Annotated in this window: 54 protein-coding genes, 1 other RNA gene and 2 pseudogenes (2 of these 57 cut by a window edge); 27 read left to right on the top strand and 30 right to left on the bottom strand. The window is 72.5% G+C overall.

Features of this window, described 5'->3' with window-relative positions; genetic code table 11:
* From JL106_RS06890 to JL106_RS06870, 5 genes are all read left to right on the top strand, one after another.
* Positions 1–20: the 3' portion of an MFS transporter gene (locus JL106_RS06890; RefSeq protein WP_407940115.1), read on the top strand. It extends 1,303 nt beyond the left edge of the window; the window shows 20 of its 1,323 coding nt (coding positions 1,304–1,323); its start codon lies beyond the left edge, outside the window; its stop codon occupies positions 18–20.
* A 99-nt stretch (positions 21–119) separates the two neighbouring features.
* Positions 120–1,034, top strand: coding sequence for a 3-hydroxyisobutyrate dehydrogenase (gene mmsB / locus JL106_RS06885; RefSeq protein ID WP_205259938.1), 915 nt, complete (start codon positions 120–122; stop codon positions 1,032–1,034).
* Between the two features lie 229 nt (positions 1,035–1,263).
* Positions 1,264–2,712 (top strand): aldehyde dehydrogenase family protein, encoded by a 1,449-nt coding sequence (locus JL106_RS06880; protein WP_407940114.1) that lies wholly within the window; start codon positions 1,264–1,266, stop codon positions 2,710–2,712.
* Between the two features lie 128 nt (positions 2,713–2,840).
* Positions 2,841–3,215, top strand: a complete 375-nt coding sequence (locus JL106_RS06875) for a hypothetical protein (protein ID WP_205259936.1) — start codon at positions 2,841–2,843, stop codon at positions 3,213–3,215.
* Between the two features lie 76 nt (positions 3,216–3,291).
* The gene (locus JL106_RS06870; RefSeq protein WP_205259935.1) at positions 3,292–3,480 is read left to right on the top strand and encodes a hypothetical protein; all 189 of its coding nucleotides are present in this window, start codon (positions 3,292–3,294) and stop codon (positions 3,478–3,480) included.
* A gap of 33 nt (positions 3,481–3,513) precedes the next feature.
* Here the strand turns inward: JL106_RS06870 and JL106_RS06865 are convergent, their stop codons facing one another.
* Genes JL106_RS06865 through JL106_RS06850 form a run of 4 tightly spaced genes read right to left on the bottom strand, consistent with a single transcriptional unit; the run spans position 3,514 to position 7,599 of the window.
* Positions 3,514–4,131 carry a UbiX family flavin prenyltransferase gene (locus JL106_RS06865; RefSeq protein ID WP_205259934.1) on the bottom strand — a complete coding sequence of 206 codons (618 nt, stop codon included), beginning with the start codon at positions 4,129–4,131 and terminating at the stop codon, positions 3,514–3,516.
* The gene (locus JL106_RS06860; RefSeq protein ID WP_205259933.1) at positions 4,128–5,420 is read right to left on the bottom strand and encodes a M20 family metallo-hydrolase; all 1,293 of its coding nucleotides are present in this window, start codon (positions 5,418–5,420) and stop codon (positions 4,128–4,130) included. The genes JL106_RS06865 and JL106_RS06860 overlap by 4 nt, the downstream gene beginning before the upstream one ends.
* A complete protein-coding gene (locus JL106_RS06855) occupies positions 5,417–6,220 on the bottom strand; it encodes an IclR family transcriptional regulator (RefSeq protein WP_205259932.1) in 804 nt (267 codons plus the stop codon). Before JL106_RS06855 ends, JL106_RS06860 begins: the two co-directional genes overlap by 4 nt.
* Positions 6,217–7,599, bottom strand: coding sequence for a UbiD family decarboxylase (locus tag JL106_RS06850; RefSeq protein WP_205259931.1), 1,383 nt, complete (start codon positions 7,597–7,599; stop codon positions 6,217–6,219). Before JL106_RS06850 ends, JL106_RS06855 begins: the two co-directional genes overlap by 4 nt.
* A gap of 511 nt (positions 7,600–8,110) precedes the next feature.
* On the opposite strand from JL106_RS06850, the gene JL106_RS06845 reads away from it, so the two are divergent.
* The 4 genes from JL106_RS06845 to JL106_RS06830 all read left to right on the top strand — a co-directional run bounded on the left by JL106_RS06845 (position 8,111) and on the right by JL106_RS06830 (position 14,066).
* A complete protein-coding gene (locus JL106_RS06845; protein WP_205259930.1) occupies positions 8,111–9,418 on the top strand; it encodes an NtaA/DmoA family FMN-dependent monooxygenase in 1,308 nt (435 codons plus the stop codon).
* Between the two features lie 341 nt (positions 9,419–9,759).
* Positions 9,760–11,589, top strand: a complete 1,830-nt coding sequence (locus JL106_RS06840; RefSeq protein ID WP_205259929.1) for an ABC transporter permease — start codon at positions 9,760–9,762, stop codon at positions 11,587–11,589.
* Between the two features lie 66 nt (positions 11,590–11,655).
* The gene (locus tag JL106_RS06835; protein WP_205259928.1) at positions 11,656–12,771 is read left to right on the top strand and encodes an ABC transporter ATP-binding protein; all 1,116 of its coding nucleotides are present in this window, start codon (positions 11,656–11,658) and stop codon (positions 12,769–12,771) included.
* Between the two features lie 179 nt (positions 12,772–12,950).
* A complete protein-coding gene (locus JL106_RS06830; protein ID WP_205259927.1) occupies positions 12,951–14,066 on the top strand; it encodes an ABC transporter substrate-binding protein in 1,116 nt (371 codons plus the stop codon).
* Between the two features lie 887 nt (positions 14,067–14,953).
* Here the strand turns inward: JL106_RS06830 and JL106_RS06825 are convergent.
* Both JL106_RS06825 and JL106_RS06820 read right to left on the bottom strand, forming a co-directional pair.
* On the bottom strand, positions 14,954–15,349 hold the full coding sequence (locus JL106_RS06825) for a periplasmic substrate-binding domain-containing protein (RefSeq protein ID WP_205259926.1): 396 nt from the start codon (positions 15,347–15,349) through the stop codon (positions 14,954–14,956).
* Positions 15,350–15,565: 216 nt separating this feature from the next.
* Positions 15,566–16,969, bottom strand: coding sequence for an MFS transporter (locus JL106_RS06820; protein WP_205259925.1), 1,404 nt, complete (start codon positions 16,967–16,969; stop codon positions 15,566–15,568).
* Positions 16,970–17,360: 391 nt separating this feature from the next.
* Between JL106_RS06820 and JL106_RS06815 the strand changes: the two genes are divergently transcribed.
* The 8 genes from JL106_RS06815 (at position 17,361) to JL106_RS06780 (ending at position 27,352) form a co-directional block, all read left to right on the top strand.
* Positions 17,361–18,800: a dihydroorotase gene (locus JL106_RS06815; RefSeq protein ID WP_205259924.1), complete on the top strand. Its 1,440-nt coding sequence runs from the start codon at positions 17,361–17,363 to the stop codon at positions 18,798–18,800.
* A gap of 192 nt (positions 18,801–18,992) precedes the next feature.
* A complete protein-coding gene (locus tag JL106_RS06810) occupies positions 18,993–20,324 on the top strand; it encodes a replication-associated recombination protein A (protein ID WP_205260076.1) in 1,332 nt (443 codons plus the stop codon).
* Between the two features lie 250 nt (positions 20,325–20,574).
* Positions 20,575–20,949, top strand: a complete 375-nt coding sequence (locus JL106_RS06805; RefSeq protein WP_205259923.1) for a hypothetical protein — start codon at positions 20,575–20,577, stop codon at positions 20,947–20,949.
* A 69-nt stretch (positions 20,950–21,018) separates the two neighbouring features.
* Complete coding sequence (alaS, locus tag JL106_RS06800; RefSeq protein WP_205259922.1) at positions 21,019–23,694, top strand: alanine--tRNA ligase; 2,676 nt, start codon at positions 21,019–21,021, stop codon at positions 23,692–23,694.
* Between the two features lie 8 nt (positions 23,695–23,702).
* A complete protein-coding gene (gene ruvX, locus JL106_RS06795) occupies positions 23,703–24,299 on the top strand; it encodes a Holliday junction resolvase RuvX (RefSeq protein WP_205260075.1) in 597 nt (198 codons plus the stop codon).
* Positions 24,296–25,711 carry an endolytic transglycosylase MltG gene (gene mltG / locus JL106_RS06790; RefSeq protein ID WP_205259921.1) on the top strand — a complete coding sequence of 472 codons (1,416 nt, stop codon included), beginning with the start codon at positions 24,296–24,298 and terminating at the stop codon, positions 25,709–25,711. The genes ruvX and mltG overlap by 4 nt, the downstream gene beginning before the upstream one ends.
* A gap of 7 nt (positions 25,712–25,718) precedes the next feature.
* Positions 25,719–26,582 (top strand): shikimate dehydrogenase, encoded by an 864-nt coding sequence (locus JL106_RS06785; RefSeq protein WP_205259920.1) that lies wholly within the window; start codon positions 25,719–25,721, stop codon positions 26,580–26,582.
* Between the two features lie 116 nt (positions 26,583–26,698).
* Positions 26,699–27,352, top strand: coding sequence for a prepilin peptidase (locus JL106_RS06780; protein ID WP_205259919.1), 654 nt, complete (start codon positions 26,699–26,701; stop codon positions 27,350–27,352).
* 340 nt (positions 27,353–27,692) lie between these two features.
* Here JL106_RS06780 and JL106_RS06775 read toward each other — a convergent pair whose 3' ends face one another.
* The 7 genes and pseudogenes from JL106_RS06775 to JL106_RS06750 all read right to left on the bottom strand — a co-directional run bounded on the left by JL106_RS06775 (position 27,693) and on the right by JL106_RS06750 (position 33,547).
* A complete protein-coding gene (locus JL106_RS06775) occupies positions 27,693–28,832 on the bottom strand; it encodes an RNA polymerase sigma factor (RefSeq protein WP_328841602.1) in 1,140 nt (379 codons plus the stop codon).
* Between the two features lie 21 nt (positions 28,833–28,853).
* Complete coding sequence (locus JL106_RS06770) at positions 28,854–29,261, bottom strand: YciI family protein (protein WP_205259917.1); 408 nt, start codon at positions 29,259–29,261, stop codon at positions 28,854–28,856.
* Between the two features lie 125 nt (positions 29,262–29,386).
* Positions 29,387–29,711 (bottom strand): annotated as a pseudogene (locus JL106_RS22445) (DUF5701 family protein); the annotation flags it as partial.
* A 25-nt stretch (positions 29,712–29,736) separates the two neighbouring features.
* Entirely contained in the window at positions 29,737–30,636 is a 900-nt protein-coding gene (locus JL106_RS06765; protein ID WP_205259916.1) for a metallophosphoesterase family protein, read from the bottom strand.
* A 308-nt stretch (positions 30,637–30,944) separates the two neighbouring features.
* Positions 30,945–31,572, bottom strand: a pseudogene (locus JL106_RS20790) (NAD(P)/FAD-dependent oxidoreductase); the annotation flags it as partial.
* A gap of 69 nt (positions 31,573–31,641) precedes the next feature.
* The gene (locus JL106_RS06755) at positions 31,642–32,679 is read right to left on the bottom strand and encodes a hypothetical protein (protein WP_205259914.1); all 1,038 of its coding nucleotides are present in this window, start codon (positions 32,677–32,679) and stop codon (positions 31,642–31,644) included.
* A gap of 142 nt (positions 32,680–32,821) precedes the next feature.
* Complete coding sequence (locus JL106_RS06750) at positions 32,822–33,547, bottom strand: hypothetical protein (protein ID WP_205259913.1); 726 nt, start codon at positions 33,545–33,547, stop codon at positions 32,822–32,824.
* A gap of 151 nt (positions 33,548–33,698) precedes the next feature.
* Here JL106_RS06750 and JL106_RS06745 point away from each other — a divergent pair, with 151 nt between their 5' ends.
* Positions 33,699–34,316 carry a hypothetical protein gene (locus tag JL106_RS06745; RefSeq protein WP_205259912.1) on the top strand — a complete coding sequence of 206 codons (618 nt, stop codon included), beginning with the start codon at positions 33,699–33,701 and terminating at the stop codon, positions 34,314–34,316.
* A gap of 24 nt (positions 34,317–34,340) precedes the next feature.
* Here the strand turns inward: JL106_RS06745 and JL106_RS06740 are convergent, their stop codons facing one another.
* The 6 genes from JL106_RS06740 to JL106_RS06715 form a co-directional block, all read right to left on the bottom strand.
* Positions 34,341–34,547: a hypothetical protein gene (locus tag JL106_RS06740; RefSeq protein ID WP_205259911.1), complete on the bottom strand. Its 207-nt coding sequence runs from the start codon at positions 34,545–34,547 to the stop codon at positions 34,341–34,343.
* Positions 34,548–34,552: 5 nt separating this feature from the next.
* On the bottom strand, positions 34,553–36,748 hold the full coding sequence (locus tag JL106_RS06735; protein ID WP_205259910.1) for a hypothetical protein: 2,196 nt from the start codon (positions 36,746–36,748) through the stop codon (positions 34,553–34,555).
* 58 nt (positions 36,749–36,806) lie between these two features.
* On the bottom strand, positions 36,807–37,868 hold the full coding sequence (locus JL106_RS06730; RefSeq protein ID WP_205259909.1) for a lipoate--protein ligase family protein: 1,062 nt from the start codon (positions 37,866–37,868) through the stop codon (positions 36,807–36,809).
* Between the two features lie 32 nt (positions 37,869–37,900).
* Positions 37,901–38,203 (bottom strand): hypothetical protein, encoded by a 303-nt coding sequence (locus tag JL106_RS06725; RefSeq protein ID WP_205259908.1) that lies wholly within the window; start codon positions 38,201–38,203, stop codon positions 37,901–37,903.
* A 72-nt stretch (positions 38,204–38,275) separates the two neighbouring features.
* Positions 38,276–38,896 carry a recombinase family protein gene (locus tag JL106_RS06720; protein WP_205259907.1) on the bottom strand — a complete coding sequence of 207 codons (621 nt, stop codon included), beginning with the start codon at positions 38,894–38,896 and terminating at the stop codon, positions 38,276–38,278.
* Positions 38,897–39,663: 767 nt separating this feature from the next.
* The gene (locus JL106_RS06715; protein ID WP_205259906.1) at positions 39,664–40,350 is read right to left on the bottom strand and encodes a hypothetical protein; all 687 of its coding nucleotides are present in this window, start codon (positions 40,348–40,350) and stop codon (positions 39,664–39,666) included.
* Between the two features lie 653 nt (positions 40,351–41,003).
* Between JL106_RS06715 and JL106_RS06710 the strand changes: the two genes are divergently transcribed.
* Positions 41,004–41,150, top strand: coding sequence for a hypothetical protein (locus JL106_RS06710; protein ID WP_205259905.1), 147 nt, complete (start codon positions 41,004–41,006; stop codon positions 41,148–41,150).
* Positions 41,151–41,184: 34 nt separating this feature from the next.
* On the opposite strand, the gene JL106_RS06705 is transcribed toward JL106_RS06710, so the two are convergent.
* The 3 genes from JL106_RS06705 to JL106_RS06695 form a co-directional block, all read right to left on the bottom strand.
* Entirely contained in the window at positions 41,185–42,495 is a 1,311-nt protein-coding gene (locus tag JL106_RS06705) for an ISL3 family transposase (RefSeq protein WP_205259904.1), read from the bottom strand.
* Between the two features lie 156 nt (positions 42,496–42,651).
* Positions 42,652–44,424 carry an HNH endonuclease signature motif containing protein gene (locus tag JL106_RS06700; RefSeq protein WP_205259903.1) on the bottom strand — a complete coding sequence of 591 codons (1,773 nt, stop codon included), beginning with the start codon at positions 44,422–44,424 and terminating at the stop codon, positions 42,652–42,654.
* Between the two features lie 225 nt (positions 44,425–44,649).
* The gene (locus JL106_RS06695; RefSeq protein ID WP_236006914.1) at positions 44,650–45,012 is read right to left on the bottom strand and encodes a nuclear transport factor 2 family protein; all 363 of its coding nucleotides are present in this window, start codon (positions 45,010–45,012) and stop codon (positions 44,650–44,652) included.
* A gap of 115 nt (positions 45,013–45,127) precedes the next feature.
* On the opposite strand from JL106_RS06695, the gene JL106_RS06690 reads away from it, so the two are divergent.
* Positions 45,128–45,916, top strand: coding sequence for a helix-turn-helix domain-containing protein (locus JL106_RS06690; protein ID WP_205259902.1), 789 nt, complete (start codon positions 45,128–45,130; stop codon positions 45,914–45,916).
* 56 nt (positions 45,917–45,972) lie between these two features.
* Here the strand turns inward: JL106_RS06690 and JL106_RS06685 are convergent, their stop codons facing one another.
* From JL106_RS06685 to JL106_RS06665, 5 genes are all read right to left on the bottom strand, one after another.
* Positions 45,973–46,350 carry a hypothetical protein gene (locus tag JL106_RS06685; protein ID WP_205259901.1) on the bottom strand — a complete coding sequence of 126 codons (378 nt, stop codon included), beginning with the start codon at positions 46,348–46,350 and terminating at the stop codon, positions 45,973–45,975.
* Between the two features lie 141 nt (positions 46,351–46,491).
* Complete coding sequence (locus JL106_RS06680; RefSeq protein WP_407940113.1) at positions 46,492–47,124, bottom strand: peptide deformylase; 633 nt, start codon at positions 47,122–47,124, stop codon at positions 46,492–46,494.
* A 105-nt stretch (positions 47,125–47,229) separates the two neighbouring features.
* Positions 47,230–48,303, bottom strand: coding sequence for a glycoside hydrolase family 76 protein (locus JL106_RS06675; RefSeq protein ID WP_205259899.1), 1,074 nt, complete (start codon positions 48,301–48,303; stop codon positions 47,230–47,232).
* Positions 48,304–48,318: 15 nt separating this feature from the next.
* A complete protein-coding gene (locus JL106_RS06670; RefSeq protein ID WP_205259898.1) occupies positions 48,319–49,272 on the bottom strand; it encodes an SURF1 family cytochrome oxidase biogenesis protein in 954 nt (317 codons plus the stop codon).
* The gene (locus JL106_RS06665; RefSeq protein WP_205259897.1) at positions 49,269–49,832 is read right to left on the bottom strand and encodes a low molecular weight protein-tyrosine-phosphatase; all 564 of its coding nucleotides are present in this window, start codon (positions 49,830–49,832) and stop codon (positions 49,269–49,271) included. Before JL106_RS06665 ends, JL106_RS06670 begins: the two co-directional genes overlap by 4 nt.
* 41 nt (positions 49,833–49,873) lie before the next feature.
* Between JL106_RS06665 and JL106_RS06660 the strand changes: the two genes are divergently transcribed.
* From JL106_RS06660 to JL106_RS06650, 3 genes are read left to right on the top strand one after another with little or no spacing between them, the layout of a single operon-like run.
* Complete coding sequence (locus JL106_RS06660; RefSeq protein ID WP_205259896.1) at positions 49,874–51,088, top strand: Nif3-like dinuclear metal center hexameric protein; 1,215 nt, start codon at positions 49,874–49,876, stop codon at positions 51,086–51,088.
* 3 nt (positions 51,089–51,091) lie between these two features.
* Complete coding sequence (locus JL106_RS06655) at positions 51,092–51,820, top strand: zinc ribbon domain-containing protein (RefSeq protein ID WP_205259895.1); 729 nt, start codon at positions 51,092–51,094, stop codon at positions 51,818–51,820.
* Positions 51,817–53,040 carry a bifunctional RNase H/acid phosphatase gene (locus JL106_RS06650; RefSeq protein ID WP_205259894.1) on the top strand — a complete coding sequence of 408 codons (1,224 nt, stop codon included), beginning with the start codon at positions 51,817–51,819 and terminating at the stop codon, positions 53,038–53,040. Before JL106_RS06655 ends, JL106_RS06650 begins: the two co-directional genes overlap by 4 nt.
* 37 nt (positions 53,041–53,077) lie before the next feature.
* Here the strand turns inward: JL106_RS06650 and JL106_RS21965 are convergent, their stop codons facing one another.
* Positions 53,078–53,428, bottom strand: coding sequence for a hypothetical protein (locus tag JL106_RS21965; protein ID WP_328841591.1), 351 nt, complete (start codon positions 53,426–53,428; stop codon positions 53,078–53,080).
* A gap of 4 nt (positions 53,429–53,432) precedes the next feature.
* Here JL106_RS21965 and JL106_RS06645 point away from each other — a divergent pair, with 4 nt between their 5' ends.
* Positions 53,433–53,735, top strand: coding sequence for an excalibur calcium-binding domain-containing protein (locus tag JL106_RS06645; protein ID WP_328841589.1), 303 nt, complete (start codon positions 53,433–53,435; stop codon positions 53,733–53,735).
* 50 nt (positions 53,736–53,785) lie between these two features.
* Here the strand turns inward: JL106_RS06645 and JL106_RS06640 are convergent, their stop codons facing one another.
* Together JL106_RS06640 and rnpB are read right to left on the bottom strand one after the other, a co-directional pair.
* Positions 53,786–54,619, bottom strand: a complete 834-nt coding sequence (locus JL106_RS06640) for an enoyl-CoA hydratase/isomerase family protein (protein WP_205259893.1) — start codon at positions 54,617–54,619, stop codon at positions 53,786–53,788.
* Positions 54,620–54,753: 134 nt separating this feature from the next.
* Positions 54,754–55,166, bottom strand: an RNA gene (rnpB, locus tag JL106_RS06635) — RNase P RNA component class A.
* Between the two features lie 125 nt (positions 55,167–55,291).
* On the opposite strand from rnpB, the gene JL106_RS06630 reads away from it, so the two are divergent.
* From JL106_RS06630 to JL106_RS06620, 3 genes are all read left to right on the top strand, one after another.
* A complete protein-coding gene (locus JL106_RS06630) occupies positions 55,292–55,615 on the top strand; it encodes a hypothetical protein (RefSeq protein ID WP_205259892.1) in 324 nt (107 codons plus the stop codon).
* Positions 55,616–56,034: 419 nt separating this feature from the next.
* Complete coding sequence (locus JL106_RS06625) at positions 56,035–56,403, top strand: YbjQ family protein (RefSeq protein WP_205259891.1); 369 nt, start codon at positions 56,035–56,037, stop codon at positions 56,401–56,403.
* 501 nt (positions 56,404–56,904) lie between these two features.
* Positions 56,905–57,671 carry the 5' portion of an RNB domain-containing ribonuclease gene (locus tag JL106_RS06620; RefSeq protein WP_205259890.1) on the top strand. Its footprint extends 703 nt past the window's final position, so 767 of the gene's 1,470 nt are visible here — the first part of the coding sequence; the start codon lies at positions 56,905–56,907; its stop codon lies beyond the right edge, outside the window.

Raw genomic sequence — 57,671 nt, 5'->3', positions numbered from 1 at the left:
AACGCGCGGCCCGCGTCTGACGCTCCGGTTCCGCAGCACCACACGGCCGGCCGGGACGACACCATCCGTCCCGGCCGGCCGTTGCTCACTGGTTCCACCTCACGAGGAGTCTTCAGTTCATGGCAGTGATCGGCTGGATCGGGCTCGGCAACATGGGTCGCCCGATGACCACGCACCTGCTCGCGGCCGGGCACCGGGTGCAGGGCTTCGACGTCTCCCCGGACGCGGTCGCCGCGGCGGCCCGGCACGGTGTCGAGCCGGCCGGGTCGGTGGCCGAGGCCGTGGCCGGGGCCGACCTGGTCGTCACCATGCTGCCCAAGGGTGAGCACGTGCTCTCGGTGTTCACCGGGCCGGACGGGGTGCTGGCCAACGCGCCGGCCGGCGCGGTGCTGGTCGATTCCTCGACCATCGACGTGGCCACCGCGGGGCAGCTGCACCAGCTGGCCGCCGAGGCCGGGTTCGGGTTCGTGGACGCGCCGGTCTCCGGCGGCATCAGCGGCGCGGCCGCCGGCACGCTGTCGTTCATGGTCGGCGGCGACGCCGACGTGGTGGCCGGGGTGGTGCCGCTGCTCGAGCCGATGGCCGGGGCCGTGGTGCCCACCGGCGGCCCGACCACCGGGCAGGCGGCCAAGATCGTCAACAACATGATGTGCCTGGTGAACCTGGTCGGCCTGGCCGAGGGCTCCCAGCTGGCCGACCGGCTCGGCCTCGACCACCAGGTGTTCCAGCGCATCGTCACCGCGTCCAGCGGCGACTCGTGGGCGGCCCGGACCTGGTACCCGGTGCCGGGCGTGGTGCCGACGGCCGCGGCCAACAACGGTTTCGCCGCCGGGTTCTCGGCCGCGCTGGCGAACAAGGACATCAACCTGGCGCTGGCCGCCGGCGAGACCACCGGGGTGCCGCTGCGCGGGGCCGGGGTCGCCGCCGAGCTGCTCGGCCGGGCGGTCGCCGACGGGCTCGGCGACCTGGACTGCACCATCGTGACCAGGTACGCGAACCCGGACGGCGAGCTGGCCGGCTGGAAGACTGCCTGAGCAGCGCGAGATCATTTCCTGACGCGAACGATCTGATCGGACCGGCCGCACGCCGATGTGCGGACCGGAACCACGGGCCGGGGACGGGAATCCCACGGAACGGTGTGCCACCGGCCCCCAGCACGAGGAGACGAGCATGACCAGCACCCCGACCGCGACCTCCGGCTCCACAGCCAGCAGTCCGGCCGCCATCGACCCGACCGGGGCCGCGCCCGTGCCCGACCGCCCGATGCTGATCGGCGGCGAGTGGGTCCCCTCGCTGAGCGGCGAGTGGGCCGACGTGGTCTCGCCCGGTCGGCGCGGCGTCGTCCTGGCCCGGGTGCCCGAGGGCACCGAGGCCGACGCCGACCGGGCGGTGCAGGCCGCGCAGGCCGCGTTCCCGGCCTGGGCCAAGCTGCACTTCTCGCAGCGGCAGAAGGCGCTGCTGAAGATCGCCGACGCGCTCGAGGCGCGGGTCGAGGACCTGGCCGTGCTCACCGCCGCCGACACCGGCAACGCGCTGCGCACCCAGGCCCGGCCGGAGGCGAACACCCTGGTCAACCTGTTCCGCTACTTCGGTGGCGTGGCCGGCGAGTTCAAGGGCACCGTGCTGCCGGCCGGCGACGACCAGCTGCAGTACACCCGGCGCGAGCCGCTGGGCGTGGTGGCCGGCATCCTGCCGTGGAACTCGCCGCTGATGATCGCGGGCATGAAGACCCCGGCCGCGCTGGCCGCGGGCAACACCCTGGTACTCAAGACGGCCGAGGACGCGCCGCTGACCATCCTGCTGCTGGCCGAGATCTGCAACGAGTTCCTGCCGCCGGGCGTGCTGAACGTGGTCACCGGCCGCGGTCACGTCATCGGCGAGGCGCTGGTGACGCACCCGGGCGTGCACAAGGTGTCGTTCACCGGGTCGACCCGCGTCGGCATCGGCGTGGGGGAGAAGGCGGCCAAGCGGCTGGCCCACGTGTCGCTGGAGCTGGGCGGCAAGAGCCCGAACATCGTCTTCCCGGACGCCTGCACGTCCGAGCTGATCGACGAGACCGCCACCGGTGTGCTCACCGCGATGCGGTTCACCCGGCAGGGGCAGTCCTGCACGGCCGGTTCGCGGCTGTTCGTGCACGCGGACGTCTACGACGCGTTCCTGGAGAAGCTGACCGAGAAGGTGCGCGCGCTCAAGGTCGGTGACCCGCTGGACGAGGCCACCGACATGGGCTCGATCATCAACCAGAAGCAGTACGACCAGGTCGTCAACTACATCAAGGACGGCAAGTCGCAGCCGAACGTGCGGGTGCTGCTGGACGGCGAGGACTTCACCGCCGACGACCTGGACGGCTTCTACCAGGGGCCGACCATCCTGGCCGGGGTGGGCAACGACTGGCGGGTGGCCCAGGAGGAGATCTTCGGGCCGGTGCTGGTGGCCATCCCGTGGACCGATCGCGACGACGTGATCGCCATGGCCAACGACTCCACCTACGGCCTGGCCGCCTACGTCTGGTCGCAGGACCTGACCGCGGCGCTGGACACCGCGAACCGGATCGAGTCCGGCTGGGTCCAGGTCAACCAGGGCGGCGGCCAGGTCATCGGCCAGGCCTACGGCGGCTACAAGATGTCCGGCATCGGCCGCGAGTTCTCCATCGAGGGCGCCATCGAGGCGTTCACCCAGACCAAGCAGATCAACGTCAAGCTCAACGTCTGATCCTGCGTCCAGCTCGAACGGGCCGGTCCCTCACGAGGGGACCGGCCCGTTCGGCATTGCCGGGCCGGCGTCGACCGGTGCTGCGTGTGTTCCGGTTGGCGGCCGGTCCGTGCGGGCACAGATCCGGCATGAGCCAGCCGCCGGATCCGACCCCCTTCACCGACCTCGAGCCGATCGAGATCGAGCCCGTGGACATCGCCGGGCATCCCGCCTGGTTGCACCGTCTGCCGGATGGTCGGACGATCATCTCGTTCGGCGAGATGTTCGCCGAAGAGCATCGATCACCGATCCGCGAAGCGGTCCTCGTGCCGGACCGCATCGACGACCGAGCCACTCGACAGCGCTACGGCGAGCTTCGCGAACGCATCGTGAGCGGGCTGGATCCTGACGAGGCCTGGTGGATGCTGGGCGATGACCTCAACGTCCGCGACGGTGACGTCGAGCTGCTGCTGAGCCGGCTGGCCGAGGTGCTCACCGAACTGGGCCGACCCGCCGTTCCATGATCAACATGCGGGCTCCGCGGTGTCGGGTGACCATGTGGCCGAACGGGCTGCCGGTACCCCAGCGCAAGGAGGCGCAGTGACCAACAAGATCTTCAAAGGTGACAACCCGTCCAACGACACCAGCCACGAGTACTCGGCCCAGATGAAGCAGGACGCAGGTCAGTTCTGGGGCGAGTGCTCGTGTGGCGCCTCGAGCCGCAGGAGCGACGAGGACCACGCGAACACCTGGGTGACGAACCACGGCAAACGGCACGTCGCCGTCTGATCACCCTGCGCGCAGTGGAGCAGCCCGGTCCGGTCAGGACCGGGCTGCTCCGTTCTGTGCGGCATCAGGGGCCGGCTCACCCCAGCGGGGGATGCCCGGCAGATCAAGTCCGAAGTGGTCCAGCGTCCGCGCGACGGTGTGGTCGATGATGTCGTCCAGCGTCTGCGGACGGGTGTAGAACGCCGGCACCGGCGGCATGATGATCACTCCCGCCTCGGCCGCCTCGCTCATGATGCGCAGATGCCCGCGGTGCAGCGGGGTCTCCCGCAGCAGCGCGACGACCGGACGCCGCTCCTTGAGACAGACGTCCGCGGCGCGGACCATCAGCGTGTCGTCGTAGCTGTTGGCGATCCCGGACAGCGTCTTGATGCTGCACGGCGCGAGCACCATGCCCGCCACCCGGAACGAGCCGCTGGCGATGGCCGCCGTCATGTCGGCGTTGTCGTATCGGACGTCGGCCAGCGCGGCGACCTCCGTCACCGTCCGGTCCGTCTCCATGGTGATCGTGGCGCGGCCGGACCGGCTGACCAGCAGGTGACTCTCGGCCAGCCCGTACCGGCGCAGCACCTCCAGCAGGCGGATCCCGTACACGGCACCAGAGGCTCCCGAGATGCCCACGATCAGGCGGGGGAGCGCGGGCGTGCCGGTCATGCCGAGCCCCGCCGGTCGAGCCGGACCAGGGTCGCGGCCAGGGCGTGCACACCGCGGCCGAGGTCGGCCAGGTCCGTCCACTCCTCGGGGCAGTGGCTGCGCCCGTCGCGCGACGGCACGAAGATCATCCCGGTCGGCGCCATCGCGGCGATGTGGGCGCTGTCGTGACCGGCGCCGCTGGGCATGGCCCGCCAGCTGTACCCGAGGTGGTCGGCGGTGACGGCGATGACGTCCTGCATCGACGGGGCGGTGGGCACCGGATCCTGGTCGTTGAGCCAGTCCAGGTCCAGCTCGAGCCGACGGTGCTCGGCGATCAGCTTGAACTGTTCCACGACGTCGCGCCGCGCGGTTCCCAGCCAGCCGGGGTCCGGACTGCGCAGCTCGGTCCACAACCGGGCCAGGGACGGCACCACGTTGAGCGCACCGGGCTCCACCTCGAGCCGGCCGACGGTGCTCACTGCCGCTCCGGTGGCCTGCTCGCCCGCGCAGCCGATCTGTTCGACGGCCAGGACCGCCTCGGCCGCCGCCACCAGGGCGTCCTTGCGATCGGCCATGGCCGCCGTGCCGGCGTGGTCGGCCCGCCCCAGGAAGGTGGCGATGACCCGCTCGATGCCGGCGATCGCCGTGACCACCCCGATCTGGGTACCGACCCGTTCCAGCACCGGGCCCTGCTCGATGTGCAGCTCGACGAAGGCGCTGATCCGGCCGGGCGCCCAGGCCATGTCCATCACCGTGCTCGGGTCCATGCCCCGCTGCTGCAGCGCCGAGCCGAGGCTCAGCCCATCGTCGCGCTCGTGGTCCAGGTAGTCCCGGGAGACGGTGCCGGCGATGGCTCGGCTCCCGATGCAGCTCACGCCGAACTCGTTGGGTTCCTCCCCGAGGAAGTCGATGACCATCAGGTCGGAGTCCAGGCGGGTGTCGGTCTCCCGCAGCCGGTGCACCACCTCGAGTGCCCCGACCACCCCGGCCACCCCGTCGAAGCGCCCGCCGTTGGCCACCGTGTCGGTGTGCGACCCGGTGGCCAGGGCCGGCCCGGACCCGCGCCGGCCCGGCAGCACACCGATGGTGTTGCCGGCCTCGTCGACGTGGACGGTCAGGCCCGCGTCCCGCATGGCGTCCCGCACCCAGGACCGGGAGGCGGTGTAGGGCTCGCTCAGGACGCGACGAGTCCACCCGCCGTGGTCCGGGTCGACGTAGCCGGCCAGCTCCTCGAGCGCACCGCCGAGCCGGTCGAGCACCGGACGGAACTGGTCGAGATCGGTTCCGGACTGCTCGGACATGGTGCTCATCCCACTTCCTGCGAGAGCAGAGACGGACCGACGCGGCGAGCTGCCGCGTCGGGGGTGCCGTTCGGGCCGGAACCCGCCGGTTCGGCGGACAGCAAGGTGCCCAGCTCGACCGCGGCGTCGCGCACCCGGCCGACGATCTCCCGGATGCGTCGTTCTCCCATCCGGACCGCCGGCCCGGCGACGCTGACGCACGCGCCGACCTCGCCGTCCCAGAACACCGGGACGCCGACCCCGACGCTGCCGGAGTCGAGTTCGGACACGGTGACCGCGAATCCGCGGGACCGGACCTCGGTGAGGTCGTTCCACACCGCCTCCGGGTCCTGGTCCTCGATCCAGCTCACCCGGGCGTCCAGGTACCGGCGGATGAACACCGGGTCCTGGAACGCGAGCAGCGGTTTGGCCGACGCGCCCTTGTGCAGCGACAGCGACACCCCGCGCCGGAACGAGAACCTCACGGCGCGGCGCGGTTCCACCAGCTCGATGCAGGTGGCGCTCCACCCGTCCCGGACGGTGAGCAGTGCGGTCTCCTGGGTCGCCGCGACCAGGTCGAACATGACCGGCCCGCAGATCGACGCCAGGCAGCGGTGCAGCGCCTCGGGCCGCAGCATCCGCAGCGCCTGCACCCCGAGGTCGAAGTGGCCCTCGTAGTCGGCCACGTACCCGCCGGTCCGCAGCGCCGTGATGTAGCGGTAGGTGGTGCTGAGCGGCAGCCCGACGGCGGCGGCGATGTCGTCGGCGGTGGTCGGACCGTTGGTGGCGATGTGCGAGAGCACGTCCAGGCCCCGGCCGAGGGTGGTCATCGTCGGTCTCCGTTCCGGTCGGCGGTCGTGCGGGCCAGCCGCCGCCCGACCTCGGCCACCACGTGGGCCGGCGGCCGGGCCCGCTCCCAGCCCTCCACCCGGTCCCCGGGGCGGGCCAGCGCGTCGTAGCCGACCTTGGTGACCGTGCCGCCGGACTCCAGCGGCTCGGACCGGTCGGTACGGGCGTCGGGCAGCAGCACCAGGTCGCGGTCGATCCGGCACCGCGAGATCCGGGCCCACTCCACGGCGATCGGGTCCCACACGTCGATGTCGGTGTCCACCACGGTCACCTGCTTCAGCATGCTCAGAGTGCCCCAGCAGGCGGCCATGACCTGCTTGGCCTGCCCGGGCCGCGGGTCCGCCACCTGCACCGCGGCGGCGAGCCGACCCGAACCGGCCTCGGTGACGGCGATCTCGCCCACGGTGGGGACCGTCCGGGCCACGGCGGCGCGCAGCCCGGCGGCGATCGGCACCGCGCCCAGGTAGGCGTGCTCCCGGTGCCAGCCCGGCAGGATCACCTGCAGCAGTGGGTCGGCGCGGGAGGTCCAGGTGGACAGCTCCGCGGTGGCCGCCGGGCCGTAGTCCTCGTACATGCCGTGGTACTCCGAGACCTCGCCCTCCACGACCGTCGCGGTCACGTCCAGGACGCCCTCCAGCACGATCTCGGCGTCCGCGGGGACCAGCAGATCGACCGTGCTGCACCGGGTCACGCGCAGCGGCTGACCCAGCAACGGCGATGCGTAGGTCAGTTCGTCCTGGCCCAGCCCGAGGTAGAGGCAGGCGGCGAGCTGGACGGCGGGGTGCGCGCCCAGCACCACCGCGATCGGCAGGCGGCCGTCCGGGGCGCGCCGGGCCATCTGGTTGAGGTGGTGGTTCGGTGCGATCCCCACCAGGGCCCGGCCGTCCGGGAGTGGCCGCACGCGGGCGAAGGAGGCGTTGCCGCGTCCGGTGATCGGGTCGCGGGCGATGATGACCCCGGCGGTCAGGTAAGGCCCCTGCTCGCGCTCGAAGAAGGTGGGAACCGGCAGGTCCGCCCAGTCCAGCGGGCCGGAGCGCTCCTGCACGGGCGCGTCGGTGACCTCGTGCAGTGCGCCGGGTGCGGCGATGGCCTCCAACAGCGCCGTCTGGATCCGGTCCCTGGGAACGCCCATCGCCGCGGCGACCCGGTCCAGGCTGCCCAGCACGTTGCCCACCACGGCCTGCACGACGGCGCCCGGATGCTCGACGTGGTCGAACCGCACCACCGGACCGGGATCCAGATGGACCAGGTACGAGGCGATCTCGAATTCCGGCGTCACCGGGTCGGTGATGGTGACGACCTGGTCGCACGCGGCCATCTCCGCCAGGAAGGTCCGCAACGAGGGCGGCTCACTGGACAACGGGCACCTCCGGGCGAGGACATGGTCCCGGCAGCGGGCCAGGACGGTGGTTCCGGCGGCGACGGTGACGACCGGACGAACGAGGGGATCCGAGCCGGCGCGAGGGGTGACGCATTCTCGATCCGCGGCCGGAACGCCGTCATTGTGCGGTGCTGATCGACGTCGCACCAGGTCCGCGGGGTCGAGCGGACCCGGTGCAGCCGCCCCGCGGGCCTGTTCAGGTCCCCCGGTCGACGTGCGGACGCACAGCGGCGGCAGTGTTTGCCCTGTTCGCAGTGCACCCACTCCCGTCGATCGAGAATGCTGTTAACGCTGTGGAACAGTTCCGGCCCGACCGGTGTCCGGCGTGCCGCGTGGGTGTTTGCATGAACCGGGACATCAGGTGCGCGTTCAGCAGCGCACCGCTCGCGATCCGTGCGAGAGCCGGATCGTGCCGGCCGATTCCCGGCCGCGCCGAGCGCTCCGACCCGCCCGCCGGGCCCCATTCATTCTCAGAAAGGCAGTTGGGCACATGAGCCTCTTCCACCTCGGCTGGTTCAACGGGGCCGGCTTCAGTCTGAACGGCTGGAACGCGCCGGGGTCCGGTGTCGGGTACGAACCCTGGCAGCCGGACCAGTTCCAGGACGCCATCCGCACGCTCGAACGGGGCGGATTCGACTTCATGATCCTCGAGGACTCGTCGATGGTCCCGGAGGCGTTCGGTGGCAATCCCGAGTTCTACCTGAACCGCGGCATCATGGCGCCGAAGCTGGACCCCGTCCCGCTCGTCCCGTACCTGGCCATGGCCACCAAGCACATCGGCATCGTGCCGACCCTGACCACCGGCTTCTACCACCCGTGGCTGCTGGCGCGGCTGATGACCACCCTCGACCACCTGACCAAGGGTCGGATCGGCTGGAACATCGTCACCGCGACCACCCAGCTCGCCTGGTCGAACTACGGTCTGCAGCAGCCCGAGCACGACATGCGGTACGACCTGGCCGACGAGTTCGTCGAGATCACCAAGCAGCTGTGGGCCTCGTTCCCGGCCAGCGCCGCCGTGTTCGACGCGGAGCGCAACATCGCCTACACGGCCAAGGACGTCAAGCCGATCAACTACGAAGGCAAGTTCTTCTCGTCGCGCGGGCCGCTCAACGCGCCGGCGGGTCCGCAGGGCACGCCGGTGCTGTTCCAGGCGGGCGGGTCGCCGCGCGGTCGGCAGTTCGCGGCCAAGAACGTCGAGGTGATCATCGCCAGCTGCACGTCCGTCGAGGACATGAAGGACTACTACCAGGACGTCAAGGAGCACGCGAGGTCGGTGGGCCGGGACCCCGACACCGTCAAGGTCATGTTCGCGACCGGGGCGATCCTGGGCAACACCGACTCGGAGGCGCAGGCGACCGCCGACACGCGGGCCCGGCACCGCGCCGCCGATCTGGACGGCCAGCTGGCCGGCATCTCCAACATCACCGGGATCGACTTCTCCAGGATCGACATCGACGCGCCGATGCCGGAGCTCACCACGAACGGCTCGCAGAGTTCGCTGCGCGAGTTCCTGTCGACCGCGAAGCCGGGTGCCACCCTGCGAGAGGTGCTGGCCTCGAAGACGAGTCCGGGCATCATGGGCTTCCCGATGATCGGGACCGTCAAGTCCGTCGCCGGCCAGATGGAGGAGATCATGCAGGAGGTCGGCGGTGACGGATTCCTGTTCGGCGCCCACATCCAGCCGGAGTACATGGCCAGCATCGTCGACCGGCTCATCCCCGAGCTGCGCCGTCGCGGTGTCGTCCGGACGGGCTACCCACACGCCACCTTCCGGGAGAACCTGCAGGAGTTCTGATCCGATGGCGATGACCGCGACCGCGCCGTCGTCGTCGTGCCTGGTACTGACATCGGCCCTCGCCGACATCGGTCCCGGCCAACCGGTTCTCAGATGGTGAGAGTCAGGTTAACCCCGCGGAACGTTCCGTCGTCAAACCTGTCGGCCGGAACGGTCCGGGCGTACGGTCGGGCCCGAGCAGGATCCGGCCGGCACCGTCGCCGCTGTCGGCCCGCTCACCGCGACGCACCGATCGCGGGCCGTCCCGCTCGGCGGCCGTGCCGACCGGCCGTCCCAGTTCGCCGAGTCGCACGGCCCGCCAGCCCGCCTCGGTCCCGCCCTCCAGGATCACCAGGAGCACCATGAGCGCATCGACGTCGACCCGTGGCCGGCGCATCATGTCCGGTCGGGCATGGCTCAAGGCCCTGCCCTGGATCGCGCTGACCGTCGGCATCGTGGGTGCCTTCGTGGTGCCGTTCGTGACGCTGGTGGTGATGGCCTTCCGCACCGCCCTGCCCGGCCTGCCGGGCGAGTGGACGCTCGACGGCATCGTCACGGCCTTCACCGAATCCGACCTGGCCAAGCCGCTGATGGACTCGATGATCTTCGCAGTGGGGTCCTCCGTCGGCGGCACGCTGCTGGCCCTGTTCTTCGTCTTCGTGGCCACCCGGACCACCACGCGGTTGCGCCGGCTGATCACGCCGATGATGGTCGTCATCCTGGCGACGCCGGTGCTGTTCTTCGCGTTGAGCTGGGCCATGCTCGGCGCGGACAACGTCGGTCTGGTCAACAAGGTCTGGAGTGCGCTGACCGGGTCCGACGAGTCGGTGTTCTCGGTGAGCTCCTGGCCGGGGCTCATCTTCGTGATGAGCATCAAGCTGTCGGCGTTCTCGTACTTCCTGCTCATCGGCCCGTCCATGGCGATGAACCGTTCGCTGGAGGAGGCGGCCGAGGTCTTCGGCGCGAGCCGGGCCGGCAGTTTCTTCCGGATCTATCTGCCGTTGCTGAGCCCGGCCATCGCGGGGTCGTTGCTCATCGGCTTCATCAGCAGCCTGCAGGCCTTCGACACGCCGCAGATCATCGGGACGCAGGCCGGCATCCGGGTGTTCTCCACCGAGATCTACGGCTACGTCACGAACTTCCCCGCCAACTACGCGGCGGCAGCCAGCCTGGCCCTGGGCATGGTGGCACTGCTGGCGTTCCTGGTCTGGGCCCAGATGAGGCTGTTGCGCGGCCGGGACTACACCACCGTGGGTGGCAAGTCGACGCGGGGGGCGGCATGGTCCTTCCCGCGGATCGGCTGGCTCTTCGACGTCGCCATCGTGCTCTTCGCGCTGCTGGCGTTCGTGCTGCCGACCGTGCAACTGGTGCTGAGTTCCTTCAACACCGTGTTCGGCCGGTACGACTCGTTCTCCTGGCGCAACTACAGCAAACTGCTGGACAGCCCGGTCACCGTCTCGGCCATCGGCAACACCGTGCTCTTCATGGTCGTCGGCGGCTTCGTCACCGTCGTCATCGGGGCGGTCATCACCGCGGCGCTGCGGGTCCGGCCCACGAGGTGGAAGCGCGCCCTGGAGGTCCCGACCTGGATCCCCTGGGCGACACCAGGTCTGGTCGGGTCGTTGGCCCTGCTCGGGACGTTGCTGGCCATCCCGGCCCTGCATCCGATCTACGGGACCGCGACGGCGATGATGATCGCCCTGGTCATCGCCAGTCTGCCCATCGCCATCCGGTTCCTGGAGAACTCGATCCTGCAGATCGACCGCCAGCTGATCGACGCCGCCCGGATCGGCGGAGCCGGCCCGGTGCGGACCTTCACCAGCATCCTCATCCCGCTGATCGCGCCGAGCTTCATCTCGGGCTGGTTCGTCACCGGCCTGGCCATCGCCGGCAACCTGGAGATTCCGTTGCTGCTGGGCAACACCAAGGTGACCACGATCTCCGGTCTGGCCTTCAAGTACTACGTGGACAGCGCCGCCCCGATGGCGGCCGCCATCTTCTGCGTCCTGTTGGTCACGGTGCTGGTGCTGTTCGCGCTCAGCGTGCTCGGGCGCCGGCTGGTGACCCGGCTGCTCGACCGTCGCACCGCCATCCGGCTCGAGTCGCCCGAGGCGGTGGTCACCGGGGCGCTCCTGCCGGTGGTCCCGCCGTCGCCCGACGAGCTGCCCGAACGCGAACCGGCGCTGAAGTGACGCCCGGATCCTGTGCCCGCCCGCGCCGTGCCCTGGCGCCGTCCCAGTCCTGCGAACGGAGACCCAGTGTCCGGCATCGTCATCCATGAACTGACCAAGCGGTACGGCGACGCCACCGTGCTCGACGCACTCGACCTGACCGTGCGCGAGGGGGAGTTCCTCACGCTGCTCGGCCCCAGCGGGTGCGGCAAGACGACCACCCTGCGCGCCATCGCCGGCCTGGAACCACCCGACGGCGGCACCATCCGGATCGGCGACACCGTGGTCACGTCGGTGGCGGACGGCATCGAGGTGCCGCCGAACAAGCGGTCGCTGGGCATGGTGTTCCAGAGCTACGCCATCTGGCCGCACATGAGCGTGTTCGACAACGTCGCCTTCCCGTTGCGGCGTCAGGGCGTCGGCGTCATCGAGGTGCGGCAGCGGGTGCTGGACTCGCTGGAGATCGTGGGGCTGGTCCACGCCGCCCGCCGGTCGGCCACCGCGCTGTCCGGTGGGCAACAGCAGCGGGTGGCACTGGCGCGGGCCATGGTCGCCGACCCCAAGGTGCTGCTCTTCGACGAGCCGTTGTCCAACCTGGACGCGCAGTTGCGCATCTCCATGCGGGACGAGATCCAGCGGGTCCGCTCGGACGGGCAGACGTCGATCTACGTCACCCACGACCAGTCCGAGGCGTTCGCGCTGTCCGACCGGATCGCCGTGATGCTCGGCGGGATCATGGTGCAGCTCGACACCCCGGCCGCGGTGATGAGCCGCCCGGTGAACGCGGAGGTGGCGCGGTTCCTCGGGGTGGAGAACCTGTTCGAGGGCACCGTCCGCGGGCTCGTACGGTCCGGGACCGGCAGCGGCAGTGTGCTGGCCGTCGACGTGCCCTCGCTGAAGACGGTGCTGTCGGCGGTGCACCCCGAGACCGTGCCGGCCGGCGCAGCGGTGACGGTGGGCATCCGGGCCGGAGCCGTGATGGTCGCGGGTGCGGGGGCACCCGGGGACGTGCCACCGAACACTTCGACCGGGCGGGTGGTCCAGTCGACGTTCCTCGGCGAGGGCGTCCAGTACCGGATGGCCGTCGGCAGCGCCCACGTGCTGGCCCGCACCTTCTCCGGCGTCGCCGCGCCGACCCTGCCGCCCGGAGCCTCGCTGTCGGTGACCCTGCCGCCGGAGGCGGTCGCGGTCTTCACCTCCTGAGCCGGCGGCGTCGGGATTCCGGCGTCCGCCCGTCCACCGCACCGGCATCCCGATCGGGTGCCGGCCCCACGCGGCGATGCGTCGCGTCCGTTCCCACCCTGGAGACCCTCATGATCCGTCCACCGCTCGTCCGAACACCGCGCACCCGATCGCCGCACCGGCGGGCCAGGACCCGAGCGGTGCTGGCGCTGTCCGGCGTCGCCCTGCTGGCCATGGCCGCCTGCGGCTCGTCCGAGCCGACCGCGGCGGCCGGGGGCACCGGCAGCGGCCCGGCCGATGCCACGGCGACCTTCGACGACGCCGCCCTGGAGGCGCTGGGCGGGCAGGAGAACGCCGAGTTCCTCGACGGTCTGTACCAGCAGGCGGTGGACGCCGGGCAGACGACGATCACCGTCTACGGCGTCACCGCGACGAGCTCCGCGTCGCTGTACGAGGCGTTCAGCGCCCGGTACCCGGAGATCACCGTCGACCACGTCACCATCTTCGGCGCCGAACTGCAGAACCGGGTCGCCAGCGAGCAGACCACCGGGCAGTACGTCGCCGACAACGTCAGCGTGTCCGGCGCGGACGCGGTGTACCTGACCGACAACGACTACCTGGCCGAGCAACAGCCGCTGCTGGCGGCCGACCTGCCCGAGGAGTACAAGCCGGCCGGGGACACGCTGTTCGGTGGGAACACCTACCTGTACACGCTCAGCTACAACACCGACGAGGTGTCCGCCGACGAGGTGCCCACCTCCTTCGAGGAGCTGCTCGACCCGAAGTGGAAGGGCCGGATCGGCATGGGTGATCCGGCGGCCGGAGCCACCGGCTTCGTCGCCGCGGCCATCCACGACGGCAAGCTGGAGGAGTCCTGGCTGGACGAGTTCAAGGCCAACGAGCCGGTCATCCTGCCGTCGGAACGCGATGTCTTCACGGCGGTCTCGACCGGCCAGATCGCGCTGGGCCTGGGCAACTACATCCGCGGCGAGGCGTTCCTGGCCGTCGACGACCTGCCGGTCGGGTTCGTGGCCAAGTTCGAGGACGGCGTCAGTGACGGCGTCTTCTATCGCGGCACGGTCAAGAACGCTCCCAACGCCATCGCCTCGGACCTGCTGACGTCCTGGTGGCTGACCCCGGAGGCGCAGACCCTCATCGCCGCGCAGGGGCAGCCGGGCCTGATGCCGGGCGCCCCGGCGGTGCCGGGTCAGCCGCCGCTGTCCGAGATCACCGTGAATCCCAGCCCGCCGTTCGCCGAGTACGCCGACTACAGCACCTGGGCCATGGACCTGTTCAAGAAGGTCTTCACCGGCTGAGCCCGAACCTGTGCACCGCCGGCGCCGCCCGGCTCCCCACCCCGGGAGCCGGGCGGCGTTGTCGCGGCGGTGAGGACCGAACCGGTCGGCCGACAGCGACGGGAGTCGGTCGAGCTGGGTCGTCCCGGCTGCATCCGCTGGGGGGCACCGATGCGGTGGCGCCGGCCGACGGCACCGGCCGACGGCACCGGCTCACTGGTGTCGGTGGGCACGAGGTTCATCGGGTCACCGCTTCCTGAGGGGTGGTGGGTTCCGGGTTCGGGGAATTGAAGCGCCGTGCGGATGGAGTCGGACTCCACCACGTTGCGGGTACCTGGCCCGGACGATGCGGACCAGGTACCCGACAACGGTCGGCGCCACCGCCAGGCTCGGCAGGACGGGACGATCCGCAGTGCTCACCGTGAAGCGCGCGATGAGCACGACACCACCGACGATGTCCGGTGTTCGTCTGGCGCCGACGCTGAGCAGGTTGACGGCGTGGTCCACCTGGCTGCCCGGCCGCCGAACGACCCAGGTGCCCAGCTCCACCGGGCCACCGGGGCGCTGATCACGAAGGCGACCAGGGCCAGAGCCGGCGACTTGCCCAGCGCGTCGAGCAGTACGCCGACGACCGGGACACCCAGCACCGGCGACGCGCTGCAGTCGGCCGGTGACGAAGCCACCGCGCCATTCCAGGTAGCGCTCCTAGACCGGTCGGTCCAGGCCGAGGTCGGTGTTCAGGGCCGCCACCTGGTCCGGCGATGCCTACGGCCCCAGGGTCGTCCGGCCGATGTCGCCGGGCAGCACCTGGGCGAGCACGACGATGCCGATCGACACCAGCACCAGGGTGACCAGTGAGTACGGCACCGGAGAGCGCAGCACGGCGCGAGACCAGGTGGCGGCTCTTCTCATTCCTTCCAGGCGCCGGACAGCTCGACGTAGGAGGAGGCGTCGGCGGGCATGCCGTGCACCGAATTCGTCATGGCGATCGCGACCTGCGGCCAGGAGGCGATGATCTGCGGCACCTCGTCCCGCACCAGGGTGGCCAGCTGGTTGGCCACGTCCGTGCGCTCGGCCTCATCGACCGTCGACTCGTACTGCTCGACCAGGGCGTCGAACTCCCGGTTGGTCCAGCGCCCGGTGTTCCACACCGCGTCCGAGGTGAACAGCGACAGGAACTGTGACGCGGTTGGTCGGGACGCCCAGCCGGTCAGCCCCAGCGGGATCTCGAGCCAGGCGGCGTCGTAGTACATCGCCGGATGGTGCAGGTCGGACTCGACCCGGAAGCCGGCCTCACCCGCCATCTGCTGCATCATCTGCGCAGCTCGTCCAAGTTGACCGGCCGCTGAAGACGGAACTCGACGGCAGGAACGCCATGCGGCTGCTCGGATGCAGCGACGGTACTGTCGGTGGCGGTGTCCGGAGCGGTGGCCGTCCGGCTGCTCATGAGCGTGTCGTCCGTTCTGTTGGAAGGCGGGGACCTCAGGGAGCGATCGGTCCGGATCCGGCCGACTCCGGACTCAGGCGGGTGCCGATCGCCGGCCGGCGGTGAATCGCACTGCGGCCAGCAGCACGACCGCGGCCAGTGCCAGCACCATGACCCCGAGTCCGGCGAACCCGACCAGGGCGTAGGTCGGACCGGCCACCAGGGCCGCCAGGGCGGCCACACCGTTCATCGACGCATCGACGACACCTTGGGTGTGCGTGCGGATCTCGCTGGGGACGCTGGACGAGAGCATCACCGAGCCCGGCACCGTGCCGCACGACCAGCCGGTGCCCAGCAGGAACAGGCTCAGTGCGGTGGGCGACCAGTGTGGCCCGGCTGCGATCGCTGCACCGGCGGCGAGCACGAACATGATCTGCCCGGCCACGATGACCGGGACCGGGCCCCACCGGTCGCTGGCCCGCCCCACCAGCGGCGCGAAGGCGAACATGCCGATGACGTGGATGCTGATGGTCAGGCCGACCAGGGTGATGGTGCTGCCGCTGTGGTCCATGTGGACCGGAGTCATGGTCATCAGGCTGACCATGCTGGTGTGCGACAGCACGACGGCGATGAGCGCGAACCGGGCCGTCGGGAGCGCCCAGATCACCGACAGGGTGTGCCGCAGGGAGGACCGCGTGTGCGACGGCTGCCCGGTGCCCGCCGGGTGGTGGACGTGGGACTGGGCGATGCGCAACGGATCCGGCCGCAGGAACACCAGGGTCACCAGAGCGGCCAGGCCGAGCATCGTCGCGGCGATGACGAAGGTGCCGGCCAGTTCGGGGAGCCCGAGGATGCTGGACACCCACGCGCCGGGAATGCCCAGGTTCGGGCCCACCACGCTGCCCAGGGTCCCGATCCAGACCACCAGGGACAGTGTCTGGCCACGACGCGCCGGGACGGCCAGGTCGGCGGCGCAGAAGCGGGCCTGCAGACCGGCGGCGGTGCCGGAGCCGAACAGCGCCATCCCGATGACGACCAGGGCGACGCTGTCGGTCAGGGCGGCCAGGATGAGTAGCGCCGCACCGACGGCGCCGATGACCCAGGCCAGGCCGAGCGAGATGCGCCGCCCTCGTCGCACCGCCAGGGCGGCCAACGGGATGGCCAGCGCGGCGGCGCCGAGGGTCAGGCACGTCCGGGCCAGGCCGGCCAGGGCCTCGTCCGCGACGATGTCCTCCACGAGCAGCACGCCGACCGAGGCGCTGGCGCCCATGCCGAAGGAGCCGAAGGTCTGGGTGAGCATGAGCAGCCGGACGGTGCGGCGCTGGACCGCGACGACGGCCGGGTCGAGCTGCCACCCGGGTGGATCGGCATCCGGATCGGGCGGCGCGTCGATCCCGGTGGCTGAGAGCGCGGCGCCGGTGGCGAGCGACTCGGTGTCGACCGGCGGCGCCGGCGGCGTCGGTGCCGCGGTCTGGCGGTTCTCGGGGGACGGGGGCAACGGTCCTTCTCTCGACAGCGGAGCGTGGTGGTCACTCAGGCGGCTCGACCCCGTTCGGGGGAGCCGTCCGAGCGTTGTCGGTCATCGAAACACCGCAACTGCGTGGATCGACCCGCGGCGCCGGAACCGTTCCAAGGGCGTAACACCGATCTCAGGAAGCGAGAATGCGCGGGACCGCCGTCGTCATTCCCGCTGCGCAGGAACCGTGTCAACGTTGCGTTTCCGTCTGCGCGGGACTCGTTCCCCATCGGGGTCTCTCGGCCTTGAATGACCAGCGGGCCCGGTGCTCGTCGATCGCCGACGGCACTGCCCGGACGCGCGGCACCGGTCGATCGCCGGTGGTCCGCCCCATGCTCGCTCCGCTCCGTTCCAACTCGCCCGGGATGTGTTCATGACTGTGCAACTGCCGACCGCCGATCCAGCCGCTGACGGACCGTCCGACGACGTGGAGAGCGGGGTTCCGGTGGCGCCGGTCGCGATGGCTCCCGTGTCGCACGCCGTCCGCGGCCGGGCGCGTCGGCCGGACGGCAGCTGGCGGTTGAGCGACGTGCTCATCTCCGGCGGCCGGATCCTGGCCGTCGCCGAACCCGGGGCGGTTCCGGTGGACCGGCTGACCGACGCCGGACAGGCCTACCTGGTGCCCGGCATGGTCGACGCTCACGTGCACTGCCTGAGCCACGGCGGCGAGGGCATCGCGGCCGCGACGCGGGCCGCCGCCGCGGGAGGGGTGACGACGATCGTCGAGATGCCCTACGACGGCACCGGTCCGATCGCCGACCGGGAGAAGTGGTTGGTCAAGCGGGAACTCGCCGAGCGTGAGGCGCACGTCGACATGGCGATGCTGGGGACCGCGCTGCCCGCCGGGGGCTGGCGCGAGATGGACGCCATGGTGGCGGCCGGCGCCGCCGGCTTCAAGGTCTCGCTGTTCAACACCGACTCGTTCCGCTTCCCCCGGGTCCCGGACGGGGACCTGCTGGAGGTGTTCACCGCCGCGGCGGCCAACCGGGCCACGGTGTGCGTGCACGCCGAGAACGATGAGATCATCCGCCACCTGCTCGGCCAGCTGCGGGACGAGGGCGATGACCCGTTGGCCCACATGCGCAGTCGACCGCCGGTGGCCGAGACCCTGGGGGTGCTGACCGCTCTGGAGATCGCTCGGTCCGCGGGTGCGCCGGTGCACCTGTGCCACACCAGCCTGCCGCGGTCGGTCGACCTGGTGAACCGGTGGGCGGCCGAGGGGGCCGACGTCACCATGGAGACCTGCCCGCACTACCTGCTGCTCGACGAGCAGGACATGGTTCGCCAGGGCACCCAGCTGAAGATCAACCCGCCCTTGCGCACCGCCGCCGCGCGGGAGGGGCTGTGGCAGCGGCTGGAGGCCGGGCAGGTCGATGTGATCAGCTCGGACCACGCGCCGTGGCCCAAAGCGTTCAAGCGGCACCGCAACGTGTTCGACAACCACTCGGGCGCCCCGGGGGTGCAGACCATCTACCCGCTGGTGCTGGCCGAGGCGTTCCGCCGGTCGCCGGCCGCGTTCGACGCGGCGATCGCCGCGATGACGATCAATCCAGCCCGTCGCTACGGACTGCAGGACCGCAAGGGGGCGATCGCCCCCGGGTACGACGCGGACATCGTGGCCTTCGATCCGACGCGCAGCTGGACCGTCGACGTGGCCGACATGCAGTCGAACGCCGGGTGGACGCCGTACGAGGGCTTCACCGTCACCGGGGCCATCGACCTGGTGCTGGCCCGCGGCCGCATCGTGTTCGACGGCGAGTTGCGGTCCCGAGCGGGGGACGGCACGGTGCTGGCCGGCGCGGGGGCGCGCTGATCGGAGACGTCGGATCACCTGAGGACGGTCCGCCCCGCTGGGTAGCCTGCCCCGGTGACCGACCCCGAACCCGGCCTGTTCTCCGACCCGGCGCCCGCCCGGGGCGGGCGGACGGCCGTGGACGGACCGGTCGGTGCGGCGGCGTGGTCGCCGACCCGGCCGGTCGATCCTCGCGAGCCGCTGGCCGCCCGGATGCGGCCGCGGTCGCTGGACGAGGTGGCCGGGCAGCAGCATCTGCTCGGGCCGGGGTCGCCGTTGCGCCGGTTGGTCGAGGGCGGCGCGCCCTCGTCGCTGGTCCTCTACGGCCCGCCCGGCACCGGCAAGACGACGCTGGCCACCCTGGTCGCCGGGTCGACCGGCCGCCGCTTCGCCCAGCTGTCGGCGGTGTCGGCCGGGGTCAAGGAGGTCCGCGCCGTCCTGGAGGCGGCCCGCCGCGAGCTGCGCACCTCCGGCGAGCAGACGGTGCTGTTCATCGACGAGGTCCACCGGTTCTCCAAGACCCAGCAGGACTCGCTGCTCGGGGCGGTGGAGGACCGCACCGTGGTGCTGGTCGCGGCCACCACCGAGAACCCCTTCTTCTCCATCGTCTCGCCGCTGCTGTCACGCTCGCTGGTCCTGCAGTTGCAGCCGCTCACCGACGCCGAGATCGCCGAGGTGCTGGACCGGGCGGTCACCGACCCGCGCGGGCTGGCCGGCCGGGTCACCCTGGCCGACGAGGCCAAGGCCCACCTGGTCGCCCTGGCCGGCGGCGACGCCCGTCGGTCGCTCACCGCGCTGGAGGCCGCGGCCGACTCGGTGCTGGCGGCGGCCTCGACACCAGAACCGGCAGCCGACGAGGCCGGGGCGGCGGTCCCCGAGGTCGACCTGCCGGCGGTGGAGGCCGCGGTGGACCGGGCCGCCGTCCGCTACGACCGGGACGGCGACCAGCACTACGACGTGATCAGTGCGTTCATCAAGTCGATCCGGGGCAGCGACGTCGACGCCGCGCTGCACTATCTGGCCCGGATGATCGAGGCGGGGGAGGACCCACGCTTCATCGCGCGCCGGCTGATGGTGCACGCCAGCGAGGACATCGGGATGGCCGACCCGACCGCACTGCCCGTGGCGGTGGCCGCGGCCCAGGTCGTGCAGCTCGTCGGGCTGCCGGAGGCGCGGATCGGGCTGGCCCAGGCCACCATCCACCTGGCCACCGCGCCCAAGTCGAACGCGGTCGTCATGGCCATCGACGCGGCCATGGCCGACGTGCGGGCCGGGCTGGCCGGCAGCGTGCCGCCGCACCTGCGGGACGGGCACTACCCGGGTGCCGCGAAGCTGGGCAACGCCCAGCGGTACGTGTACCCGCACGACCGGCCCGACGCCCTGGCCGCCCAGCAGTACCCGCCGGATGCTCTCGTCGGGCGCGACTACTACCGACCGGTGCCGCGGGGGGCCGAGCGCGCGGTCGCCGAGCGGTTGCCGAAGCTGCGCAGCGCGGTGCGCGGAACACCGCCGAACGGCTCCAGCGGACTCGGGACCGAGGGCTGACCGTCCGGCCCGCCGGCCGGTGGGGACCGGCCGCGTGCCCTGCCGACCAGCCACTGGTCGCCGGTCCGCCGGGTACCCTCACCCCTGCGCCCGGCGACGGCGATCGTCCGACTCGATCGGAACCCCGCCGGAGTCCGGGGGCGCGACATCGATGCTGGTCGGGGACCTGCCGCTCGGTCCCGCACCGCCTCCCGCAGGCGGGGCGGCCGTCGGATCCCCGTCCGGCCGGACGGGGAAGGGGACACGGCGGGTGAAGCGGAGCTACTGGTTCGCGGCCGGCGTCGCGTGTGGTGCGCTGTCGATGCGACGGACCCGGCGGGCCAAGGAGGCCGCGCGGCAGGCCATGGCGGCCAAGCTGACACCGTCGGCGATCGCCGCCGACGTCGCGGACGCCATCGCCGAGCTGGGCAACGCCGTCGGCTCGTTCGCGGCCGACGTGCGACAGGGGGCGGTCAACCGCCAGGCCAGCTACCGCCCCATGATCGACAACCACACCGGCGCCGTGGTCATGGTCGGCCCCGAGCTGGCCGGACCGGACCCGGTGCCCGAGGCGGTGCCGCCGGCGCGCCCGTCGACCCCCGCCGAGCAGCGGGCCGCCCGCCGACAGGCCCGCCGCACCGCCTGAGCCGGGTCCGCCTCCGCCTCCCGACCTCGCGGCCCCCGTCGCGACCCCACCCCTGGAGAACCCCTCCCCGTGCAGACTCATGAGATCCGGCGCCGCTTCCTGGACCACTTCGAACGGGCCGGACACACCGTCGTGCCCTCGGCGTCGTTGATCAGCCAGGACGCCACGGTGCTCTTCACCATCGCCGGCATGGCGCCGTTCAAGCCCTACTTCCTCGGCCAGAGCACGCCGCCGTACCCGCGGGCGACCAGCGTGCAGAAGTGCGTCCGCACCGGTGACATCGACAACGTCGGCGTCACCACCCGACACAACACGTTCTTCCAGATGGCCGGCAACTTCTCGTTCGGCGACTACTTCAAGGCCGGCGCCATCGAGCACGCCTGGACGCTGCTGACCGCGCCGCTGGACGAGGGGGGCTTCGCCCTCGACCCCGAGCGGCTCTGGGTCACCGTGTACCAGTCCGACGACGAGGCCATCCGGCTGTGGCAGGAGATCGCGGGCCTGCCCGCGGAGCGGATCCAGCGGCGCGGGATGGACGACAACTTCTGGTCCATGGGCGTGCCCGGCCCGTGCGGCCCGTGCTCGGAGATCTACTACGACCGCGGCCCGGAGTACGGCGTCGAGGGCGGCCCGGTGGCCGACGAGGACCGGTACCTGGAGATCTGGAACCTGGTCTTCATGCAGGACGTGCGCGGCGAGTCCGACGGTGCGGGGAAGGGGGACTTCCCCATCCTCGGACCGCTTCCGCAGCAGAACATCGACACCGGTCTGGGCGTCGAGCGGCTCGCGTTCCTGCTGCAGGGCGTCGACAACGTCTACGAGACCGACCTGCTGCGACCGATCATCGCGACGATGGAGCGGCTGTCCGGCGTGCGGTACGGCGCCGAGCACACCTCCGACGTCCGCTTCCGGGTGATCGCCGACCACGCCCGCAGCGGCACCATGCTCATCGCCGACGGCGTCACCCCGGGCAACGAGGGCCGCGGCTACGTGCTGCGCCGGCTCATCCGCCGGGCCGTCCGCGCCGCCCGGCTGCTGGGCGTCACCGACCCGGTGATGCCGACGCTGGTCGCAGGCGTCCGCGACCTGATGAGCGAGTCGTACCCGGAGCTGACCAGCGACTTCGAGCGGATCGAGCGGATCGCCCGCACCGAGGAGCAGGCCTTCCTGCGCACCATCGCCTCGGGCTCCAAGCTGTTCGAGGTCGCGCGGGACGAGCTGCGCGCCGAGGAGACGACGGTGCTGCCCGGCAGCACCGCGTTCACCCTGCACGACACCCAGGGCTTCCCGATCGACCTGACCCTGGAGATGGCCGCCGAGGCCGGGCTGACCGTCGACGTCGGCGAGTTCGAGCGGCTCATGCAGGAGCAGAAGGATCGCGCCCGGGCTGACGCCAAGGCGCGCAAGGGCGGGTTCGCCGACCTGTCCGTGTACCGCGGCCTGCTCGATCAGGGCGTGCCGGAGTTCACCGGCTACTCCGAGCTGCAGACCGAGGGCACCGTCCGCGGCATCGTCGTGGACGGCAACCTGGCCGACCGGGCCGGCGAGGGCCAGATCGTCGAGATCGTGCTCGACCGCACCCCGCTCTACGCCGAGTCCGGCGGCCAGGACTCCGACGCCGGCTGGATCGAGGCCGCCACCGGGCGCGGCGAGGTCATCGACGTGCAGAAGGTCGACCGCAAGCTCATCGTGCACAAGGTGCGGGTCACCGACGGCGAACTCGTGGCCGGCTCCTCGGTGCTGGCCACGGTCGACCCGGAGTGGCGGCTCGGTGCCCGGCAGGCCCACTCCGGCACCCACGTGGTGCACGCGGCCCTGCGGCAGGTGCTCGGTCCGCAGGCGTTGCAGTCCGGCTCCTACAACAAGCCCGGCTACCTGCGGCTGGATTTCGCCTGGGACGCGGCGCTCACCCCGGACCAGCGCGCCGAGCTGGAGGAGGCGGCCAACCGTGCGGTCCGGGCCGACCTCGGCGTGCGGGTGATGTACGGCACCCAGCAGGAGGCGCAGGCCATGGGGGCCATCGCGCTGTTCGGCGAGACCTACGACGACATCGTCCGCATCGTGGAGATCGGCGGCCCCTGGTCGGTCGAGCTGTGCGGTGGCACCCACGTCGAGCACTCCAGCCAGATCGGCCCGATCGCGCTGACCGCCGAGTCGTCGGTCGGCTCAGGCCTGCGCCGGTTGGAGGCCGCCGTCGGCATCGAGGCGTTCCACCGACTGGCCGCCGAGCGCACCCTGGTCTCCCAGCTGGCCGGCCTGCTCAAGGTGCAGCCGGCCGAGCTGCCCGGCCGGGTCGAGGCGCTCACCGAGCGGCTGCGGTCGGCCGAGAAGGAGCTCGCGTCGCTGCGCACCGCCCAGCTGGCCGCCGCCTCCGGGCGGCTGGTCGACGACGCGCAGGTCGTCGGCGGTGTCTCGCTGGTCGCGGCCGCCCTGCCCGCCGGCACCGGCGCGAACGACGTCCGCACGCTGGCCACCGAGCTCCGCGGCCGGATGCAGGACCGGCCCGCCGTGGTGGCCCTGTTCGCCCCGGGCGAGGGCAGCGCGGTGTCGTTCGTCGTGGCCGTCAGCCCGCCCGCGGTGCAGGTCGGCGTCAGGGCCGGTGACCTGGTCAAGGCGTTCGCCCCCGCGGTCGGCGGTCGCGGCGGCGGCAAGCCCGACCTGGCCCAGGGCGGTGGCACGGACGCCTCCGGGGTGCCCGCGGCCATCACCGCCCTCCGGGACGATCTGGCCGCCCGGGCGTCGTGACCGACCCGATGGACGCCTCGGACGGCGTCCCCCCGGACCCCCCCGCCCCGACCGGCGCTCCCACCGGGGCGGCGGCCCCGCAACCGGTCCCGGCGGCGCCGCCGGCGGCGCGTCGCGGGGTCCGGCTCGGCGTCGACGTGGGTAGCGTTCGGGTGGGCGTGGCCCGGAGTGACCCGAACGGGACGGTCGCCGTGCCGGTGACGACGTTGCCCCGTGACCGATCCGGGGGCGCCGATCTGGACGCCGTGGTCGCGCTGGTCGACGAACACGAGGTGGTGGAAGTGGCGGTCGGACTGCCGCGGACCCTGGCCGGTGCCAACGGCCGGGCGGTGGGCGCCGCCCGCGGCTGGGGCGCCGCGCTGGTGCGTCGGCTGGCGACCCGGCCGGCCCCGGTCCCGGTCGTGTACGTGGACGAACGGTTCACCAGCGTCACCGCGAACCGGGTGCTCGCCGAGCGCGGCCTGTCCAGCAAGGCCCGCCGACCGGTCATCGACCAGCAGGCGGCCGTCCAGATCCTGCAGCAGCGGCTGGACACGCTCGCCGCGCTGGACCGTGACGCCGGTGCCGACCCCGGTTCGGGGTTCGTGGGGGAGGACCCGCGATGACCGGCGACCGTCCCACCCCGAGGCACGACAGGGAGATGGACCTGGAGCGTCTCCGGGCCGTGCTGGCCGGCAGCCACGCCCAGGGCGGCGCCGGCGCCCCGCCACGGCCCGGGGACGGGCACCAGGACCCGCACCCCGAGTCGCGGACCGACGCGTCCCGCGACTCGGACGCCGACCCGCACCAGGAACCGCATCACGACCCGCACGGTGATCCGCACGCGGACGACCCGCATCCGGTGCTGGCGCTGGGCGGTGCCACCGCGGCGACCCGGCGCCGGCGGTCGCGGTCCCGGTCGACCGTCATCGCCGTCCTGGTGCTGGTGACCATCGTCGCCGGGCTGTTCGTCGGGTTCCGGATCTGGCGGGACGACGCCACCAGCACGGCCGACTGGGCCGGCACCGGCGACACCTGGACGGTGGTCCGGGTGCAGGGCGGCGACGGCCTGACCGACATCGCCGACACCCTCACCGCGGCCCAGGTGGTGGCCAGCCCGGACGCGTTCCTGGCCGTGGCCGGCACCGACGCCGACGTCAAGGCGCTGCAGCCGGGCTACTACAAGGTCCGGCAGCACGCGTCCGCCCAGGCCGCGGCGGACGACCTGGTCGCCGCGGACAACCGGGTCGGCGAGGTCCGGCTGGTCCCCGGTCGGCAGCTGGCCGACGTCACGGTGCCCGGCGCCGACCCGGTGGCCGGCTACATCAGCCAGATCACCGCGGCGGCGTGCGTCCAGCTGGACGGGGCCGATCCGGCCGACTGCTTCACCACCGACGAGCTGTGGGAGGTCGCCCGCACCGCGGACCCGGTCGAACTCGGGGTGCCGTCCTGGGCGGTTGAGGCCGTGCAGACCTCACCCGACCCGGCCCGGCGCCTGGAGGGGTTGATCCTGCCCGGTGACTACAACATCGCGCCCGGATCCACGGCTCTGGAGGCGCTGCGGTCGGTGATCAGCGGATCGCAGGCGGGCTGGTACGGCACCGATCTCGCGGACCGCGCGGCCGCCCTCGGCACCACCCCGTACGACCTGGTCGTGATGGCCTCGGTGGTCGAGCGGGAGGGCATCGTCGCCGACATGCCCGAAGTGGCACGGGTGATCGTCAACCGGCTGGCCGTGCCGATGAAGCTGGAGATGGACTCGACGGTGAACTACGCGCTGGACCGGGCGCAGATCGCCACCTCGGCGGCCGACCGGGCCAACCCCAGCCCGTGGAACACCTACTGGGCCGACGGCCTGCCACCGACGCCGATCTCGTCGCCGGGGCCGGACGCGCTGGCCGCGGCCATGGACCCGCTGCCCGGGCCCTGGCTGTTCTTCGTGAAGATCGACGAGACGGGAGCCTCGTGCTTCAGCGTGACGGTGCAGGAGCACGAGGCGTGCGTGGAACGGGCCAGGGCCAACGGTGTCTTCGGCTGAGCCGCCGGTGAGCCGGGCGGGAGAACCACGCCGGGCCGCCGTGCTGGGATCGCCGATCGCGCACTCGCTCTCACCGGCCATGCACCGCGCCGGGTACGAGGCCGCCGGGCTGGTGGACTGGCGGTACGACGCGATCGAGTGCACGGCCGAGGCGCTGCCCGCGCTGGTCGCTGGGCTGGGCCGGGAGTGGGCCGGTCTGTCGGTGACGATGCCGGGCAAGGCGGCCGCCGCCGCCGTGGCGTCCGGCCGCAGCCACCGGGTCGAGGTGCTCGGGGTGGCCAACACCCTGCTGCGCCGGCTGGACGGCGGCTGGTTCGCCGAGAACACCGATGTCGACGGCGTCATCGGCTCGCTCCGGGCCGCCGGCGTCGGCGGGTCGGGTCCGGTCGAACGGGTGCTGGTCCTCGGGGGCGGGGGGACCGCGGCGGCCGTACTGGCCGCGTTGGCCGAACTGCAGTCGCGTGAGGTGACGCTGGCCGGCCGCCGGCCGAGCAGCGTGGCCGCCTCCGCGGAGCTGGCTCGCACGTTGGGATTGCCGGTCACCACGGTCGGCTGGACCGAGGCCGACCTGGACGACGCCGCCCGCAACGCCACCCTGGTGGTGTCCACGGTGCCGGCCGGGACGGCCGATCACCTGGCCGCGTTGCTGGCCGGGGTGCCGGTGCTGCTCGACGTCGTCTACCACCCGTGGCCGACCGCGCTGGCCGCCGCCGGCGAACCGGGGCGCGTCACGGTCACCGGGTTGGACATGCTGCTGCACCAGGGACTGCGGCAGTTCGAGCTGATCACCGACGTGCCGGCGCCGGCCGCCGCCATGCGCGACGGGCTGCGCGGCGCGTCGGGCAGTGACCTGCCGTTGCCGATCGGCTGACGGACCGGCCTTCCCTCCGACGACGGACCGTCCCCGACGGGCGGTCGTCCGGGCCGCCCGGTCGATCTGTGTGGACAACTGCTGATCACCGGGCCGTCCCGTGGCACCCTCCCGCGGTGCCCGCTGACGCGTCCCTGGTCCCGGCGCTGCTGGCCGTCCCGGTCGGGGCGCTGGCCGGACTGGGGGTACGCCGGCTGCTGGCCCGGCTCCGCCGCGGCGCGGTGGTGCCGCCGGGGCCGCTCGAGCTCGGCGGCGCCGGCCTGGCCGTGGCGTCGCTGCTGACCGCGGCCGGATCGGTGCGGCTGCCCGCGGTGGCGTTCGCCGGCCTGATGCTGCTCGCGCTGGCCACCGTCGACCTGCTGCACCACCGGCTGCCCGATGCGCTCACCGGGCCGGCCGCAGCCGGCGCGGTGGTCGTCGTGCTGGGCACCGAGCTGCTCGCGCCGGGCAGCGGCGACCTGCTCACCGCGGTGGTCTGCGCACTGGTCATCACCGGAGCCTTCTGGCTGCTGGCCCGGGTGGCGCCGCGGGCCATGGGTCTGGGTGACGTGAAGCTGATGCCGTCGCTGGCCCTGCTCACCGGGTACTGGTCGGCCGGCACGGCCCTGCTGGGCGTGGTCCTGGGGTTCGTGCTCGGCGCGGCCGTCGCCGTGGGCGGCGTGCTGCTGCGCCGGTGGCGGATGGGCTCGGCCATCGCCTTCGGGCCCTGGCTGCTGGCCGGGACCTGGCTGGTGCTGGCCTTCCCGGCGCTCAGCACGGCGGTGGTCTGACCGGGCGGGACCGGGGCGCGGCTGGGCAAGTGGGGCGCGGCTGGGCAAGTGGGGCGCGGCTGGGCAAGTGGGGCGCGGCTGGGCAAGTGGGGCGCGGCTGGGCAAGTGGGGCGCGGCTGGGCAAGTGGGGCGCGGCTGGGCAAGTGGGGGTCGGGTCGGCGCCGTGAGTGTGCGGTTGCGCCGCGGATCCGGGGCGCGGAAGGAGATCAGGGGCGCGGTGGCGGCGGGCGGGCCGCGTCTGCGCCCCGGTTGCGCGGGCCGCGCCTCAGGTTCCACCACCTCCGCCCCGGCAGGTGTGCCGTGGCGCTCCGGTGCTCGCCGCGTCACGGGTGACGGCGAGCTACCCCCGCCGGTGCAGCCGGGCGGCCTGCCGGGTCAGGTGGTCCCGCTCGGCCAGATCCGGCGCCGCGGCGGCCGCCTCGACGTACAGCCGGGCGGCGGTCGCCGGGTCGCCGTCCCGCTCGTGCAGGTACGCGGCCACCGCGGTCCACCGGGGCAGGGCCGGATCGAGCTCGGCCAGCGCGGCCAGGCCGGCGCGAGCGCCGTCGGCCTCACCGACCGCGACGGCCCGGTTGAGCCGGACGACCGGGCTGTCGGTCAGGCGAACCAGCTCGTCGTACCACTCGACGATCTGCACCCAGTCGGTCTCGGCCGCCGTCAGCGCGTCGGCGTGCAGCGCCGCGATCGCGGCCTGGGCCTGGTACTCGCCCAGCCGGTCCCGGGCGAGCGCCGCCTGCAGGATCTGGACACCCTCGGCGATGGCGGTGGTGTCCCAGCGGCTGCGGTCCTGCTCAGGCAGCGGCACCAGGCTACCGTCGGGCGCCGTGCGCGCCGCCCGGCGGGCCTGGTGCAGCAGCATCAGCGCGAGCAGGCCGGACGTCTCCGGGTGGTCGACCGCAGTCGCGAGCTGTCGGGTCACCCGGATCGCCTCTGCCGCGAGATCGACATCACCTGAGTACCCCTCGTTGAACACCAGGTACAGCACCCGCAGCACCGTGGCCATCTCGCCGGGTCGGTCCAACCGGACCGCGGACACGGTGCGCTTGGCCCGGCTGATCCGCTGGGCCATGGTCGTCTCGGGCACCAGGTATGCCTGGGCGATCTGCCGGGTGGTCAACCCACCCACGGCCCGCAGCGTCAGCGCCACCGCCGACGACGGGGTCAGCGAGGGATGGGCGCACAGGAAGTACAGCTGCAGGGTGTCGTCGACGTCCGGCGGGGGCTCGGCCATCGGAGCGGCGTCGAGGACGTCCTCCCGCCGCCGTCGTGCAGCGTCGGACCGCACCGTGTCCAGCCACCGTCGCCACGCCACCGCGACCAACCAGGCCGGTGGGTCCCGCGGCGTGTCGTCGGGCCAGACCCGGATCGCCTCGAGCAGGGCATCCTGCACGGCGTCCTCGGCCGCCGCGAAGTCGATGCCGCGGCGGACGAGGACGCCGATCACGCGTGGGATCAGGCTGCGCAGCAGCGACTCGTCCACGCCGGCGACCATCGCGTGCAGTCACTCCCCGAAGTTCGTCGGCTGGGCCAGGAACGGCCGCACCTCCAGCCATTCGTCGATCGGTCTGCCGCCGGCGCCGGGCGCGGCGGACAGCTCGCCGGCGAGCTCGACGGCGCGGTCCCAGTCGTCGACGTCGATGATCATCCAGCCCGCGATCAGGTCCTTGGTCTCGGCGAACGGGCCGTCGGTGACCGGAGGCCGGCCGGCACCGTCGGAGCGGACCCACGCTCCCTCGGGCGCGACGGCCTGGCCGTCGACGAACTCGCCGGTGCTGGTGAGCCGGGCGGCGAAGTCGCTCATGTACTGCACGTGCGCCGAGATCTCCTCGGGCGTCCAGCGGTCCATCGGAACGTCGTTCGCCGGAGCCGGGGCGCCGCGGTAGTGCTTCAACAGCAGGTACTTGGCCATCGGATGCTCCTCGGGTCTGGGCGACCAGTGTGATCGCCTGGCGCCTCGGGGACGGAGCGGCCATCCGTGCCTCGACACCGTCGCGCACGATCGCGACAGTGACCTACGTCACGCTCGAGCCGCCACGCCGAGGCGAAGCCCAGTCTCGTGTGCCGGTTGCCGGCCCAGCACCAGGTCGTGAAGCCGTGGCTGGGCTCCAGCTGCTCCGGCGCCTGCGGCAACCAACTGACGCCCTCGCCGATGGTCAACGGGGTGCGCCCGCGCCCGACGAGGTCCGGCAGCGCCTCGTCCGGGCTCCCGCTGCGCGGGTCTTGGCCGTGCTCGACACCGTGCACCAGAGAGCGGCGTGTCCGGGAGGGTGATGCCGTCGACCGGTCCGAAGTCGTCGAGATGGTGTCGGAGCAGGGGCGCGAGGCGGGTGGACGGGACCGGTCCGGACCGGGCGTGCAGCCGACAGCAGCGACCGCGGCGGACCTCAGGCCAGGTGCCGCCGGATCACCGCGTCCGTCCCGGCCTGGTCGAGATGGAACGCCTGGCCGGCGCCGAGGGCCTCGTCGAACGGGATCACCGAGACCGCATGGCCGTCGGCGAACAGCTCGACCAGGTTCAGCGATCCGGCGGCGACGGTCCGCTCGGTCCCGCGCGGGGCGAGCGGGTCGGTCCGGATGGCGGCCGAGCCGGCCACGGCCACCGGCACCTGGCGGAGCATGCCGGAGCGGGCCAGGTGGTGATGGCCGGCCAGGACCAGCCGGACATCGGTGTCGGCCACCGCGTCCCGCAACGCCGCGCGAGAGGCCCGGTGCAGCGCGAAGTACTCCAGCAGCGGCGACGGCGCCGGCAGCGGCGCGTGGTGCAGCACCACCACGGTGCCGTCGTCGGCCGGGGTGGCCAGCTCGTCGCCCAGGGCGGCCAGGTGATCGGCGGCCAGCACACCGTCGCCCCGGCCCGGGACGGTGGAGTCCAGCACCACGATCCGCAGCCCGCCGATCCGGTGCACCTGCAGCACCGGTTCGGTGTCGGAGCGGCCGAGCAGCTGCTCGTGCAGCGTGACCCGCACGTCGTGGTTGCCCACCGCCCAGATCACCGGCAGGCCCAGGTCCCCGAGTGCGGTGGACAGCCGGCGGTAGGCATCGGGATCGCCGGTGTCGGTGAGATCGCCGGAGGCGATGACGGCGTCGATCGTCACCCCGGCGTCCAGCGCACCGCGGACCAGACCGGCTGCGGTGGCCAGGGCGGCGTCGGCGTCGATGACGCCGTTGTACTTGACCCCGATCTCGGTCAGGTGCGTGTCGGACAGGTGGATCAGCCGGTGGGTCGGGCGCTCGACGGCACTGCCGTCGGGCGTCGGCGGCACGGCGGCACGGTCGTCGGTCAACTGCGCCTCCTGGGCACCAGAGGGTGGTCGGCGGTCGGCTGGGTGGCGTCGGGCCAGCCTAGGTCGGGACCGGCGCCGGCCCGCGGGCCGGGTCGGCGGCCGGCGATCGCCGGAGCGGATCCGCCGACGCAGCCGGGACTTCCGACTCTTCCCGGCTCCGGTCGAGCGGGTCACCGACGGGCGCGGAACCTGGCTCGCCGTCCGTGGTCCACGCACGCACCCGGGAGGACCGGCACATGCACGCAGCACGCGGGGACTGGTTGGTCGTCCACAGCCACACCGACGGTGCGTACGGTCGCCGGGCGGAGATCATCGCCGGTGGACAGCACCACGTGCCATCGACTGCCGAGGTCAGCTGCAGGTCCAGGTGCACGTGGGCGCCTCTCCGACGCAGGTGCTCGACGACCCGTCGGCCGGGGGAGACCATCGAGATCCGTGACCTCCGGCAGATCGCGACCCTGCGCCTCGACCAGGTGGAACGACAGCTCATCGGCGTCGAGTTCCGGGTAGCACCGCAGCAGTTCGGTGGCCAGCGCCAGACTCTCGGCGAATCCCTCGACGCCGGCCAACCCGCCGCCCACGAATGTCACGGTGAGCAGCCGGTCACGCGGCGGTCCGGCCGGGGGCATGGCCGCCCGGTCGAACGCGGTGAGCAGCCGGTCGCGGATCTCCACCGCCTCCTCGACGTGCTTGAGACCGATGGCCCCGTCGATGAGCCCGGGGATGGCGCTCCCGATCATCGCCGTGCGGGTCGCCAGTCCGACCGTCACCAGGTCGAGGTCGGAGGTCAGCTCGGTCGTAGGTCAGCTCGAAGGTGTGCCCGTCGTGACCGACGGCGGTGACGGTGCGGCGGGTGTGGTCGATCGACACGGCGGCGCCGGTGACCAGACGGGTGCGCCGCAGCGACACCACGGTGTGCCGCGGCTCGATCGCGCCGTTCCTCCCGTCATCGCCGTGATGACGCTGCTGGGATGCCGATGCAGGCTCGGCGGACGTGATGCCCGGTCAGCCGGTGAACAGTGCCGGCTCGTAGTCCGACCCGGGACTGACCTGCACCACGAGGTCGGCCGGATCAGCGACCTTGAAGCCGATCGGGAACGTGACCGTCGCTCCCGGCGCCACGGCCGTGTAGGGCGTGCTCTCGAGACCCCCGGCTCCGTCGAAGATCTCGGTCGCCTCCAGCTTGCCACTCAGGGCGGTGACGAACAGCAGGTACGGGTCGAACTCCTCCTGCGAACCGTTGGTGACGGTCACGTCGACCCGGACTGCCTCGCCGGGACCTTCATCGCCCACAGCCGACTCGGTGGGCGTGAACGGTGCCGGCGCCGACACGGCCACACTCAGCCCGTTCTCCCACTCGAACGGGGTGCCGAACGCTTCCACCACCGGGAGGTACTCGGACGACGGTTCGCCGGCGCGGGCGGTGCGGTCGGGACCACCGGTGGCCGTGGTGGAGAACACGCCGTCGTCGTAGTCGTAGCCCAGTGAGACGGCGACCTGCAGGTCCTCGGCATCGTCCGTGTCGGCCAGCGCGAAGCCGAACGCGAACCAGAGCTCGTGCCCGGGCAGCACCTGGGTGTAGGGAAGCTGGGTGATGCCGTTGGCGGTGTCGTAGATGTCCTCGAGTTCCGCGCCGGCCGCGGTCGCCACCACCCGGCTGTAGCCGGGGTCCCAGACCACCGCACTGTTGTTGACCACCTTGATGGTGACCCGGACGGCCGCCGCTGCGTCCTCACTGCCGACGGCGGAGTCGCTCGGGGTGTACGCCGCTGGCGCGGTCACCGACACGGACAGCCCATCGGTCCACTGGATCGTCTCGTCGAACGCGACGGTCACTGCGTCGTCGGCGAATCCGGCCGTCGTGCTCGTCGGGGTGCTCGTCGTGGTGCTGCTCGTCGTGGGAGTGCTCCGGGTCGACGTGGTCGGAGTCGTCCGGCTGGTCTCGGTCGACTCCGCGCCCCAGCCGGGGGAGGCGAGCACCGCCTGGCCCGGGGTGGTCGCGCACGCCGTCGCCGTCGCCGCCAGCGCCAGTGCGGCCACCACGGCCCTCGGTCGCCGGCCCCAACGCCGAGTCCACTCCGGCCGTCCGGTCCTCCGCTGCACCAGGTGCTCCTCTCGAGTCGATCACCGGCATCCTTGCAGCGTCGGCCGGGGCCGGACGCGCACGTTCCGGTGAACCTGCTCGTCAGAGCCGGTCGCGCCACTCCGCAGCGACCGGGAGCACGCGGCTCAGCCCGGCCACGTGGGCGGTCGGGACCCCGAGTTCCCGTCCGAACCGATCGACCACGACCGTGGTGGCGCCCGCCGCGGTGGCCTCGGCCAGCTCCCTGGTCCAGGCCGCGGCGATCACCAGGTCGCTCGGGGTGGGCCGGTGCCCGGCGACCAGCTCGATGCGACCGGTGAGCCGGAGGGCGCCGAGCACCTCCGCGACCGGTCCTCGCTCGGCGGAGTCGATCACCAGCAGCACGGGGGCGTCGCCGACCGCGGCGAGCACTTCGTCCAGGCCGTCGGCCCGATCGAGGACGAACGACGACGCGGCCAGGTCGCGGAGCGCGCTCGCCCGCGCCGCGGGACGACGGTCCTCGGGCACCCCGGCCGTAGCAGCCAGCGCATCGACGACGGCCCGGCCGGACTGGGCCGCCGCCAGGTCCACCTGCGCGGGCATCAGCTCGCGGCGGGACTCCAGCACGCCGCGCATGCCGCCCACCACGTGCACCTGGACGTCCACCGGGAGGCCGTCGGCCAGGTGCCGGGCGTACGCCTGCATCTCCAGGTCGCCGGCGGTGAGCAGGTCGTGGTCGAGGATGACGACGGCGCCGGTGGCCACCGGTGCCGTGGGTTCGGTCGCCGTGGGTTCGGTCGCCGTGGGTTCGGTCGCCGTGGGCTCGGTCGGAGTCGGCTCGCTGGTCACGGGCGTCGATGGTAGGCACCGGGCCGTCGGCGTCCCACCGGGCCCAGGGTCGCCGGCGCGCGGGCACAGCTCGTGCCCACCGGCCGTCGGTAGGGTCGGCCGCGCCGGCCGGGTTCCTCTCCCGGCACTCGTCGCGTCGACCGTCCCGGGGGTGCTGGTTCCGTTGGTCAGGTCCGCCAAGTCCGCTGCCGCGGCACCGTCGCGTGCGTCGATCGCCGCCTGGACGGCCCGCCGCCGGGCCGTCGCCGGCGTCGCCGCGGTGGGCGCGCTGGCCACGGTGATCGCGTCGTTCCTGCCGTGGATCTCCGCGCCGACCGTGGACGGCGGCCGCGCCGTGCTGTCCGGCTGGGGTGGCATCAGCGGCGACAGTCAGCTGGCCGGCTCCAACCTCAACGACGCGTTGGCCGGGGCCGGCTCGTACCGGCCGGGGATGATCGGCGTGCTGTTCGGCGCCATCGGGATCCTCGCCGCGCTGGGGCTGGCGGTCGCCCGGGTGCGGCCGCCGGGCACCGGCGGCACCGCCCGACCGTTGCGCATCCCCGCGGCGCTGCTGGTGCTCTGCGGCGTGATGGGGGCCGGCTGGGGCGGATGGCGTGGGATCGCGCCGGGCGACGCCGGCGTGTTCGACCCGGGCGAGGCCGGTGCCGCGGTGGGCCCCTGGCTGACGCTGGCCGCCGGCCTGGTGATGATCGGTGCGGCCGTCGTGGTCTTCACCGGTCGGGTGGACCCACCGGTCCGGCCGGCCGGGCGCGCCATCCAGCCGCGCTGACCGAGCCGGAGACCGCCGGGGTGGTCAGCCCGCGCCGCAGCAGACGGCTGGTCCGACCGCGCCCAGCAGGTCGGTGGGCGGCGGCTCGACCAGCACGTGGGCCAGACCGCCCCGGCGCCGGGGGATCGGGGAGCGGACGGGTCGCCCCCTCGATGCCGCCCAGCGTCCGCCGAGGACGTCCGGGATCTCGCCCCAGGCGTCGGCCATGCACTCCCGTTCGGTGACCGTCACCCGGGTCACCACGTGCGGGTGGTCGGCGTGGACCCGGTGGTGGCGGCCGCCGGACCGCTGACCGGGGCGCTGCCGGTCGTGGTCGCGGCGCTCGATGCCGCCTTGGTGGTCGAGGTGCCGGTGGTCGAGGTGCCGGTGGTCAGCGTGCTGGTGCTCGGGCTGCTGGTGACCGGGGTGTTGCTGACTGGGGCCGGGCTCGGCGTGGTCGGCGCCGGGGTGCCCGTCGCCGCGGCCGGGGTCGGGCTGGTGGTGGTCACGGTCGACGGCTGCGGTGCGTCCGGCGTCGGCTCGGCGGCCGCGTCCTGCTCCGGTTCGACCATCAGCAGCCGGGCCTGGGCCGCCGACCGCACGGTCCGGCAGGCCACCAGCGTGTTGTTGTCCGGCGCGAAGCCGATGGCGAACGCGCAGACCGTGTTGTCACCGGGGTCGAGCTGGACCTGGGCGGTGATGCCATGGTTGCCCGAGATCGCGAGCGCCCGGTTCACGTCCGGCCGGGATCGATCGGCCAGGAAGCCGTATCCGACGGTCCGGGTGGCCGACTGGACGTAGATGTGCACCGGGATGACCGACCCGGAGGCGTTCGGGTCGTAGGCCCAGCCGTCGACCTGGGCGGTGCTGCCGGACACCCGGACGCCGTCGACCACGCCGACCGGCGCGTCCGGGCGGACTGTGACCGTCCGGCAACCGAGCAGCGGGTTGACCGACCCGGACCGGGCGTTGATCGCGAAGGCACAGACCGTGTTGTCACCCAGGCCGGCGGCGCTGACCGTGGTGGCGAAGCCCTGGTCGGCGTTCGCGAACGGGACCACCGCCCGCACGTCCGGACGGGCGTGGCCGGTGAAGACGCCGCTGGTGCCGCGGGTGCCGGCCGGGCCGGTGACGTAGACGTGGACCTCGGTGCGGCCACCGTTCGCTGCCGGGTCCGCCGCCCAGCCGGAGACGTCGATGCGTCCACCGGCGGTGGCGGCCACCCCGTCCAGCGCGCCGACCGGGACCAGGTCGAGGGTGCGGCAGCCCAGCAGCGGGTTGGTGGTGCCACGGCCGATGTTGATCGCGTACGCGCAGACGGTGTGTCGGCCGGCGCCGGTCCAGGTGGTGTCCATCTGGAAGCCGAACCGTCCACCGATGTTGAAGGCGCGGTTCACGTCGAGCCGTTCGCGGTTGGCCAGACCGCCCGAGGTGCCGCGGGTGCCGTCCGGACCGGCGTCGTAGACGTGGATCTCGACCGTGCCGTTGGCGGCGTCCGGGTCGAACGCCCACCCGGACAGCGTCAGCCGACCACCGTCGACGCGGATGCCGTCCAGCGAGCCGGAGGGGTTGCGGCCGGCCTCGCCGAGGCCGGGGTCGGACGGCACGCTGGTGCACCCCAGGGCGTTGGCGCCGCCGCCCGGCGTCCACGGCAGGTCGATGGCCGGGGCGTCCTGGTTCTGGTCGACGTAGGCGGTGGCCTGCGCCTCCCACTTGGCGTAGTACTCGGGATAGTTGCTGCGCTGCACCGCGTTCGCCGCGTAGGTGGGTGCCATGTCCTGCCAGCCGCGGACGTCGAGCAGGCCGGAGGTCGGGGCTGCGCTGCGGTCGCCGCCGAAGAAGGCCATGGCCTCCCACCGCGGGTCGAGCAGTCGCTGCACCACGCCCTCGGGGTCGGTGATGCCGGTGCTCTGCCCGTAGTTGCCCCAGCCGGAGGACGGCCGTTGCTGGTAGAGGCCGATCGAGTCGGTGTCCTTGGCCCCGTCGCGCAGCCCGAACAGGTCGTGCGGGTACTTCAGCGACAGCTTGGTCACCGCCAGCCAGTAGTCGCGCCCGGGCGCGGACCACGACGTGTTCTGCGTGCTGGTGCCGTCGTTGGCCAGGTTCCGGATGGACGACTCCTGGAACATGACCATGACGGCCACGATCTGGCCGTGCCGGGGCACGCCCATGGTCTTGGCCACGCCGATGGTGGTGCGGACGGCGTCCCGGCCGGAGGACTTCCGCGGTTCGGCGGCGCCGCTCTGCTGCACCGTGCAGGAGGGCGCGGCCGCGGCCCGGGCCAGCGCATCGGGGGCGGCGGCGGCCGGTGCGCTCAGCCCGATCGCCACGGACGCAGACACGGTCGCGGTCACGGCCAGCGCCGCGGCCGAGCGGGTCAGCGCACGGCGCAGCCGGGGAGCGACGAGCGCGAGACGGCGGGGTGCCCGAGCGACGGGCCCAATGTTCGACACTGCGTCACGGTGGCTGACTCCATGTGACGACGCTGTGAGCGAAGGCTGTGAACCCCGATCACGGCACCCGCGCGGTCCACGCCTCCGTCTCGAACTTGCTGTCCGCCAGGGCCCGGGCCGTGGTCAGCGTCGCATCGTCGACGTCCACCTCGGTGAGGCCGTACCGCCCGCGGAAGTACTCGATGAACGCCGCGATGATCGTCTCCCGGCTCATCCCGGTCTGCGAGCGCAACGGGTCCACCCGCTTGTTGGCGCTCGTGATGCCCTTGTCGGACAGCTTCTCCCGACCGATCCGGAGCACGTCGAGCATCTTGTCGGCGTCGATGTCGTACGACATGGTCACGTGGTGCAGCACCGCTCCGTTGGCCAGCCGCTTCTGGGCCGCGCCGGCGATCTTGCCCGTCGGTGAGGCGATGTCGTTGAGCGGCACGTACCGGGCCTGGATGCCGAGCTCGGCCAGCGCACCGAGCACCCAGTCGTCCAGGAAGGCGTAGGACGCGGCGAAGGACAGCCCCTCCACCAGCGACCCCGGCACCACGAGGGAGTAGGTGATGGTGTTGCCCGGCTCGACGAACATGGCGCCGCCGCCGGAGATGCGCCGGACCACGGTCACGTCGTGCCGGGCCGCGGCGACCAGGTCCACCTCGTTGGACAGCGACTGGAACGAGCCGATGATCACCGCGTTGGAGGCCCACTCCCAGATCCGCAGGTTGGGCGGCCGGAGGCCGTCGCCGACCTGCCGGGCGATGACCTCGTCCAGGGCCATCTGCATGGCCGGGTGCTGCGGGCCGGTGCGGATGAGCTGGAAGTCGTGGTCCTGCCAGCTGGTGGCGCGGCCGAGCGCACGCCGCACGGCGATGGCCACCGACTCCGGTCCGAAGCCGACCATCTCGACCGGGCCGGCCACGTCCGGAGCCAGGGCCAGCTGGATCGCCGCGGTCAGCGTGGCGACGTCACTGACCTCGGTCAGGCCGGTGAGGGCCTGGTCGATCCGGACCAGCGCCTCGTCCGGCTCGAGGAAGAAGTCGCCGGAGATGCTCACCCGCTGGAGCCGCCCGTCCGTCACCTCGACGTCGGCGACGACCAGCTTGCCGCCCGGCACCTTGTACGACCCGCGCATCTCGTGCTCCCGTTCTTCTCCGGCGGTCCCGGTCAGCCGTACCCCTGGAGCGTCGTGGGCTCCGACGGGTGCCAACACAGGGCGCCGGAACGGCATTCCAGCGGGCCGTTCTGGGAGAAGAGCCAGGCAACGAGGCCGGCCGTCATCGCCATCACTATCGCCCACCCGACCAACCCCAACGGCACGCCGGTGTACTCCTCGCCGTCGTTGGCGGTCGGGTCCTCGACCGACCAGCCCGCGCGAGCCCCGATGGCCGGTGCCCCGTACCAGAGGAAGCCCGTCGGCAGCACCAATAGAGCCGTGTCACCGAGGTGGATGATCGCGAACCAGACCAACCGCTCAGGTCTGGGTTGAGGCGCTCCCCTGCGATGGCTCCAACACCGACGAGGGGACGTTGTCGGGTGTGGTCATCGACCAGCCGGAACAGGTGTGTCGACGTCAAGGTACCGGTAGATCGTGGGCCGGTTGACGCCGAACTCGGCGGCGATCTCGGCGGCGATCTCGGCGACGGTGTATCGGTTGCGGCCCTGGTAGTCGACCTGGTCGTACATCTCGCGGGCGAGCCGGACCTGCCGCGCCCCGAGCTTGGCCTTCCGACCACCCGTGCGGCCGCGGGCCCGAGCCGCGGCCAGGCCGTCGCGGGTGCGCTCACCCATCAGGGAGTGCTCGAACTCGGCGATCGCTTCCAGGATCTGGAAGGACATCCGGCCGACCGCGGTCGAGGTGTCGATGCCCTGATCGAGCACCACGAGCGCGATCCGCTCCCGCTGCAGGACGTTGGCCAGCTCGATCAGGTGCTCGAGGGATCGGCCGAGGCGGTCAAGCTTGGTCACGACGAGCTGGTCCCCCGTCCGTGCGGATCGAAGGGCGGCATCCAGTTCGGGCCGGTGTGCCAGCTTGCCGCTCGCCAGGTCGATGAACACCTGCTCACAGTCGGCCCGCCTCCAGTGCGTCCTGCTGCGACTGGGGATGCTGGTGCCGGGTTGAACGCGTCCGTAGCCGATCGTCTCCGCGCGAACGTTTCGCAAACCCCCGTTACCACGACGAAGCTCCGGACACGTGTATCGTTACAACGTTGCCTGGGACAACTCCTAGAGTGGCCGAGTGTTGTAGACGACCTCGCCAGCACCAGACGGGGCTGTTTCTGATACGAGTTGCGGACATCAGCCAGTCATCGACGTGGTCGGCTCGTTAGGTACTAACGCACCCTCAGTCGCGCAGCGTCGCGATCACGCCCGCGAGGGGGGGGGCGGTGACGGTGATTCCTCGACGCCAGACCCGCAGCCCTTCACTCAGGCCGCGGATACTCGCCCGCCGCGCGGACCGCTCCGACCACGCCGGCATATTGCGGCGTCATCTCGATGTAGCGCTCACGAGCCCGTTGATGCTCTTGCTCGAGCGCGGTCGAGTTCTCGTCCAACGACAGTGACTCGTGGAGTCCGAGTATCACGTAGATGGCGTCGTCGGCGAAGCCAGAGCACGGCGTAGCTGTGGGAGCAGTCGAACGACGGACCGGGCTCGCATCAATCGTTCCGACCGAACAGTTTGAGACCAGGCCTCGAGCACGGGAATCGGTGGCCCGTCGGGTCCGGCCAGGCCATTGGCGATCACGAAGATTGCCAATGAACCCCGAGTCGACGAGATCGCGTTGATCACGCTCCCGCAGCCATGCGGTAAGCAACAGAGGGACCGGGCGAGAGGCCCTCATGCCGAGAAGGTAGGGGGTGGCGCCGGCTACGCCGCCGCCCCTGCCGACCACTCAGGTTCCACCGCGGACGGTTCTGAGCGTCGCCGACTAGAATAGCGACCCAACGAAGACGCCAACGGCTAGGGCAATGACATTGCTTACCACTTGAACCGTCAGGACGTCTCTGTTGCGACGGATCCACCCCGGTCGGTCCTCCCGCCGCACGAGCCAAATTGCCCCTTTCGCCGTGCTAGCATAGAGGACCGCCCCGCCACCCAAGAGGATGGCGACCGCGCCGACTCCTAGTAGCCAATACGTTGCACCCGACGGCCGCTGATCACCCTCCCGCACAAGAGTGCCCGCCACCGTAAACAGCGCAAAGCCAAGTAGTCCGAGCGCAGTCCCGACGCCAGAGGCGAATCGGTAGAATCTCCGCACCCTCGTGCGCAGGAAGTCCTCCAATACCCTCCTTACGCCCTCAACAGCCCGGTCGTCCTCCATCGAACTGTACACCGAGGCATACAATCGATTCACCGACACACTCAGGGAATGAAACTTCTGATGCGGCGTGGCGCTAAAGCGTACCGAATCAAGGCTCTTGACGCCTTCGACGACAAAATCCTCGACAGACTTTGCCCGGCCAGAGTATTCATCACTGGTGACTTCGAGCGCGCCGATTGAGCGCAGTTCGTCTTCGATAAACTTTAAATCACTAAGATCTAAGACGACCCGGTCGATGAGACCTATACCCTCACGCCTGGGCCCGCGGTACCTAAGATTCCCCTCGCTTGTCATGACTGCCGAGGCTAGTCGATGTACACCCCAACCCGCTCGGCTGCAGGGTGTGTTCTCCTGATCTGTGGGGTCGGCCGGTGGCGCCCCACCATCGACGCGTCGTATGACTACCAGGTCACGGTTGTTGACGCCAGGCACTGCGCCTTGCGGCGTTCGACCGCTTGCCCGCGGTGTACAAGCAGTTCGCGGCCCGAGCGGCAACGCCGTCGCGGTGATACTCGACGCTCGACGCGAGACGCCCGATCGATTACTACAATCGCGGCCAAGCTGGCCTACAATCGTTTCGGCCTAGAACCCGAATGTTCGATTCCTGGTCGAAGCACTGCCGCATAGGCGTCGGTTGGTCGACGTCAGCCGGGATGCATGCGAAGAAGTCGATCGCTTCGGGCCAGCGGGGCAGCATATTTCCGCAGCCGATCGCACAACTGAAGGTCTCGCAGTTGGCGAACCACGAGACCTGGTGATCAATCCTGGCCCGCTAACTTCGTCGCGACTGTGAATACGATGACGCCGACCGGCAACATAAGACTTTGGGAAGCAGCTCATCTCGACGCCCAGTGAGTGGTCACGGTGAATCAAGTATGAATTTTGTCGATCAAGTCCGGACTCGCTTGCTCAACTTTGCCCTCGCCCTTGAAAAAGGTTGCCCGGGGGTGGCCATCTTCAACGACACAGAAAAGCCGCCGGTGACCGTTGTTGCGCAAATCGTCTACACTAACATCATCGCGCGATCAGTCAACGTTGCTCAAGGCGGCGATCGGTTTAGCCAGGGAGTCGTCAACGAATTCGGTCCGGACTAAAACGCTCCGTAATCTGTGTTAGCGGTTACAGGGCTCATCGCAATCGAAGGTGTAGTCCGGGTCTGAACCCGCCGGTCTCCAGGAGGCTGCGGGCGATGTAGTTGGTCAGGTTGCGGAATCCGAGGGCGGTGCCGCGGAGGTGTTCCGGTCGGCCGTTGATGGCTTCGGTGGGTCCGTTGCTGGTGCCGGGCCGGTCGAAGTAGGCCAGGACGTCCGCGGCGCGGCGGGCCAGGGTTCGTCCCAGGCGTCGGATCTCGGTCAGCTCGGGTGGGACGCCGCTGCTCACGGTGTGGATCACGGCGCGCAGACGGGTCTTGCCGGTGAGCTTGTTCGGGTGCCGATAGGCGGCCACGACGCGCTGGTAGATCCCCCAGGTCGCTTTGACCTCGACGTGCTCGTCGACGGCGAACACTGCCTGGATCCGGGCGCGTTGCCGGTCGGTGAGCAGGTCGGCGCCGGTGTGCAGGGTCCGGCGTGCGGCGTACAGGGGGTCGCCGGTCCGGCCGCGGTGGCCCAGGGTGTCCTGTTGCACGCGTTGCCGGCATCGCTCGAGTGCTTCACCGGCCAAGCGGACGACGTGGAACGGGTCCATCACCGCGGTCGCGTCCGGGAGCTGCGCCGTGGTGGCGGTCTTGAAGCCGGTGAATCCGTCCATCGCGACCACCTCGACGCCGTCGCGCCATGCCTGGTCCCGTCGGGTGAGCCAGGTGGTGAACGCGCTGGTGGAGCGGCCTTCGATCATGTCCAGCAGCCGCGCCGGTCCGGTCCCGTCGCGGACCGGGGTCAGATCGATGATGACCGTGACGAACCGGTCGCCGCGGCGGCCGTGCCGCCAGACGTGCTCGTCGACCCCGATCACCCGCACCCCGTCGAAGCGGGTCGGGTCACCGATCAGCACCCGCCGACCCTCGGTCGGCACTGCCGCGTTGGCGGTGTTCCACGAGACATTCAACCCTTCGGCGATTCTCGCGATGCTCAAGTGGCCCACGACCAGGCCCTGCAACGCCCACCGCAGGCCGCCACGGGACAGCACCGCCCGCGGCTCGGCCGCCAGGGTGGTGTCCTGCCGCCACACCAGGCGGCAGGCTTGGCATCGGTACCGGCGGATCGTGACCAGCAGCACCGTGGGTCGCCACCCCAGCGGTTCGTGCGCCAACCGCCGCAGCACCGTGTCCCGCGGCCGGCCCTGCCCACCACAACCCCGACACCGATCGTCCGGGGCGCTCACCCGGCACGCCAGCACGGCCGCGTCCGGTTCCAGGAACTGGCCGATGACCTGCAGGCCCAGGCCATCCAGCCGGGCGAACGTCGTCACATCAGGGGCAGCAAAGGTAGCGTCAACCACGTCGAGGTCTTCCAGGAAAGCGGTGTAGGAACCTTCATCCTCGGAGGACCTCGACCCTCACCCCGACACCGCCACGCCGCCCACCCCTACACCCTCATCTGCGAAGAGCCGGTTACAGCTGCCCTCGCAGTGCTCCGGCTGGACCCGGAGCGGCGATCAGAACGGGCAGTCATCGAGCTGTTCCGGTGGCGGGGTGCCGGTGCCGGGTCCGGCCAGCTGGTCGAGCAGCGAGGTGCCCACGGCCGGTGCCGGGTCGAGGACGACCCGAGGCTGCTCGTCCGTCACCGGCCCGTCGGGTCCGATCGGCTCGGCCGGCACGAGACCGACCAGGTCGTCGAGGCCACCGTCGCCACCATCGGCACCATCGGCACCGTCGGCGGTCAAGGTCGACCAGGTGCGGCGACCGAGGCTCGGGTCGGTCAGTTCCCCGGGCAGGGTGAACTCGCGGGCGGGCACGGTGTGCCGGCCGCCGGTCGGGGTGCTCCAGACGATGACGCCGAGCGGCAGGCGTTCGGACGGTGGCCGACGGTGCGCCGCTGCGCCGTCCAGATCGGCCGGGAGGGGACGCCACAGGGTGAACGTCTTGAGGCGATGGTGACGACGGCACAGCGGGATGAGGTTCGTCTCGTCCGTGGGTCCGCCCTCGGCCGGAGATGAGTGGTCGAACTCGAGGACGTGGTCCAGGTCGCAGCGTCGGCTCGACTGGCGGCAGCCCGGGAAGCGGCAGGTGTCCTGGGCGGTGAGCACTCGATCGCGCACCTGCTGCCCGGGTCGGTAGCGGATGACGCTGCGGTCACCGACCCCGACGGCGGTGCCGGTCGGCGGATCGACGGGGACGACGGTCAGCGATCCGGCCGACTCAGCCAGCGACCGCGCCACCTCGGCCGTGATGACGCCGTGACCGGTGAGTTCGCCCGGCAGGCTGTCGAGCCCGGCCAGGGTGGACAGACCCATGGTGACGACCAGGTGCGGCCGGCGCCCCTGCCAACTCCGGGTGGCCCGGTCAGCGTCAGGATCGTGGCCGTCCGGACGCCGGAGGTCGACGTGCCCGCGGGTCAGCAGGGCGTCGCAGAGATCGGTGAGAGCGTCGGCGCGTCGGGCGCCGATGGTCCGCCGGTCGGGCAGCGCGGCGCTACCGGGCGGCTGCGGGTCGCCGGGCAGGGGAGCGCCGAGCGGATCGGGCCGGTGCGCCAGCAGATCGAGGAGCGTCATCACCGTGGCGGCGGCCTCGGCGGGCAGGTGCGCCCGGAGGAACGCCATGCCGTCCGACGCGGCCGTGACGGCCACCTCCCGACCGGTGCGCGCCTTCCGGGCCCGCCGCTCGGCGCACTCGGGGTCGACTGCGATGGCCGCCCGGTCGACGATCGGCCGCAACCGGCCGGGCGTCCGGGTAGTGGCCTTGGGCAGGACGGCGTCCTCGACCGACGCGCGTTGCTCGGGGGTGAGCCCGGCCGTGGCGTCGGCGATGACACCGGCCCGCGCCCGGTCGATCTGACCCAGCTCCAGTGCGGCCAGGGTCTGCGGGAGCTCGGTGACCAGTTCGACCGTACGGTCGACCCGCGGCCGGGCCGTGAGCGGCGACAGGTGCAGAGCGGCGCCGATCTCGGCCGCGGCCAGGTCGGCGGCGTGATCCGCCACCATCCCGCCCAGCACCTCGGGGTCGAGGTCGGTGCGGCCGCCGGCGGTCAACTCGTCGGCCACCTGCTGCACCAGCCCGGTCATCTCGCCCGCGCGGCCGGGGCGGGCGAGATCGGCGAGCAGTCGGGTCCGATGACCGGCGAGCCACGAGGTGAGCCGCTCGCAGTCGCGGACGGCGGCGACCAGTTTCGCGCCACTGAGTCGGCGCGGGACGGTCGCCATCACGCTCGCCAGCAGCTCGACGGATGGCGCCGGAGGAGCGGCGTCGTCGGTGTCGGCGAGTGGAGACATGTACGAATCATAGCCTGTGTCCAGCAGGACATCCGGGTGAATCTCGGTCGTGTGCGGCCGTCGGAGCGAAGCCCGGGCCGGTGGATGCATCGTGCCCGGCGACAGCGACAGTCGGGCGCGACGGGCACGGTGGGCTGTCGAGGCTGAGCGTGCGGGTCGAGGCCCGCCGTGGGGACGCGGGGCCAGCGGTCACGGACCCCACGACAGGCCACCACCCGGACTCACTCAACCCGGCACCCGGTCCAGGAACCCGAGCACGTCGCGGATCCGCCCGTCCTCGTCCAGCACCAGCACGTCGAACCCGACGACGACCGGCTCGGCGCCGTCCGGCCCGAGCCCCCACCGGAACCGCAGCTGCCGGTGGTGGGCGTCCGGCTCGCCGAGCCGGCTGAACACCGCGCCCGGGAACTGGGCCTGCACGCCGTCGATCAGTGCGGCGATGCCGTCGTGGCCGGCCACCTCGGCCAGCGGATCGGTGTACGTCGCGGACGGCGACCAGTGCCGGGTCAGCAGCTCCGTCCGCTGCGGTCCCGCGGCGTTGAAGGTGGCGAGGTAGGCGTCGGCCGCCTCGACGATGGTGTCTGGCATGGCGTGTCCCTTCGGGAGAGGTCCGGTTGACGGGCCGAGCCTGGCTGCGGTCGGTCCGGTCGGCCATGACCTCGCAGGTCATGGCCGCGCGCCGACGGGCCCCTACGCTGCCGGCATGAGCGCCGTCACCAGCACCGCCCCGGAGGCGCCCGGAGTCGGTGCGCTGCTGCGGTTGTGGCGGGAGCGCCGCCGGTTCAGCCAGCAGGAACTGTCCAACCGATCATCGGTCTCGACCCGGCACCTGAGCCGGTTGGAGACCGGCCGGGCGCACCCGACGCCGGAGATGCTGCTGCGGCTGTCCGACCACTTGGACGTGCCGATCCGCGAGCGTGACCGGCTGCTGCTCGCGGCCGGGTTCGCGCCGCGTCATCCCGATCGTTCGCTCGACGACGCCGACCTCGCCGTGGTGCTGGACGGGGTGCGACGGCTGCTGGACGCCCACCTGCCCCATCCGGCGTTGCTGCTGGACGACCGCTGGGACGTGGTCGATGCGAACGCGGCCGTCGACGCCCTGCTCGTCGGCTGTGCGCCGCGGCTGCTGGAGCCACCGGTCAACGTGGTCCGGCTGTGCCTTGATGCCGAGGGACTGGCCCCGCGCATCCGCAACCTGGCCCAGTGGGCCGCCCATCTGCACGACCAGGTGCGGCACCGCGCGGACCGCACGCACGACGCGTTCCTGGACGGGCTGGCCGCGGAGATTGCCGCAGCGTTGCCCGCCGGCGGGCACCACCCGAGCACGTCCGGCCCCGTCGTCACCCTCGACCTGGCGATCGGGGCCGGCACCGCCCGCTTCTTCAGCACCACCGCCCGGCTCACCACCGCGACCGACGCCGCGTTGGAGGGGCTGCACCTGGAGACCTTCCTGCCCGCGGACGAGTGGACCCGGCAGCAGTACCGCGGGTGACGGAGCAGTCGTGCGAGCGAGGGACGAGGGAGCGCGGGCTCCGACCATCGACCCGCTCAGAAGGCGGGACCGCGGCGCCGCACGGTGATGCGCACGGACACCGCCGTGATCAGCCCGGCCAACACGACGGTGACGCAGGCCAGGTAGAGCTCCGCGTCCAGCAGCAGCACCCCGTTGGTCAGTAGCGCCGCCATGGCCATGGCCAGGTCACGCAGGCTGGGCAGGGTGTTCCGGCCGTGGATGATCACGAACATGGCGACGACCGCGCCGAGCAGGGGCAGGACGACCAGCAGCAGCAGCGGCACGACCGCCCTGACTCCGGCCACCCCGACCACGGTCAGGCCGCCGATGGTGCCGCCGACGACCAAGCCCCACTTGGCCAGCATCCGGCCGGCGTGCAGCAGCCGCAGCTCCCGAGGCGCGAACCGGTCCATCGATCTCCTCGTGCCGCCCACCTGACGCGCGCACCAGGCTGGGGAGCGCGCACCCGTCGTGATCCATCATGGCCGCTGATCACGGGTCGGTCGCCCCGATGTGGCGGACAGCGCACCCCGGGACGCGCGCTCGGCCCCGGGTCAGAACCCGAGGGCGACCCGGGCCGGGATCAGGTCGGGACCGCCCCACCACGCCGCGGTGGCCTGGTGGGTGGCCAGCGACCGCAGCACCGCCCGGTCCAGGTAGAGCGTGCCGTTCAGGTGATCGGTCTCGTGCGCGACGATGCGGGCCGCCCAGCCGGCGACCTCCTCGTCGACCATCGCGCCGGTCTCGTCCTGACACCGCAACCGCACCCGGGCGGCGCGGTCCACCACGGCCTGGTAGCCCGGCACCGACAGGCAGCCCTCGTACCAGGCGGCGCGCTCGTTCCCGACGGCCTCGTAGGTCGGGTTGACGATGACCCGGAACGGCAACGGGTGCCGGTCGCGCGCCGCCGCGACCTCGTCCGGGACCGGGGCCGAGTCCTCCAGTACCGCGACGGCCAGGCCCAGTCCGATCTGCGGTGCGGCCAGCCCGACTCCCGGTGCGGCGTGCATCGTCTCGCGCATCGCGTCGATCAACTCGGCGAAGAGCTCGGGCAGCAGGCCGAAGTCGTACGGCGCGGCCGGGTGCCGCAGCACGGGGTGCCCCGCGGTGACCAGCGGCAGCGGCCGGGGACCGTCGAGCAGGCGGCGCACCACGTCGGCCGGGGACGGTCCGGCGACCTCGTCGATCGGGTCGGCTGACGACGGGGCGGACGGGGCGGCGGGCTGCGGGTCGGGGGCGGACACCGCCGGAGCCTATCGAGCGGACGATCAGTGATCCGATCACGTGCGCCCTCAGAGGGTGGCGGCCGCCTCGAGGAGCATCCAGGCCGACAGCTGCACGGCCAGGTCCCGGTCCGCGGGGCCCGAGCCGGGACCGGGAGCCGTCCAGTCGGGACCGAACCGTGGTCGCCCGTCCACCCAGGCCGCCTCCCGCCAAGCCGCATCGGCCGATCGCCGCACCAGGTCGGCCGCGGTCGCCCGGGCCTCGGCCGCGGCCGGGTCGGACCCGGGCAGCGCGCCGGCGGTGAGCGCCAGGTAGCGGGCCAGGATGCCGGGGAACAGCCCGGGGTCGCCACCGAGCTGTTCCGGTGGGTTCCGCAGCACGCCGTCCCGGGTCAGGTGGGTGGCCACCGCGTCGACGAGGGCGGCGGCGCGGTCGGTGAACTCGGCCCGCCGGGACGGCAGCCGCACGGCCAGTTCGACCGCGGCGCCCAGCGTCACGCCTTGGCCGTAGGTGTAGACGATCCGTTCCACCAGGCCCGGCCGCAGCCCGTCCCAGATCAGTCCGGTGTCCGGATCGCGCAGCCGCTCGTCGATCCAGTCCGCGGTCGCCGCGGCCCGCGACAGGTTGCCGGTGCGGGCCAGCAGGATCGCGGCCGGGCCGTTGGCCGGGGTGTTCTTGAACTCGTCGCCGCGCCGCCACGGCACCCCGCCGCCCTCGGCGTCCGACCAGGCGGCGAGCAGCTGCCCGGTCAGCCGCAGCACCGGCCGCCGGTACCGCCGCCGGCCCGGGAACGCCAGCCGGTCGGCGCGGTCCAGGGCCAGCCCGAGCCAGGCCATGTCGTCGAAGTAGGCGTTCGTCCAGCGCAGTCCGTTGCGCAGGAACACCGAGCGCGCCACCGCGGACACCCGCCGCCGGCGCAGCGGATCGGGCTGGCGGGCGCGGGCGTCCACCAGGCAGTCGAGCAGGTGCGCCTGCCACCAGTAGTGCCAGTGGCCGAACCACGCCTCGGACCGGGTCGGCGGCCAGGCGATCGCGCCCAGCGCGGTGCCGGGCGCGTGCCACAGCGGCCGCACGTGGTGCCGGACGACCGCGTGCTCGGCCGCGGCGGCCCGGCCCGCCGGGCTGGCCGAGGTGCTGGTCACGGGAGGGCCTGGAGCTCAGTCGGTGTCGTAGAGCTGGGAACGGTCGAACCGGGCACGCCGGGACCCGGACGGCCGGCTGCCGCGCTCCTCGCCGGTCGGCGGGGCGGCCGCCGGCTGCCGGCCGTCGGGTCCGGCCGCCGGTCGATCGTCACGGTCGTCGTCAGGCCGCGGGTCGAACGCCTCGCGGGCGATGAAGACGATCATGCCGATGAGCGCGATGACGCCGAACGCGAGCCACTGCAGTGCGTACGAGAGGAACGGGCCGCCGTCGGTCTGCGGCAACCCGATCGGGGTCAGCACACCCGGACTGTCGCCGTGCAGTTGCACGTACCCGGCCAGCACCGGCCCGCTCACGTCCAGATCGGCCGGCAGGGTGCGGGAGTCGATGGCGCGGGCCAGCAGCCGCCCGTCCTGCCACTCGACGGGGCGGTCCAGCGGATCGGTCTGGTCGGCCTGCACCCGGCCGGTGACGGTGACGACGCCGGCCGGGGTCGGAGCCGCCTGGTCCAGGTCGCCCAGCGGCACGGTGCCGCGGTCGACCAGCAGCACCGTCCCCGCCTGCGGGCCGTCGATCAGCCGGAACGGCACCACCCACTCCGACACGGGGGAGCCGCCGGAGTCCTGCCGCAACCGGATGACCGCGCCCTCGCCCTCGAACTGCCCGGTCGCGGTGACCTGGCGCCAGATGGCCGAGCCCGCGGGCTCGGTGCCGACGGCGAGCAGGTCGGTGACGGGAACGACCGGCGCCTCCACGGCAGCATTGATGGCCGCGTTCTGCGCGGACCGTGCGGTGTGCCGGTCGAACTGCCAGGGGGCGAGCACGGTGAAGCAGGCGGTCGCGAAGACCAGCACGCCGATGATCATGGCCCACCAGCCGGGGCTGCGCAGGAACGCCCAACGGCCGCGGCGGACCGGCGCTCCGGGCGCCGCCGGACTCGCCGTGGCGGTCTGATCGGTGGGTGCGGTCATGGCCGGCCGCCCCCGGGCGTCTCGCCGACGAGCCGGCTGCGGATCTCGTCGATCACCCCGGGCGCCGCGGCCAGCGTCATGGCCATCACCTCGTCGAACCCGGAGTCGGGGCCGTAGTACGGGTCCGGGACCTCGTCCGAGTCGGCCTCCGGGTCGAAGGAACGGAGCAGGCGGACCTTGTCGGCGCCGGGATCCCCGGCGGCGAGCATCCGGCGCAGCGACCGCAGGTGGCCGCGGTCGGCGGCCAGCACCAGGTCGGCCGTGTCCAGGTCGTCCACAGTGATCTGCCGGGCGACGTGGTCGGTGGGCAGGCCGTGCGCCTCCAGCACCCGGACCGCGCGGGCGTTGGCCGCCTGGCCGACGTGCCAGTCACCGGTGCCGCCGCTGGTCACCCGCACCTGGTCGGCCAGGCCGGCCTGCTGCACCGCGGAGCGCAGCACGTGCTCGGCGATCGGGGAGCGGCAGATGTTGCCCGAGCAGATGACCGTGACGTGGAAGCGGGGGTCGGCTCCGGGCGGCCCGTCGGCGGGCCGTCGCGCGGGGGAGTCGGGACGGGTCACCCGACCATTGTGGCCCGGTCCGGGTGGCAGACTCACCGACCGTGTCGGGAACGGGGATCGATCGAGGGGCGCCGACGGTCGATCTGGCCGCCGTGCTGGCCGTCGTCCGGGGCGCGTACCCGGAGTCGCTGGCCGAGTCGTGGGACACCGGCATCGGCCTGACCTGCGGCGACCCGGCCGCGCCGGTCCGCCGGGTGCTGCTGGCGGTGGACGCGGACGCCGACACGGTCGCCGAGGCGATCGACGACCGGGCCGACCTGCTGCTCACCCACCACCCGTTGCTGTTCCGTCCGGTCCAGTCGGTCGCCGCCGACACGGCGAAGGGCGCGCTGCTGCACCGGCTCATCCGCGCGGGCGTCGCCCACGTCGCCGCGCACACCAACGCGGACTCGGCCGTCGGCGGGGTGAACGACGCCCTGGCCGAAGCCCTCGGGCTGGTCGAGCTGCGCCCGCTGCGACCACACCGACTCCGCGACCCCCAGGACAAGATCGTCGTCGCGGTGCCCGTCGGGCACACCGCCGCGGTGATCGCGGCCATGGCCGCGGCCGGCGCGGGTGGGGTGGGCCGCTACACCGAGTGCGCGTTCAGCGTCACCGGCACCGGCCAGTTCCGCCCGAACCAGGGGGCCCGCCCGGCCGTCGGCTCGGTCGGCGCGCTCGAGCAGGTGGCCGAGGACCGGGTCGAGATGATCGCGCCGCTGGCCGCGCGGGCCGCCGTGCTGACCGCCCTGCGCGCCGCCCATCCGTACGAGGAGGCGGCCGTCGACGTCCTCGAGCTGGCCGCCGATCCGACCCGCCCGGAGCCGACCGGACTCGGCCGGATCGGCATCCTGCCCGAGCCGATGTCGTTGCGCGCCTTCGCGACCCACGTTGCCGGCCGACTGCCGGCCACGGTGGCCGGGGTGCGCGCGGCCGGCGATCCGGATCGGCTGGTCCGGACCGTGGCGGTGTGCGGCGGAGCGGGCGACTCCGAGCTGGACCGGGCCGCGGCCGCCGGCGTCGACGCGTACGTGACCTCCGACCTGCGGCACCACCCGGTGGCCGAGCACGTGGCCGACCCGGCCCGCCCAGCCGTCGTGGACGTCGCGCACTGGGCCGGGGAGTGGCCGTGGCTGGGCCGGGCGGCACGGCTGCTGGAGGCTGCGTTCCCCGGTACGGTCGTCGCCACGGTGTCGACCCGGTGCACCGATCCGTGGACGGTGCACGCCCCCAGCCCTGCCCGTCCATCAGACTGTCCGGCTGCAGGAGGCGAGTGATCCGTGGCGTTGACCTGTGACCCGTTCGTGCAACGTCGGCTGCTCGAGCTGGCGCGGCTGGACCAGGCCCTGGCCGGCGCGGTCCACCGCCGCCGCACGCTGCCCGAACTGGCGCTGATCGAGTCGGGGACCGACCAGGTGACGCAGCTGCGCGGCGCCCAGGCGCTGGCCGAGGCCGAGGTGTCCGATCTGGACCGGGCCGAGCGCAAGCTGACCACCGAGATCGAGCAGGTACGGGCCCGGGCCGAGCGGGACGGGCAGCGCCTGGCCAGCGGATCCGGTCCGGCCAAGGACCTGACCAACCTGCAGCACGAGATCGAGACGCTGCACCGGCGGCAGGGCGTGCTCGAGGACCAGACGCTGGAGCTGATGGAGCGGCGGGAGACCGCCGAACAGGCGCTGAGCGAGGCCACCGCCGCCCTGGACGAGGCGCAGGGGCGGCTGACCGCCGCGCAGCAGCGCCGCGACGACGTCTTCGCCGAGCTGGAACAGGACACCGGCCGGCTCACCGCCGAGCGCGCCCAGGCCGCCTCCGGGGTGCCGACCGATGTGCTCGGGCTGTACGAGCGGATCCACGCCACCGGCAAGATCGCCGCGGCCGAGCTGGTCGGCTCGCGGTGCGGTGCCTGCCGCATCGATCTGGACCGGACCGCGCTGGCCGCCGTGCACGCCGCCAAGGTCGACGCGGTCGTCCGGTGTGACGAGTGCGGCGCCGTCCTGATCCGCTCATGACGGCCGGCTCGCGGGACAGTGCCCAGACCAAGCAGGTCACCGTCTTCGCCGACGGTGGGTCGCGGGGCAATCCCGGCCCCGCCGGGTACGGCGCCGTGGTGTTCGCCGGGAACGTCACCGACCCCGCGACCGATGCTGCCCGCGGCACCGTGCTGGCCGAGCGGGCCGCCGCGATCGGCCGGGCCACCAACAACGTGGCCGAGTACTCCGGATTGATCGCGGGTCTCGAGGCGGCCGCCGAACTGGACGCGCGCCTGGTGGCGGTGCGGATGGACTCCAAGCTCGTCGTCGAGCAGATGAGCGGCCGCTGGCAGATCAAGCACCCGGACATGAAGCCGCTGGCCCGCCGGGCCGCCGAGCTGATCCGCGGCTTCGACGGGGTGACGTTCGAGTGGGTGCCGCGCGCCCGCAACCGTCACGCCGACCGGCTGGCCAACGAGGCCATGGACGCCGCGGCCGAGGGACTGACCTGGCAGCCGCCGGCCCGGGACACCGCGTCGGACGAGGACACCGAGGACGACGGTGGGCTGTTCGGCACTGCGGTCGCACGGGAGGCGGTCGGGGCGCCGACGCCGCAGGACCCGGCCGCGGCGGCCGCCGGTCCTGAGGCGGCCACGCAGGTGGTGGTGGTCCGGCACGGGGAGACGGTGCTCGGCGCGCAGGGCCGGTTCGCCGGCCGCACCGACGTCGAGCTGACCGACCGGGGGCGCCGGCAGGCCGACGAGCTGGCGGCCCGGCTGGACCGGCTGCGACCGACCGTGGTGCTGACGTCACCGTTGCAACGCTGCCGCGACACCGCCGCCGCCATCGCGACCCGGACCGGGGCGCCGGTGGTCGAGCACGACGGCCTGTTGGACGGCACCCTCGGTGACTGGACCGGGTGCACGCCGACCGAGATCGGCCGCGGCTGGGCCAAGGAGTTCAGCCGCTGGCGGCGAGACCCGGCCGCGGCGCCGCCCGGTGGCGAGTCGTTCGTCCAGATCCGGCAGCGGGTCCGGCCCGTGCTGGACGAGGTCGTGCGCCGGTACCGCGGCGGCACCGTGGTGCTGGTCACCCACGCGGCGGTGACCAAGATGCTGCTGGTGCAGGCCCTCGACGCGCCGGACGCCATGGCGTACCGCTTCCGCGTCGACACCGCGTCGGTGTCGGGCTTCGGCGTGGAGGCCGACGGGTCGACGCTGGTGTGGGCGTTGAACGAGACGGGCCACCTGTTGGGCTGAGCGGGCGCCCTCGAGCCGTCGGAACGACCGAGGTGATTCACCCGCTCTTGGCCCGCGCCGGCTCCGATCGAGTGACCGTGGCGCCCGGATTGCCCGGTATCGTTTCGCTCCGACATTCTGTGCGAAACAGAGGATCGTGATCAGTGACGAGCAGTGGCAAGCACGGGAGTCCGACGGTGGGCAACTGGTCGAAGTGGTGGACGCAGCGCGCGGTGATCGTGCCGGTGGCGGCGATGGTGTTCGGAGCGACGCTCGCCGCCTGCGGCGGCCAGTCGACTGACACGGCGGCGTCGGTGGCGCCCACCTCGGTGGTGACCTCGGTGACGGTGCCCACCACGACCACCACGACGGTGACCACGACCGCGACAGCAGCGCCGGTCACCACCACGGCAGTGACGACCGAGACGGTCACGGTGGAAGCCGTCGCGGCGGCGGTCGTCGACGTGCCGGAGCCAGTGGTCGACGTGCCGGAGGTCGTGGCCGAGCCCGACCCCACTCCGATCGCGGCGGCGGTGGCGCCGGCCCGGACGTCGCAGGCTCCGGCCGCGCCCCCTGCGCCGGCGGCCTCGGCCAGCGTCTCCTACAAGAACTGCGACGCGGTCAAGGCGGCAGGCGCGGCGCCGCTGTACCGGAGTGATCCGGGCTACTCGTCCAAGCTGGACCGTGACGGCGACGGCGTCGCCTGCGAGACCTGATCCCGGCACCTCGCGGCGGCGACCGGATCGGCCGCCGCCGCGGAACCAGTTCAGCTGCCGGTGGCCATGCCCGGCTCCGGCCACACCCCGTGCTCCTCGACCCACGCGCGGCGCTGGTCGTACGGGGTGTCCACGTAGCTCTGCATGAGCTCGATGGCCTGCGGCTGCAAGCCGGCCTTGAGCCATTCCTCGGCCTCGATGCGCAGGCCCTCGGCGATCGGCAGGTTGCCGCCGCGGACCACCGACCGCTTGGCCGCGGCGAGCGCCGCCGGTGACTGCCGGGCCAGGCCGGAGGCGACCTCGATGCCGCGGGCCTTGGCGTCGTCGGCCAGTTCGTTCACGATGCCGAGTTCCAGCGCGCCCTCGGGTGAGACGTACCGGCTGCGCAGCAGGAAATCGAGGGCCCGGCCGTGGCCGATGATCTTGGTGAGCATCTGGGAACCGGTCCCGGTCAGGATGCCCAGTGCCGCCTCGGGGAATCCGACCCGGAAATCGCCGCGCTGCATGATGCGGATGTCGCAATTGAGCGACAACTCCAGGCCGCCACCACCGGCATCACCGGTGATCGCCGCGACCACCGGCTTGTCGAGGTAGGTGATCGCCTGGAGCAGGCCGCTCCAGCGGGCGAAGCCCTCGGGGTGGTTCGCCCGCATCGCGTCGAGGTCGTCGGTCCGCGAGACCAGCTCCTCCACGCTGAAGTGGGTGATGTACTGGCCCTCCGGGGCGCCGGTGATCACCACCGCGCGCACGTCCGGATACCGCCAGCGGGCGATGAGCTCGCCGAGCTCGGCCGTCGCCTGGCCGGTGAAGTAGTTCATCGGGGGGTTCTCGTAGGCCGCTACGAAGACGCCGTCGTCGCGCAGCTCGGTCCGGAAGAGATCCATCGGCGCACGCTACCGGGCGGTGAACAGCGGGCTGCCGCGGCCCCGGGAACGCCGGTAGTTCGCCAGCGGAAAGACGCCGGTGGAAGACGCCGGTGGAAAGAGGCCGGTTGAGAGAGGCGCCGAATGGCGGACGGGGGACGAGTCGGTCGTAAGCCGGGTTCTGTTCCCGGGCGCCTCGCGGCGATCCCGGTCGGCGACCATCCATCTCGGCGTGCCGTCGCCGACACGCTCCAGCGGTCCACCCGCAGGCTCGGGCGGGCCGCCCTCGAACGCCTGCGCACGGCGCGGATCTCACGATCCGCCCCGTTTCTCGACCTTGCTCCGGGTGGGGTTTACCGAGCCGCCCCGGTCACCCGGGACGCTGGTGGTCTCTTACACCACCGTTTCACCCTCACCGGCGTGCAGCACACACCGGCGGTCTGTTCTCTGTGGCACTGTCCCGCGGCTCGCGCCGGGTTGCTGTTGGCAACCACCCTGCCCTGTGGAGCCCGGACTTTCCTCGGCGACGCCGGGGATCCGGCGTCGACGCGGCCGCCCGACCGACTCGTCCGTGGGGGAGTCTAGTCGCGCTGTGGGGACGTCCGGACGATTCCGTCCCGGGAGGCGACGCCGCGGAGTTGCCTTGCTCACCCGGCGGCCGGATCCGGGTGATCGGTCTGGCACGCTCGCCACATGGCGCAGGAGCTGGCGGACGACCCGATCGACCGTTCGATCGACACCGAGGGCAGCGAGCGGGACGAGCGGCTGCTCTCCCGGTGGTGGGACATCCTGTCCATCGATCACCAGGCGGCCGCGGCCGCCTGGCTGGCGGACCTGATCGTGCCCGTCGTCCCGGCCCAGGCGCTCAAGCAGACTGATGCGGACCTGGCTCGGCGGGTGCTGGAGGGCCTGGACGACCCTGGTGAGGGCGCCGACGAGCTGGACGGCTACCGGATGTCCGCCCTGCTCAAGGACTTCCTGCAGTGGCGGACGAGCTGGCCGAGGGTGCGCCGCTGACCGCAGCGCTGGCCTCGGCGCGGCTGTCGGGGTAGCTGCTCGCCGACCACCGGCATGGTGGCCAGCGAAAGACCGCCGGCCACCATCAGCTGGACGACGGTGATCCGTCCCAGGTCGACCGATGGAACGGCAGGACGCCACCGTCACGCTGGAACCCGGCGAGCACGCCATCGACTCCAGCGCCCAGCGGTACGCGTACGTCAACGCGAGGCCCGAGGCCGCCTCGTCCGGGTGGTGACGGCCTGAAGTGACCGCACCCAGCTGACCGGATCGACGACCGGCATCCCGCGATCACCCGTCCGGAGATGCTCGTTCATCCAGCCGGGGCGTGATCGGGATGGGAAGATCCGCGCGGGTCGCCGGGGGTCGGCGACCCCTGGGAACCGGCCGTCGGGCCGGTCGGTGTCAGGGGGAACGCGATGCTCTGTGTGACGACGAACGAGATCCCGGGGTGGCAGATCCAGCGGGTGTGCGGCGAGGTCTTCGGGCTCACCGTGCGCTCCCGGAACGCCTTCTCGCAGATGGGCGCCGGGTTCAAGTCGATGTTCGGCGGCGAGCTGCAGGGCATGACCAAGCAGCTGACCGAGAGCCGCAACGAGGTGATGAACCGCATGTTCGAGGCGGCCCGTTCCCGCGGTGGCAACGCCATCATCTGCATGCGCTTCGACACCTCCGAGATGGGCGACACCTGGACCGAGCTGTGCGCCTACGGCACGGCCGTCGTCGCCGTCCCGATGGACGACGGGGCGCGCCAGACGGCGTCCGAGCTGGGCTACGCCCAGCGCTGAGCGATCGACCCCGGGCCCGGTCTGGGCCTGCTCAGCGCAGGTCCAGACCGGGCCAGGCGGCCCACTGCGGTCGCTCCACGCACGCCGGCCACACCCAGCACGCGTCGCAGGTCCGGCAGCGCCAGGTGCGGTGCGGCCGGCCGGCGCACAGGCACGGATGGGTGCCCACCAGGCAGCCCGACGGTCCGAGTGGGTGACCCTGCGGGCAGGCCGTCGGCGAATGCTCGACCAGCTCCCCGGCCTGCACCGTTACGTGTCGGCGGTCGGGCCCGGCCGGGTCGGACGGACCAGGCCCGGGGGCGCCCGGGTCGTGCTCGATCCGGGGCCGTGATCCGGGAGCAGCGGGAGGCACGGCCGGGTCGGATCCACCGGTGTCGAGCGGCCCCGGCGCGTTCGTACGCATGTTCGACAGACTAGCGTCTGGGTACCGTTGGCGTCCCCATCGGTCGGCCGTGGCGCGTGGCGAACGACCGGTCGCCCGACCGTCCAGGAGGCAACTGCATGCCGGTTCCGGCCCGATCCGTCGCGACGCCGCCGCCCGGGGTCGACTTCGACGCCATCCGGGCCGAGGTCGGCATCGAGACCGAGTTCCCGCCCGAGGTCACCGAACAGGCCCGCCGGGCCGCCGCCGAACCGCCGCCCGAGTACCCCGACCACACCGACCTGCCGCTGGTCACCATCGATCCGCCCGACTCCCTCGACCTGGACCAGGCGGTCGCGCTGGCCCGGACCGACGACGGGTACCGGGTCTGGTACGCCATCGCCGACGTCGCCGCCTTCGTCGCGCCGGACAGCCCGCTGGACCACGAGGCCCGCCGGCGCGGCGCCACCATGTACAGCCCGGACGGATCGGTGCCGTTGCACCCACGCGAGCTGTCCGAGGCGGCCGCCAGCCTGCTGCCGGACCTGCGCCGCCCCGCCGTGCTGTGGACCATCGACCTGGACCGGCGCGGGGAGCCGGCCGGGCCCGATGCGGTGAGCGTGCGCCGGGCTCTGGTCCGGTCCCGGGCCAAGCTCGACTACGCCGGTGTGCAGGCCGATCTCGACGCCGGCCGGGCCCACCCGTCGATCGAGCTGCTGCCCGAGATCGGCTCACTGCGGGAGGCCGCCGGCCGTCGCCGCCAGGCCCTCACCCTCGACCTCCCGGACGCCGAGGTGGTCCGGGCGCCGGACGGGCACTGGACGCTCGAGCTGCGCTCGATCCTGCCGGTGGAGCGGTACAACGCCCAGATCAGCCTGCTCACCGGGACCTGCGCGGCGGCGATGAT

The organism is Nakamurella leprariae, from assembly GCF_016918035.1.
Taxonomy (GTDB): domain Bacteria; phylum Actinomycetota; class Actinomycetes; order Mycobacteriales; family Nakamurellaceae; genus Nakamurella; species Nakamurella leprariae.
This window is presented reverse-complemented; position numbering and strand designations above follow the sequence as displayed.

Bases quoted from the DNA above. Each gene is read 5' to 3' on its own strand.
- JL106_RS06670 (WP_205259898.1), bottom strand. From the start codon at position 49,272: ATGACCGCACCCACCGATCAGACCGCCACGGCGAGTCCGGCGGCGCCC.
- JL106_RS06815 (WP_205259924.1), top strand. From the start codon at position 17,361: ATGACTGTGCAACTGCCGACCGCCGATCCAGCCGCTGACGGACCGTCC.
- JL106_RS06825 (WP_205259926.1), bottom strand. From the start codon at position 15,349: ATGGCGGGTGAGGCCGGCTTCCGGGTCGAGTCCGACCTGCACCATCCG.
- JL106_RS06770 (WP_205259917.1), bottom strand. From the start codon at position 29,261: ATGGCCAAGTACCTGCTGTTGAAGCACTACCGCGGCGCCCCGGCTCCG.
- JL106_RS06845 (WP_205259930.1), top strand. From the start codon at position 8,111: ATGAGCCTCTTCCACCTCGGCTGGTTCAACGGGGCCGGCTTCAGTCTG.
- JL106_RS06875 (WP_205259936.1), top strand. From the start codon at position 2,841: ATGAGCCAGCCGCCGGATCCGACCCCCTTCACCGACCTCGAGCCGATC.
- JL106_RS06855 (WP_205259932.1), bottom strand. From the start codon at position 6,220: ATGACCACCCTCGGCCGGGGCCTGGACGTGCTCTCGCACATCGCCACC.
- JL106_RS06880 (WP_407940114.1), top strand. From the start codon at position 1,264: ATGCTGATCGGCGGCGAGTGGGTCCCCTCGCTGAGCGGCGAGTGGGCC.
- JL106_RS06650 (WP_205259894.1), top strand. From the start codon at position 51,817: ATGACGGCCGGCTCGCGGGACAGTGCCCAGACCAAGCAGGTCACCGTC.
- JL106_RS06715 (WP_205259906.1), bottom strand. From the start codon at position 40,350: ATGACAAGCGAGGGGAATCTTAGGTACCGCGGGCCCAGGCGTGAGGGT.
- mmsB (WP_205259938.1), top strand. From the start codon at position 120: ATGGCAGTGATCGGCTGGATCGGGCTCGGCAACATGGGTCGCCCGATG.
- JL106_RS06840 (WP_205259929.1), top strand. From the start codon at position 9,760: ATGAGCGCATCGACGTCGACCCGTGGCCGGCGCATCATGTCCGGTCGG.
- JL106_RS06810 (WP_205260076.1), top strand. From the start codon at position 18,993: ATGCGGCCGCGGTCGCTGGACGAGGTGGCCGGGCAGCAGCATCTGCTC.
- JL106_RS06690 (WP_205259902.1), top strand. From the start codon at position 45,128: ATGAGCGCCGTCACCAGCACCGCCCCGGAGGCGCCCGGAGTCGGTGCG.
- JL106_RS06865 (WP_205259934.1), bottom strand. From the start codon at position 4,131: ATGACCGGCACGCCCGCGCTCCCCCGCCTGATCGTGGGCATCTCGGGA.
- JL106_RS06685 (WP_205259901.1), bottom strand. From the start codon at position 46,350: ATGGACCGGTTCGCGCCTCGGGAGCTGCGGCTGCTGCACGCCGGCCGG.
- JL106_RS06700 (WP_205259903.1), bottom strand. From the start codon at position 44,424: ATGTCTCCACTCGCCGACACCGACGACGCCGCTCCTCCGGCGCCATCC.
- JL106_RS06730 (WP_205259909.1), bottom strand. From the start codon at position 37,868: ATGCGCGGGTCGTACAAGGTGCCGGGCGGCAAGCTGGTCGTCGCCGAC.
- JL106_RS06640 (WP_205259893.1), bottom strand. From the start codon at position 54,619: ATGGATCTCTTCCGGACCGAGCTGCGCGACGACGGCGTCTTCGTAGCG.
- mltG (WP_205259921.1), top strand. From the start codon at position 24,296: ATGACCGGCGACCGTCCCACCCCGAGGCACGACAGGGAGATGGACCTG.
- ruvX (WP_205260075.1), top strand. From the start codon at position 23,703: ATGGACGCCTCGGACGGCGTCCCCCCGGACCCCCCCGCCCCGACCGGC.
- JL106_RS06625 (WP_205259891.1), top strand. From the start codon at position 56,035: ATGCTCTGTGTGACGACGAACGAGATCCCGGGGTGGCAGATCCAGCGG.
- JL106_RS06860 (WP_205259933.1), bottom strand. From the start codon at position 5,420: ATGAGCACCATGTCCGAGCAGTCCGGAACCGATCTCGACCAGTTCCGT.
- JL106_RS06630 (WP_205259892.1), top strand. From the start codon at position 55,292: ATGGCGCAGGAGCTGGCGGACGACCCGATCGACCGTTCGATCGACACC.
- JL106_RS06695 (WP_236006914.1), bottom strand. From the start codon at position 45,012: ATGCCAGACACCATCGTCGAGGCGGCCGACGCCTACCTCGCCACCTTC.